The organism is Lentibacter sp. XHP0401, assembly GCF_025751535.1.
Taxonomy (GTDB): Bacteria; Pseudomonadota; Alphaproteobacteria; order Rhodobacterales; family Rhodobacteraceae; genus Lentibacter.
In genome coordinates, this window is record NZ_JAOWLC010000004.1 from 113,701 (window position 1) to 169,999 (window position 56,299).

55 protein-coding genes, 1 pseudogene and 1 riboswitch (2 of these 57 running past the window's edge) are annotated in these 56,299 nt (G+C 55.3%); of the genes and pseudogenes, 32 read left to right on the top strand and 24 right to left on the bottom strand.

Annotation, left to right across the window (positions count from 1 at the left end):
• Window positions 1-1,099 carry the 5' portion of an ABC transporter substrate-binding protein gene (locus OE750_RS06880; protein WP_318527984.1) on the bottom strand. Its footprint begins 500 nt before the window's first position, so the window shows 1,099 of its 1,599 coding nt (coding positions 1-1,099); it begins with the start codon at window positions 1,097-1,099; the stop codon falls past the left edge of the window.
• Window positions 1,100-1,506: 407 nt separating this feature from the next.
• Here OE750_RS06880 and OE750_RS06885 point away from each other — a divergent pair, with 407 nt between their 5' ends.
• From OE750_RS06885 to OE750_RS06895, 3 genes are all read left to right on the top strand, one after another.
• Window positions 1,507-2,160, top strand: coding sequence for a protein-L-isoaspartate O-methyltransferase family protein (locus OE750_RS06885; protein WP_263762856.1), 654 nt, complete (start codon window positions 1,507-1,509; stop codon window positions 2,158-2,160).
• A 46-nt stretch (window positions 2,161-2,206) separates the two neighbouring features.
• On the top strand, window positions 2,207-3,616 hold the full coding sequence (locus OE750_RS06890; protein WP_263762858.1) for a TolC family outer membrane protein: 1,410 nt from the start codon (window positions 2,207-2,209) through the stop codon (window positions 3,614-3,616).
• 72 nt (window positions 3,617-3,688) lie between these two features.
• Window positions 3,689-4,555 (top strand): hypothetical protein, encoded by an 867-nt coding sequence (locus tag OE750_RS06895; RefSeq protein WP_263762861.1) that lies wholly within the window; start codon window positions 3,689-3,691, stop codon window positions 4,553-4,555.
• Window position 4,556: 1 nt separating this feature from the next.
• Here OE750_RS06895 and OE750_RS06900 read toward each other — a convergent pair whose 3' ends face one another.
• Together OE750_RS06900 and OE750_RS06905 are read right to left on the bottom strand one after the other, a co-directional pair.
• Window positions 4,557-6,005: a cobyric acid synthase gene (locus OE750_RS06900; RefSeq protein WP_263762863.1), complete on the bottom strand. Its 1,449-nt coding sequence runs from the start codon at window positions 6,003-6,005 to the stop codon at window positions 4,557-4,559.
• 80 nt (window positions 6,006-6,085) lie between these two features.
• On the bottom strand, window positions 6,086-6,406 hold the full coding sequence (locus OE750_RS06905) for a DUF6280 family protein (protein WP_263762865.1): 321 nt from the start codon (window positions 6,404-6,406) through the stop codon (window positions 6,086-6,088).
• Between the two features lie 219 nt (window positions 6,407-6,625).
• On the opposite strand from OE750_RS06905, the gene efp reads away from it, so the two are divergent.
• The gene (gene efp / locus OE750_RS06910; RefSeq protein ID WP_263762866.1) at window positions 6,626-7,189 is read left to right on the top strand and encodes an elongation factor P; all 564 of its coding nucleotides are present in this window, start codon (window positions 6,626-6,628) and stop codon (window positions 7,187-7,189) included.
• 56 nt (window positions 7,190-7,245) lie between these two features.
• Here the strand turns inward: efp and OE750_RS06915 are convergent, their stop codons facing one another.
• Window positions 7,246-7,989, bottom strand: a complete 744-nt coding sequence (locus OE750_RS06915) for a YgfZ/GcvT domain-containing protein (protein WP_412176207.1) — start codon at window positions 7,987-7,989, stop codon at window positions 7,246-7,248.
• A 64-nt stretch (window positions 7,990-8,053) separates the two neighbouring features.
• On the opposite strand from OE750_RS06915, the pseudogene OE750_RS06920 reads away from it, so the two are divergent.
• Window positions 8,054-8,668: pseudogene (locus OE750_RS06920) on the top strand (glycosyltransferase); the annotation flags it as partial.
• On the opposite strand, the gene OE750_RS06925 reads toward OE750_RS06920, so the two are convergent.
• A complete protein-coding gene (locus OE750_RS06925) occupies window positions 8,604-10,502 on the bottom strand; it encodes an ABC transporter ATP-binding protein (protein ID WP_263762870.1) in 1,899 nt (632 codons plus the stop codon). The pseudogene OE750_RS06920 and the gene OE750_RS06925 sit on opposite strands and share 65 nt — an antisense overlap.
• Before the next feature lie 140 nt (window positions 10,503-10,642).
• Here OE750_RS06925 and OE750_RS06930 point away from each other — a divergent pair, with 140 nt between their 5' ends.
• On the top strand, window positions 10,643-11,833 hold the full coding sequence (locus OE750_RS06930; RefSeq protein ID WP_263762872.1) for a pyridoxal-phosphate-dependent aminotransferase family protein: 1,191 nt from the start codon (window positions 10,643-10,645) through the stop codon (window positions 11,831-11,833).
• A gap of 134 nt (window positions 11,834-11,967) precedes the next feature.
• Window positions 11,968-12,420, top strand: coding sequence for an NUDIX hydrolase (locus OE750_RS06935; protein WP_263762874.1), 453 nt, complete (start codon window positions 11,968-11,970; stop codon window positions 12,418-12,420).
• A 71-nt stretch (window positions 12,421-12,491) separates the two neighbouring features.
• Here the strand turns inward: OE750_RS06935 and dtd are convergent, their stop codons facing one another.
• Window positions 12,492-12,929 (bottom strand): D-aminoacyl-tRNA deacylase, encoded by a 438-nt coding sequence (gene dtd / locus OE750_RS06940; protein WP_263762876.1) that lies wholly within the window; start codon window positions 12,927-12,929, stop codon window positions 12,492-12,494.
• Between the two features lie 114 nt (window positions 12,930-13,043).
• Here dtd and ppk2 point away from each other — a divergent pair, with 114 nt between their 5' ends.
• The 3 genes from ppk2 to OE750_RS06955 all read left to right on the top strand — a co-directional run bounded on the left by ppk2 (window position 13,044) and on the right by OE750_RS06955 (window position 15,556).
• Window positions 13,044-13,961, top strand: a complete 918-nt coding sequence (gene ppk2, locus OE750_RS06945) for a polyphosphate kinase 2 (RefSeq protein ID WP_263762878.1) — start codon at window positions 13,044-13,046, stop codon at window positions 13,959-13,961.
• Window positions 13,962-14,051: 90 nt separating this feature from the next.
• Entirely contained in the window at window positions 14,052-14,675 is a 624-nt protein-coding gene (locus OE750_RS06950; RefSeq protein ID WP_263762880.1) for a DUF1007 family protein, read from the top strand.
• Complete coding sequence (locus OE750_RS06955) at window positions 14,657-15,556, top strand: nickel/cobalt transporter (RefSeq protein WP_263762883.1); 900 nt, start codon at window positions 14,657-14,659, stop codon at window positions 15,554-15,556. Before OE750_RS06950 ends, OE750_RS06955 begins: the two co-directional genes overlap by 19 nt.
• A gap of 165 nt (window positions 15,557-15,721) precedes the next feature.
• Here OE750_RS06955 and OE750_RS06960 read toward each other — a convergent pair whose 3' ends face one another.
• Window positions 15,722-16,831 carry a pyridoxal phosphate-dependent aminotransferase gene (locus tag OE750_RS06960; RefSeq protein WP_263762884.1) on the bottom strand — a complete coding sequence of 370 codons (1,110 nt, stop codon included), beginning with the start codon at window positions 16,829-16,831 and terminating at the stop codon, window positions 15,722-15,724.
• A gap of 98 nt (window positions 16,832-16,929) precedes the next feature.
• Here OE750_RS06960 and OE750_RS06965 point away from each other — a divergent pair, with 98 nt between their 5' ends.
• The 3 genes from OE750_RS06965 to OE750_RS06975 all read left to right on the top strand — a co-directional run bounded on the left by OE750_RS06965 (window position 16,930) and on the right by OE750_RS06975 (window position 21,310).
• Entirely contained in the window at window positions 16,930-17,100 is a 171-nt protein-coding gene (locus tag OE750_RS06965) for a Tat pathway signal protein (protein WP_263762886.1), read from the top strand.
• A 54-nt stretch (window positions 17,101-17,154) separates the two neighbouring features.
• Window positions 17,155-17,940, top strand: a complete 786-nt coding sequence (locus OE750_RS06970; RefSeq protein WP_263762888.1) for a crotonase/enoyl-CoA hydratase family protein — start codon at window positions 17,155-17,157, stop codon at window positions 17,938-17,940.
• Window positions 17,941-18,190: 250 nt separating this feature from the next.
• The gene (locus tag OE750_RS06975; RefSeq protein ID WP_263762891.1) at window positions 18,191-21,310 is read left to right on the top strand and encodes a valine--tRNA ligase; all 3,120 of its coding nucleotides are present in this window, start codon (window positions 18,191-18,193) and stop codon (window positions 21,308-21,310) included.
• A 100-nt stretch (window positions 21,311-21,410) separates the two neighbouring features.
• On the opposite strand, the gene OE750_RS06980 is transcribed toward OE750_RS06975, so the two are convergent.
• Window positions 21,411-21,842, bottom strand: coding sequence for an Lrp/AsnC family transcriptional regulator (locus OE750_RS06980; protein WP_263762894.1), 432 nt, complete (start codon window positions 21,840-21,842; stop codon window positions 21,411-21,413).
• A 103-nt stretch (window positions 21,843-21,945) separates the two neighbouring features.
• Between OE750_RS06980 and OE750_RS06985 the strand changes: the two genes are divergently transcribed.
• Together OE750_RS06985 and OE750_RS06990 are read left to right on the top strand one after the other, a co-directional pair.
• Window positions 21,946-23,073: a type III PLP-dependent enzyme gene (locus OE750_RS06985; protein WP_263762895.1), complete on the top strand. Its 1,128-nt coding sequence runs from the start codon at window positions 21,946-21,948 to the stop codon at window positions 23,071-23,073.
• Between the two features lie 251 nt (window positions 23,074-23,324).
• Window positions 23,325-24,410: a DUF2235 domain-containing protein gene (locus OE750_RS06990; protein ID WP_263762897.1), complete on the top strand. Its 1,086-nt coding sequence runs from the start codon at window positions 23,325-23,327 to the stop codon at window positions 24,408-24,410.
• On the opposite strand, the gene OE750_RS06995 is transcribed toward OE750_RS06990, so the two are convergent.
• The 11 genes from OE750_RS06995 to OE750_RS07045 all read right to left on the bottom strand — a co-directional run bounded on the left by OE750_RS06995 (window position 24,400) and on the right by OE750_RS07045 (window position 34,500).
• Window positions 24,400-24,897, bottom strand: coding sequence for a SixA phosphatase family protein (locus OE750_RS06995; protein WP_263762899.1), 498 nt, complete (start codon window positions 24,895-24,897; stop codon window positions 24,400-24,402). The two genes, OE750_RS06990 and OE750_RS06995, sit on opposite strands and share 11 nt — an antisense overlap.
• On the bottom strand, window positions 24,894-25,526 hold the full coding sequence (locus tag OE750_RS07000; protein ID WP_263762902.1) for a ferredoxin: 633 nt from the start codon (window positions 25,524-25,526) through the stop codon (window positions 24,894-24,896). The genes OE750_RS06995 and OE750_RS07000 overlap by 4 nt, the downstream gene beginning before the upstream one ends.
• Window positions 25,502-26,296: a sterol desaturase family protein gene (locus tag OE750_RS07005; RefSeq protein WP_263762905.1), complete on the bottom strand. Its 795-nt coding sequence runs from the start codon at window positions 26,294-26,296 to the stop codon at window positions 25,502-25,504. The genes OE750_RS07000 and OE750_RS07005 overlap by 25 nt, the downstream gene beginning before the upstream one ends.
• Before the next feature lie 47 nt (window positions 26,297-26,343).
• Window positions 26,344-27,204 carry an acetylglutamate kinase gene (gene argB / locus OE750_RS07010; protein WP_263762907.1) on the bottom strand — a complete coding sequence of 287 codons (861 nt, stop codon included), beginning with the start codon at window positions 27,202-27,204 and terminating at the stop codon, window positions 26,344-26,346.
• 65 nt (window positions 27,205-27,269) lie between these two features.
• The gene (gene yihA / locus OE750_RS07015) at window positions 27,270-27,923 is read right to left on the bottom strand and encodes a ribosome biogenesis GTP-binding protein YihA/YsxC (protein WP_263762909.1); all 654 of its coding nucleotides are present in this window, start codon (window positions 27,921-27,923) and stop codon (window positions 27,270-27,272) included.
• Complete coding sequence (locus tag OE750_RS07020; protein WP_263762911.1) at window positions 27,923-28,669, bottom strand: MOSC domain-containing protein; 747 nt, start codon at window positions 28,667-28,669, stop codon at window positions 27,923-27,925. Before OE750_RS07020 ends, yihA begins: the two co-directional genes overlap by 1 nt.
• Window positions 28,666-30,453 carry a membrane protein insertase YidC gene (gene yidC / locus OE750_RS07025; protein WP_263762913.1) on the bottom strand — a complete coding sequence of 596 codons (1,788 nt, stop codon included), beginning with the start codon at window positions 30,451-30,453 and terminating at the stop codon, window positions 28,666-28,668. The genes OE750_RS07020 and yidC overlap by 4 nt, the downstream gene beginning before the upstream one ends.
• A 179-nt stretch (window positions 30,454-30,632) precedes the next feature.
• Entirely contained in the window at window positions 30,633-32,183 is a 1,551-nt protein-coding gene (locus OE750_RS07030; RefSeq protein WP_318527985.1) for a phosphodiesterase, read from the bottom strand.
• 56 nt (window positions 32,184-32,239) lie between these two features.
• Window positions 32,240-33,109: a tRNA 2-thiocytidine(32) synthetase TtcA gene (gene ttcA, locus OE750_RS07035; RefSeq protein ID WP_263762915.1), complete on the bottom strand. Its 870-nt coding sequence runs from the start codon at window positions 33,107-33,109 to the stop codon at window positions 32,240-32,242.
• Window positions 33,110-33,145: 36 nt separating this feature from the next.
• Window positions 33,146-33,355, bottom strand: coding sequence for a hypothetical protein (locus tag OE750_RS07040; protein WP_263762918.1), 210 nt, complete (start codon window positions 33,353-33,355; stop codon window positions 33,146-33,148).
• Window positions 33,352-34,500, bottom strand: coding sequence for an aromatic ring-hydroxylating oxygenase subunit alpha (locus tag OE750_RS07045; RefSeq protein WP_263762921.1), 1,149 nt, complete (start codon window positions 34,498-34,500; stop codon window positions 33,352-33,354). The genes OE750_RS07040 and OE750_RS07045 overlap by 4 nt, the downstream gene beginning before the upstream one ends.
• A gap of 264 nt (window positions 34,501-34,764) precedes the next feature.
• Here OE750_RS07045 and comD point away from each other — a divergent pair, with 264 nt between their 5' ends.
• Together comD and comE are read left to right on the top strand one after the other, a co-directional pair.
• Window positions 34,765-35,271, top strand: a complete 507-nt coding sequence (gene comD, locus OE750_RS07050; RefSeq protein WP_263762924.1) for a sulfopyruvate decarboxylase subunit alpha — start codon at window positions 34,765-34,767, stop codon at window positions 35,269-35,271.
• Window positions 35,268-35,825 (top strand): sulfopyruvate decarboxylase subunit beta, encoded by a 558-nt coding sequence (comE, locus tag OE750_RS07055; RefSeq protein ID WP_263762927.1) that lies wholly within the window; start codon window positions 35,268-35,270, stop codon window positions 35,823-35,825. Before comD ends, comE begins: the two co-directional genes overlap by 4 nt.
• Here the strand turns inward: comE and OE750_RS07060 are convergent, their stop codons facing one another.
• Both OE750_RS07060 and OE750_RS07065 read right to left on the bottom strand, forming a co-directional pair.
• Window positions 35,826-36,182, bottom strand: a complete 357-nt coding sequence (locus OE750_RS07060; RefSeq protein ID WP_263762929.1) for a DUF5368 domain-containing protein — start codon at window positions 36,180-36,182, stop codon at window positions 35,826-35,828. It abuts the gene before it with no gap.
• A gap of 10 nt (window positions 36,183-36,192) precedes the next feature.
• Window positions 36,193-37,509, bottom strand: a complete 1,317-nt coding sequence (locus tag OE750_RS07065; RefSeq protein WP_263762931.1) for an FAD/NAD(P)-binding oxidoreductase — start codon at window positions 37,507-37,509, stop codon at window positions 36,193-36,195.
• Window positions 37,510-37,752: 243 nt separating this feature from the next.
• On the opposite strand from OE750_RS07065, the gene OE750_RS07070 reads away from it, so the two are divergent.
• On the top strand, window positions 37,753-39,096 hold the full coding sequence (locus OE750_RS07070; protein ID WP_318527986.1) for an MmgE/PrpD family protein: 1,344 nt from the start codon (window positions 37,753-37,755) through the stop codon (window positions 39,094-39,096).
• Window positions 39,097-39,103: 7 nt separating this feature from the next.
• Here the strand turns inward: OE750_RS07070 and OE750_RS07075 are convergent, their stop codons facing one another.
• Complete coding sequence (locus tag OE750_RS07075) at window positions 39,104-40,309, bottom strand: anaerobic sulfatase maturase (RefSeq protein WP_263762936.1); 1,206 nt, start codon at window positions 40,307-40,309, stop codon at window positions 39,104-39,106.
• A gap of 107 nt (window positions 40,310-40,416) precedes the next feature.
• On the bottom strand, window positions 40,417-41,376 hold the full coding sequence (locus OE750_RS07080) for a LysR family transcriptional regulator (RefSeq protein ID WP_263762940.1): 960 nt from the start codon (window positions 41,374-41,376) through the stop codon (window positions 40,417-40,419).
• A 140-nt stretch (window positions 41,377-41,516) separates the two neighbouring features.
• On the opposite strand from OE750_RS07080, the gene OE750_RS07085 reads away from it, so the two are divergent.
• The 7 genes from OE750_RS07085 (at window position 41,517) to OE750_RS07115 (ending at window position 47,292) form a co-directional block, all read left to right on the top strand.
• Window positions 41,517-42,311, top strand: a complete 795-nt coding sequence (locus tag OE750_RS07085) for a transporter substrate-binding domain-containing protein (protein WP_263762942.1) — start codon at window positions 41,517-41,519, stop codon at window positions 42,309-42,311.
• An 89-nt stretch (window positions 42,312-42,400) separates the two neighbouring features.
• The gene (locus tag OE750_RS07090) at window positions 42,401-43,048 is read left to right on the top strand and encodes an amino acid ABC transporter permease (RefSeq protein ID WP_263762945.1); all 648 of its coding nucleotides are present in this window, start codon (window positions 42,401-42,403) and stop codon (window positions 43,046-43,048) included.
• Between the two features lie 39 nt (window positions 43,049-43,087).
• On the top strand, window positions 43,088-43,744 hold the full coding sequence (locus OE750_RS07095; RefSeq protein ID WP_263762948.1) for an amino acid ABC transporter permease: 657 nt from the start codon (window positions 43,088-43,090) through the stop codon (window positions 43,742-43,744).
• Between the two features lie 16 nt (window positions 43,745-43,760).
• On the top strand, window positions 43,761-44,522 hold the full coding sequence (locus tag OE750_RS07100; RefSeq protein WP_263762950.1) for an amino acid ABC transporter ATP-binding protein: 762 nt from the start codon (window positions 43,761-43,763) through the stop codon (window positions 44,520-44,522).
• A gap of 10 nt (window positions 44,523-44,532) precedes the next feature.
• Complete coding sequence (locus OE750_RS07105; RefSeq protein ID WP_263762952.1) at window positions 44,533-45,870, top strand: aspartate aminotransferase family protein; 1,338 nt, start codon at window positions 44,533-44,535, stop codon at window positions 45,868-45,870.
• Between the two features lie 9 nt (window positions 45,871-45,879).
• On the top strand, window positions 45,880-46,806 hold the full coding sequence (locus OE750_RS07110) for a 3-keto-5-aminohexanoate cleavage protein (protein ID WP_263762954.1): 927 nt from the start codon (window positions 45,880-45,882) through the stop codon (window positions 46,804-46,806).
• Window positions 46,807-46,809: 3 nt separating this feature from the next.
• Complete coding sequence (locus OE750_RS07115; RefSeq protein ID WP_263762956.1) at window positions 46,810-47,292, top strand: GNAT family N-acetyltransferase; 483 nt, start codon at window positions 46,810-46,812, stop codon at window positions 47,290-47,292.
• Between the two features lie 237 nt (window positions 47,293-47,529).
• On the opposite strand, the gene OE750_RS07120 is transcribed toward OE750_RS07115, so the two are convergent.
• Window positions 47,530-48,198, bottom strand: a complete 669-nt coding sequence (locus tag OE750_RS07120; protein ID WP_263762959.1) for a TetR/AcrR family transcriptional regulator — start codon at window positions 48,196-48,198, stop codon at window positions 47,530-47,532.
• 188 nt (window positions 48,199-48,386) lie between these two features.
• Between OE750_RS07120 and OE750_RS07125 the strand changes: the two genes are divergently transcribed.
• From OE750_RS07125 to nrdE, 7 genes are all read left to right on the top strand, one after another.
• Window positions 48,387-49,541, top strand: a complete 1,155-nt coding sequence (locus OE750_RS07125) for an efflux RND transporter periplasmic adaptor subunit (RefSeq protein ID WP_263762961.1) — start codon at window positions 48,387-48,389, stop codon at window positions 49,539-49,541.
• A gap of 21 nt (window positions 49,542-49,562) precedes the next feature.
• Window positions 49,563-52,670, top strand: a complete 3,108-nt coding sequence (locus OE750_RS07130) for an efflux RND transporter permease subunit (RefSeq protein ID WP_263762963.1) — start codon at window positions 49,563-49,565, stop codon at window positions 52,668-52,670.
• Window positions 52,671-52,994: 324 nt separating this feature from the next.
• Entirely contained in the window at window positions 52,995-53,180 is a 186-nt protein-coding gene (locus tag OE750_RS07135) for a hypothetical protein (RefSeq protein ID WP_263762965.1), read from the top strand.
• Window positions 53,177-54,652: a sodium:solute symporter family protein gene (locus OE750_RS07140; protein WP_263762967.1), complete on the top strand. Its 1,476-nt coding sequence runs from the start codon at window positions 53,177-53,179 to the stop codon at window positions 54,650-54,652. Before OE750_RS07135 ends, OE750_RS07140 begins: the two co-directional genes overlap by 4 nt.
• A gap of 241 nt (window positions 54,653-54,893) precedes the next feature.
• Window positions 54,894-55,086: riboswitch (cobalamin riboswitch) on the top strand.
• 102 nt (window positions 55,087-55,188) lie between these two features.
• The gene (gene nrdH / locus OE750_RS07145) at window positions 55,189-55,410 is read left to right on the top strand and encodes a glutaredoxin-like protein NrdH (RefSeq protein ID WP_263762969.1); all 222 of its coding nucleotides are present in this window, start codon (window positions 55,189-55,191) and stop codon (window positions 55,408-55,410) included.
• Between the two features lie 6 nt (window positions 55,411-55,416).
• Window positions 55,417-55,833 (top strand): class Ib ribonucleoside-diphosphate reductase assembly flavoprotein NrdI, encoded by a 417-nt coding sequence (nrdI, locus tag OE750_RS07150; protein WP_263762972.1) that lies wholly within the window; start codon window positions 55,417-55,419, stop codon window positions 55,831-55,833.
• On the top strand, window positions 55,815-56,299 hold the start of the coding sequence (gene nrdE / locus OE750_RS07155; RefSeq protein ID WP_263762974.1) for a class 1b ribonucleoside-diphosphate reductase subunit alpha. It continues 1,642 nt past the right edge of the window; the window shows 485 of its 2,127 coding nt (coding positions 1-485); its start codon is at window positions 55,815-55,817; its stop codon lies off the right edge, out of view. The genes nrdI and nrdE overlap by 19 nt, the downstream gene beginning before the upstream one ends.

Here is a 56,299-nt window from a genome sequence, read left to right on the forward strand (position 1 = left end):
AGATTGCTTTTACAAGCTCGGCTGCGCGCACATAATCAGGCTTGCTGTAGGCGTTCAGCTCTTCGGTCCAGCCGTTGACAAATGGCGGAAGCGGAGCTGCGGAGGGCTGCGACTGTCCACGCATGACCACTTGCTGGATGGCGTCGCGATCCAGTGCAAGCGCCAAAGCCTCGCGGATGTCCGCATGGGCAAACGGGTTGTCATCAACATTGGATGATGCCAGCTTTTCCGAGCTTACGTCGTAGGCAAAAAAGATGTTCCGGTTCTCTGGTCCCGTCACGACATGCACACCGTCTGTCTGTTCAAGACGTTGGATGTCCTGCACCGGCACGTCCTGCACCACATCAACTTCGCCAGACAGCAAAGCAGCAACGCGTGTCGCGGCTTCGGCAATCGGAGTGTAGATAATTTCGGTAACTTGTGGCGCCTCGGCCCAGTGGTTCTCGTTGTAGGCCATCACCGTGCGAACTTCGGGGTCGCGCGAAACAAGAGTGTAAGGGCCGGTGCCGTTGGCATTGCGCACAGCGTGGTTTTCCTCACCTGCGGCAAAGTTTTGCGGTGCGACAACGTCATTGGCTTCCGCCCAGCCGCTGTCCATGATGAAAAAGTTGGTCAGATTCTGCACATAAAGCGGCGATGGGCCTTCCATCTGGACATGCACAGTGTAGTCGTCAACGGCTGTTGCGCCGGTTACGGCAGTGTGCAGCGCGCGGAAGCCCGAGCTCTCGTGGCGCACCCGATCAAAGGAAAAGACCACATCTTCGGCGGTCAGCGCGCTACCATCGTGAAAAGTCACGCCCTCACGCAGTTTGATAACCCAGATTGTAGGGTCATCGGGGTGAATATTCCATTCAGTCGCCAGACGCGGCTCAAGAGAGCCGTCGGTCCCACGGCGCACCAGCGATTCATACATGTGGTGGAGAACGGCCAATGTCGGGCCCTCGTTCTGGCTATGCGGATCCAGTGTCAGCGCATCGGCGACACGGGCCCAGCGAATAGTCTCGGCGCTGGCACTGCCGGCGAATATTGCCAAGGCAAGTGCAGAGGTGGCGAGCTTGGTGGCCATTCCCGATTTTTTAAGTGGTGCGAGTAGGGTCATTGTTCGTCTCCCGGTTGTTTTCCGACTTTCAAGCACGCCCACCAAATAGGAGGCCCAAAGTCCTCTAACGATACTATTGACTGCCGGTTTGGCAGCAAGCCCTTTTTTTACGCAATAAAATAATTACCGTAGCATGTTGTTAAATATATAGATTATACATTCTGGCGCCTAATTTTTGATCACGATAATCATGCCGTAGCATTCCCGAATTGGCGGCTCCGATATGTATCCGGCGCCGGTTGAGGTGTTTATGCGCCGCGCGCGTCATTCAGTGTTGCCAGATCACCTCATAGAGCCGAACAAAAAATCGAGCCTGCCCGAAACCCGCAGAACTGCCGCTTTGGATTGATAGGGGCGAGGGAAAGTGTCATAACTAAAGCATAGATTCTGAACGAACGGGTTCACTTATGACAGATTTTATCGCTCGCCGTCGCATGATGGTAGACAATCAGGTGCGTCCTTCGGATGTAACAAAATTTCCGATCATCGAAGCTATGCTGAGTGTGGAGCGTGAAAACTTTGTTCCGCAATCGCTCCGCGAAGCAGCGTATCTGGGGGAAAACCTCACGCTTGCGCAAGGTCGTGTGCTGCTTGAGCCGCGCACGCTGGCCAAGATGCTGGACGCGCTTGATATCACAGGAAACGAGCTTGTGCTCGATCTGGGTTGTGGCATGGGCTATTCGTCAGCTGTGATCGCGCGGATGGCCGAGGCCGTGATTGCTGTAGAGGAAGACGAGGCACTGGCGCGGGAAGCCGAAACGCTACTGGCCGAGGCAGGTGCGGTAAATGCTGTCGTTGAGCAGGGGCCGATTGCCGCAGGTGCTCCGCAGCATGGCCCATATGATGTGATCACCATTGAGGGTGCCGTTGAAACTGTGCCACAAGCCATTCTGGATCAGCTCAAAGAGGGGGGCCGCATGGTCGCTATCTTTGCGGAAGGCAAGCTTGGAACTGTGCGCATCGGCCATAAAATCAACGGACAGATGAGCTGGCGCTTTTCGTTTAACGCGGGCGCACCCGTTTTGGCCGGTTTCGAGAAGGCAGAGGCATTTTGCCTTTAAGGCCAGCCGTTTGGTTGGAATGAAATAAATATTGGAGGCGGCTCTTATGCGGCTTGGCTATACGATGAAATCAGTGCGGAATGCGGCAGTTGCCGTGTCTGCAGTGGCACTGTTGGCAATGCCCGCGGCCAAGGCCCATGCGGAAACCCTCGCGGATGCAATGGTTGGCGCTTACAAGCACAGTGGCCTTATGGACAAAAACCGTGCTCTCTTGCGCGCCGCTGATGAAGACGTGGCTGCGGCCATGGCCGCGCTGCGCCCGATTGTGGCGTGGAGCAGCACGTTGGGCTATAGTTATTCGGCAAATCAAACGGTTACCACTGAAACTGTTGGCAGCACAATCGGGCTGGTCGCGGAGCTGATGCTCTACGATGGTGGCGCAAGCAAGCTGAACATCGAGATCGCCAAGGAAACCGTTCTGGCCACCCGCGAAACACTTGTATCTGTGGAGCAGCAGGTGTTGCTGTCCGCAGTCAACGCATTCTTTGACGTTCGCCGCGCGAACGAGTTTGTCCAGTTGCGCCGGAACAACCTGCGTGTGATCAACGAAGAACTACGCGCTGCGCGTGACCGCTTTGAAGTGGGTGAAGTGACGCGCACAGATGTGTCGCTCGCAGAGGCCCGCCTTGCTGCAGCACGCGCCGAGCTTGCCTCTGCCCAAGGTGATCTGGCGCGCGGCGTTGAGGCCTACCGCGCCGCTGTCGGCCGCAAACCCGGTAATCTTGTTAAACCCGGTATCATCAGAACACCGGCCAACACGCTGGACGCCGCAAAAGGTATCGCACTCAGAACCCACCCCGATCTCAAGAGAGTGCAGCACCAGGTCAGCGCTGCCGAGCTTGGTATTATGGTCGCCGAGGCTGCGAAGCGTCCCACTGTCACGCTCTCGGGCCGTCTCGGGGTCTCCGAATATTTTAATTCTACAACCGATGGTCGCTCCGCCAGCCTTGGTCTTGAGGCCAACCAGCCTATTTATCAGGGCGGCCGCCTCAGCGCTCTGGAGCGTAAGTCGCGCTCCCAGCGTGATGCCGTGCGTGGTGATTTGCACGTTGCGCGCCAATCGATCGCGCAGAATGTCGGCAACGCCTGGGCATTGCTCGAGGTCTCCCGCGCAACGGTTGTTGCAAGTACCCAGCAAGTGCGCGCCTCGGAGATTGCCTTCCGTGGTGTGCGTGAAGAAGCCACGCTCGGTGCCCGGACAACGCTTGATGTGCTCGATGCCGAACAGGAACTACTCAACGCGCGCGTGACACTGCTGTCTGCCCAGATTGACGAGGTTTTGTCAGGCTACACGCTTCTCGCATCCATGGGGCTGCTCACGGCGGAACGGCTCAATCTCAACGTGCCAAGCTATGATCCGGCGGCCTATTACAACCTTGTAAAAACAGCGCCGACGAATATGTCCAAACAAGGCCGGCAGCTTGACCGTGTGCTTAAATCCCTCGGGAAAGAGTAAAGTCGTTCATATCTGTTGTGAGAATCCCGCCTCCGCGCTACACTGGGCGTGAGGCAAGAGTGGTATAATAAGATGTCAGATCCCGTAACAAACGTGGAAATCGAAGACGTATTGTCGTCGATCCGTCGGCTTGTATCTGAAAGCGGCGGCACAAAAACCGAAGTGCAGAAGGCGTCTCCTGCTGCCGAAAGGCTTGCGTATTCATCTGCGAAAGTTGCCCCCGCGGCCAAGCCCGCGTCGGCCTCCGAGGCAGAATCGCTTGATAAGCTTGTGCTTACGCCCGCTCTGCGTGTCGTTGATGCGCCTGGTCAAAAGACAGAGCAAGCGGGGCCCCAGGATGTAGAGTTCCGGCACGACACAACCGGAGACTCCGAAGTTCGGCAAGACGCAGAAACTGCGGAATCGCCTGCTGAAGAGCAGGGCGCGCAGGCTGAAGAGGCAAACGCCGAGGATGCTCTCACCGAGGATACCATTTCTTTTGAAGAGACAGCATCCGCCTCTGGCGAGGCCGCGCCCGAAGGAGCCGCTGCCGCAACAGATGCAGGCGAAAGCCTGAAAGATCGCATCCAGCAGCTTGAAGCAGCCGTTTCAACGCAGGAAGGCGAGTGGGAAGAAGAGGAAACCGGCGAAGCTCTGGCTTGGGAAGATCACAGCACAGAGCCTGATGTCGCGCCTGAACCCTTCGTCACATCCGATACTCACCGTGCTGAAGCGCCTGCAGAAGATGCAGAGTATACCGAAGAAGATGAAAGCGAAGACGGCTTCAACTTTATGGCAGGCGATGAGACCTTGCTCGATGAAGACGCGCTGCGTGAAATGGTGGCTGACATCGTGCGCCAGGAGCTTCAAGGCGCTTTGGGCGAGCGGATCACCCGCAATGTGCGCAAGCTTGTCCGCCGCGAAATTCAGCGCGCACTTATGGCGCAAGAGTTTGAATAACTCAGGCTTTCGCAGCGATTTCTAAAATATGGTCTATGTCCAGATGTGCCTCCAAATGCGCGGCCAGCGCATCCAGAACAGCGTCGACATCTGCATCATAACTCAGCGTCGAGTTTGCCCCGAAGCCGCGCAGGAATTCCGCGCGGTAGGCGTCTGATGTGAACATCCCGTGCAAATAGCACCCTCTGATCCGCCCGTTGGCACTCTGCGCGCCATGGGTCGCGCCTTCAACCTCAAGCCAGCCGCGTGCACAGTCGGCTCCCGTGGTTTCGCCAAGGTGGATCTCGTAGCCGCTGATCGGCGCGCCACTTTCAGGCTCTAGAGCCTGCGTCAGCGTCACGCGCTTTTCGGGTTTCATGATTGTCTGCACGTCAAGCAAGCCCAACCCTTCAACCTCGCAGGCGGCCCCCTCAATCCCGTCTGGGTCACCAATCCGCGTGCCAAGCATCTGAAACCCCGCGCAAATGCCCAGCACATGCCCGCCACGGCGGATATGCGCGGCAAGGTCGATATCCCACCCCTGCAAGCGCAAAAAGCCAAGGTCCGCGATGGTCGATTTGCTCCCCGGCAAGATCACAAGCGCAGCATCCGCAGGCAGCGTCTGCCCGGGCGGAACCATCACAAGGTTCACATCAGGTTCCGAAGCCAGTGGGTCGAAATCATCAAAGTTCGCAATCCGCGAAAGCAGCGGCACAGCGATTTTGAGTGTTCCGCCCGTGTCGGCCGTCAACTCGGGGGCGTCTTCTGCAGGCAAGCGGCAGGCGTCGAAAAACCATGGGACAACTCCCATCGAGGGCCAGCCCGTGTGCACTTCGATTGCCCTCAACCCGTCATCAAACAGGCTTACATCGCCGCGAAACTTGTTGATGATAAACGCCTTGATATGGGCTGCGTCCTCGGCCGGCAGCACAGCCTGTGTTCCCACAATCTGTGCAATCACCCCGCCTTTGTTGATATCACCCGTCAAGATCACAGGCACACCCGCCGCCTCGGCAAAGCCCATATTGGCGATGTCACCGGCCCGCAGATTTATCTCGGCTGGGCTGCCGGCCCCTTCGATGATCACAAGGTCATAGGCTTCCTTGAGTCGTGTGAAGCTTTCCAGCACAGGCCCCATGAGGCTCTGCTTGCGCTTGCCAAAGTCGCGGGCCGCTTGCGTGCCCACGCGCTTGCCCTGCACAATCACTTGCGCGCCGGTCTCGCTTTCGGGTTTGAGCAGCACAGGGTTCATATCCGTATGCGGCGGCACGCGGCAGGCCAGCGCCTGAAGCGCCTGCGCGCGGCCAATCTCGCCGCCATCCGCCGTGACGGCTGCGTTGTTGGACATATTCTGTGGCTTGAAGGGCGCCACGCGCAATCCACGATTCACGGCCGCACGGCACAGCCCCGCCACCAGAAGCGACTTTCCCACATCAGAGCCGATGCCCTGTATCATCACAACGTTTGCCATGCTCACGCTTTCACTGAAACCCGGACACAAAAAAGGCCCCCGAGGGAGGGCCGATTTTGCAAAATAGTGCGTGTCGTTGCTTAGGCAGCTTCGGCCTGAGCAGCAGCATTACGGCGTTCGCTTTCTTCGCGAGACAGCGCAACAGAGGTGCGAACCCCTTTGGAGACAAAGTCCATCAGCCCCGAAACGACACGTTCGTTCGGGTCAATCCCTGCACAAGACAACACTTCACGCCCGTCGCGTGAGCGCGCCCAGCGAGCGATTTGCTCGGGACCGTTTCCATACTTCTTGTCATCGGCGATAGCATCGTCGAGGGCAGCCAGTACCACGGCTGCAAATAGTTTACGTGCACGGTTGCCTTGCTCGTTATTGAAGGCCGTGCCGTCAACGAAATCTCTCATGATTCGTCCTTTGTTTTTTGCTCTTGTCTTTTTCGGCGTGAGGCTGGTTATGACTGGTTTAATCCGATTCGGATAGATCAGATTTGCATAGCTATGTTGCAATTTGTGCATATCTTTCTGCAAATGCAGCACAGTATCTGGTTTTCTTGCCAAGGGGCCTCCCCCAAGATATAGGTGCGGTCTGTATCCGATCAACCTTATTGCCACGGTTTTGCCATAATGCCTAAAATCAACGGAAACGAAATTCGCCCCGGAAATGTTCTGGAGCACAACGGCGGCCTCTGGGCTGCTGTCAAAGTCGATCACGTGAAGCCCGGAAAGGGCGGAGCCTTCGCTCAAGTCGAGATGAAGAACCTTCGTAACGGATCAAAGCTTAACGAACGGTTCAGAAGCGCCGATAAAGTCGAGCGTGTGCGCCTTGAGCAAAAAGACATGCAGTTCCTCTACGAGGATTCTGGCCAGCTCATTTTTATGGACACCGAAACTTACGATCAGGTCCAGCTTGATGCAGAAATTCTGGGCGAGCGCCGCCCCTTTCTGCAAGACGGCATGACCATCTTTGTAGAGTTCCACGACAGCGAGGCGCTCAACGCGACGTTGCCGCAGAAGGTCACCTGTGTGATTGCCGAGACAGAGCCGGTGGTCAAAGGCCAGACAGCCGCCAACAGCTTCAAGCCCGCCATTCTGGACAACGGCGTGAAGGTCATGGTTCCGCCCTTCGTCGGTCAGGACGAGGCGATCATCGTAAACACCGAAACAATGGAATATTCCGAGCGCGCCTGAAGCCGTTCAGCCAGAGTTTGAAAAGCCCCTGCCAAAAGCGCGGGGGCTTTTGTGTTTCAGTCAAGCCTCTCAAAGCGCAGGGCTTGCCCTTCGGCCTCAAGGCCCGCCTCGGCCCGATCAAACCGCAAATACGCTAGCGCCGCGTTGCCCGCCACGCTCAGCACCGTGCCCGCTGCTTTGCCATCCGCCGTAATCTGCGCGCCCTCGCGCAATGGTCCGTCGGCAACCACTCGCGCCAGCCCTTTGCGCAGCTCGGTCTTATGCTTCATCCGCGCGGTTACTTCCTGGCCCACATAACAGCCTTTTTTGAAGTCCACGCCATGCAGCCGCTCAAATCCCATCTCGAGGATAAATGTATCAGAGGTCAGCTCCGCTCCCGTCTCGGGAATTCCGTGCACAATACGCAGGCTTATCCAGTCGGTCGTGTCCTCGGCCTGCGGCTCGTCGCGATAGTCCCGCCAGCCAAGCGCCGCATGGCGCGGGTCGGAAAAGGCACCCTCGGGTCGTTTGCCCAAGCCACGGTGTAAATGCAGCCCAGAAGGCTCGATCTTCACCTTGGAGCGCAGTTTGTACATGGTCAGCCGTTGGCTCAGCATCGCCGCAAGGCTCGCGTCCACATCCAGCAAAATCGCCTCGCCATGCGGCACCAGAAAGAAATCCGCAATGTATTTGCCCTGTGGCGTCAGCATGGCGGTATAAACCAACCCGTCTTTCAGCTGCATCACATCGTTGGTCACAAGACCCTGCAAAAAATGCTCACGGTCTTCCCCCGTGATCATCAGTATTTCCCGGCTCATCACGGCTCTCCCATTCGCGTTACCTTCGTAATATAGAGTAGGTGTAGCCGAACAAAAGGGGCAGTCGATGCGCGCGCCGGTCTCAGTCATCATTCCAACGCTCAATGCGGCCGATGGCCTGCCCGCGGCGCTCGGCAGTTTGGGCGAGGGGCTGGAAGCGGGCCTCATCCGCGAGCTGATCATTGCAGACGGCGGCTCGCAGGATGCTACCCGCACGATAGCCGAAGCCGCAGGCGCCGACTGGCTCACAGGGCCGGCAGGGCGCGGCGTGCAAATTGCACAGGGCATTGCGGCCGCCAAGGGGGCGTGGCTGCTCGTTTTGCACGCCGATACGGTGTTGGAGGCGGGCTGGTCGCGGCCCGTTCTTTCGCATATCGCAAACGCCCCCGACAAAGCTGGCTATGGCCGGCTTGCCTTCGCCACACGCGGCTTTGCGCCGCGCTTTGTGGCGGGCTGGGCGAATCTGCGTGCGCGTTTCCTTGGCCTGCCGTATGGCGATCAGGCGTTGCTCATCTCGGCGGAATTACTCGCAAATACAGGCGGCTACCCGAGTTTGCCGCTGATGGAGGATGTCGCCCTTGCACGCGCCCTTAAGGGAAAGCTCGTGCCGCTCGGGCTTACTGCCCTGACAGACGCGAGAAAATACGAGAAATCAGGCTGGATGCGCCGCGGTTCGCGGAACCTCTGGCTGCTCTTGCGCTACTTCCTCGGCGCAGACCCTGCCGCTCTAGCGCGGCTTTATCGGCAGTCTGACCGCTCGTCTTGAACTGCAAGTCATGCAGCCGCGCATAGACGCCATCGCCCTTGAGCAGCGCCTCATGCGTGCCCTCGTCCACAACGCGCCCTGCGTCCATCACAACAATCTTGTCTGCGTCGCGCACCGTTGAAAGCCTGTGCGCAATCACCAGGGTTGTGCGCCCCTTCGAGAGCCGCTCAAGCGCCTCCTGAACCACAGCTTCAGATTTGGCATCCAAAGCCGATGTCGCTTCATCGAGTAGCAAAATAGGCGTGTCGCGCAGCAAAGCCCGTGCAATCGCCACCCGCTGGCGCTGCCCGCCCGAAAGGGCGGAGCCGCGCGGCCCGACTGGGGTGTCCAGCCCGTCAGAAAGCTGTGGCAAGAAATCAGCCACATGCGCCGCTTCGATCACCTCTTTCAAACGCGCCTCGCTCACATCCGTGCGTCCAAGCAGGATATTTTCGCGCAGGGTTTCATCAAACAAAGCGGCATCCTGACTCACGACAGAAAACAGCCCGCGCAAATCTTCCAAAGACATATCGCGCGTTTCCACACCTCCGATGGTGGCATTGCCGCTGTCCGGGTCAACAAGCCGTGTGAGCAGGTTGAAAACCGTCGATTTCCCCGCGCCGGAAGCTCCCACAAGCGCTGTGGTCTTGCCCGCTTCCGCCGTCAGTGTTGCGCCGTTCAAAACAGTGGTGTCCCCATAGGAAAGCGTGACATTGCGCAACTCGATCCCGGGTGTGCCCTTTGGCGCAGGCTTGGGGGAAACAGGGGATTTCAGGCTCGGCTCCGTCTCCAGAAGCTCGCGCAGACGCTCGATACCCGAAGCCGCTATTTGCCATTGTCCGCTCACCGCACCAAGGCGGCGCAACGGCTCGAAAGCAAAACCGATTGCGGTGAAGAAAGACATGAACTGCCCAACCGATTTTTCGCCCGCAATAATCTCGGAACCGCCGTAAACCAGCACGCCGACAAAGCCGAGGCCCGACATGATATCAATCATCCCCGGCACAATGGCACTGCCCGCTTGGGCGCGCACTTCGGCCTTCACAAGCTTGTTGGTCAAGGCGCCGTAACGCTGGCTCTGATAGCCCTCAAGGCGGTTAAGCTTTACAGGAACAATCCCGTGGAACACCTCGTCGAGGCGTGTGGCCAGCTTTGCGCCAAGGTCACGCGCCTCGCGCGCGCGACGGCGGACAAATTTCTGCACAAGCCGCGTAGGCGCCAGCACCAAAGGTGCGCCGATCAGGGCCACAAGCGTCCACTTCCAATCAACCGAGATCGCTACCCCCATCAGCACGAAAAGCGTGATAAAGTCACGTCCCGCCCCCATAATGAGCGCGCGCCAACCTTCGTTGATGGCAGCAACATCCGTCTGCACCCGTTGGATCAGAAATCCGGGCGGGTGAGTCTGGTGAAAAGCCCCGTCCTGACGCATGATATGGGCCAGCAGATCGGTGCGCAGCGCCGCCGCCATCTTTTGCATGATATACGCCAGCGTAATTTTTTGCCCGACAGCGGCCACAGCCCGCCCCGCAAAAATAGCAAAGATCGCCAGCGCCACCCACCTGATCGCACCTTCGTTGCCGGCGATGAACACCGTGTCAAACATCGGGCGCATGATGTAGCTGAGCCCGCCCAGCATGGAGCCTTCGATGATCATGAAAACAAGTGACAGCAGGAGAAACCCTGTAAAGCGACTGAGGTAGTTGCGCCAGATCCAGCGGAAAAGTTTATCCCCGTTCTGTTCGTTGCTGTGTTGGGGGGTATCGCTCATTATGGGCCAATCTTTATTGCCTTTCATAATCGTTTAGAGAAGGGGCCGCGCGCTGGCAAGGTTTCGCCGCATACGACACAGCATTGACGCTGCGCAGCATCGGGCTAAAGTCCCCGGAATATTCGCTAAGGAGAGACACAATGTCAGGCGCAGGTGGACGTGATTATCTAGCAATTCCAGGCCCATCGGTGATGCCCGATGCCGTTCTGCGTGCCATGCACCGTGCTGCGCCCAATATTTATGCAGGCGAACTTCCCGATATGATGCCCTCGCTTATTGAGGGTCTCAAAAAAGTTGCCCGCACAGACCATTTCGCCACGATCTATATCGGCAATGGCCACGCCGCATGGGAGGCCGCGCTCAGCAACATCGTGCGTGAGGGGGATACCGTTCTTGGCGTCATCAATGGCCACTTTGGCCGCGGCTGGGCGCGCGTGGCAGAAGGTCTCGGCGTCAATGTCATCCCGCTCGATTGCGGCCTCAAAGCGCCCGCGCAAGGCGAAGCGCTGGAAGCTGCCCTGCGCGCTGATAAAGAAGGCAAGATCAAAGCTGTCCTCTGCACCCATGTCGATACCTCGACCTCGGTAAAAAACGATATCGCCACCCTTCGCGCCGCGATTGATGCGGCGGGTCACAGTGCGCTTCTGGCGGTTGATTGTATCGCCTCGCTCGGTTGTGACAGGTTCGAGATGGACGCTTGGGGCGTCGATGTCATGGTCGCAGCTTCGCAAAAAGGGCTTATGGTTCCGCCCGGCCTCGGCTTTGTTTTCTTCAGCGATAAGGCCGCAGCCGTCCGCAACTGTATGGACCGCGTCAGCCATTACTGGGATTGGGGCCCGCGCAGCGCGCCCGAAGCGCTCTGGCAATATTTCGCAGGCACAGCCCCCACACATCACCTCTACGGGTTGCAAGCCTCGCTCGAGATGATCCACTCCGAAGGCATGGAAGCCGTCTGGGCGCGCCACGAAAAGCTCGCTGGTGCTATCTGGGCAGCCTGTGAAACCTGGGGGCAGGGCGGCCCGCTTACGCTCAACGTGCCGGAGCCCGCGCACCGCTCAACGGCTGTCACCTCGCTGCACATCGGCAAAACAATAGGCACACGCCTGCGCCAATGGACCGAGGGTGAAGCCGGCCTCACACTCGGCATCGGCCTTGGCATGGGCAACGAGGAGGACCCGATGGCCGACGGCTACTTCCGCATCGGCCACATGGGCTACGTTAATCCACAGATGATCATGGGCGCTCTGGGCAGCATCGAAGCGGGCCTCGCCGCCCTGCAAGTCCCACGCGGTTCAGGAGCGCTGGACGCAGCGGCGCAAGCACTGGCATAAAGGACAGCAACGTCTTTCTGCGAGACAAGCTTGCCACTCGGTTGTGAGGGAGCGTCTATGCACATCAGCCTGCTTCCCGCCGTTAAGGAACAAGTGCCGCCGGTGTTTTGCCGGAATGAACCAAAGGATTCAGAATGCCTGCTGACATAGACAAGCTTGCTCTGCCCATGACGCGGCCAATCGTTGCAACGATCGCGACGGTGTTTAGAGCTGATCATGTGCTGCTGGTGCGCCGCGCGAACCCGCCGGATGCGGGCAAGTGGGGCTTTCCGGGCGGAAAAATAGATCTCGGAGAATCTATTCAAGATGCAGCCGTCCGCGAAGTTCTTGAGGAAACCGGGGTGCACGTAACAGCACAGCAGGTCTTCACAGCAGTCGATGCTTTCGACCGTGATGAAAAAGGCATGGTGCGCCATCACTACGTCTTAGCGGCTGTCCTCTGTTCTTGGGTGTCGGGTGAGCCGATTGCGGGTGATGACGCCCTTGAGGCCCAATGGTTTCCGATGACTGAGCTAGGCACAGGAAATCTTGCTCTTAGCCTGGACGTGGAAGATGTCGCTCGGCAGGGTGCTGCAATCGCCACATGAGTCTGGTCACGGCAGCGACAGAATGGCCGCTTTAGGCTCAAACCTAGCCTCTGCCACGTCCGTGCACCCCTTCAGCTTTCAACCCAAATCGTCACCGGCCCGTCATTGACCAGACTTACTTGCATGTCCGCGCCAAACTTCCCCGTTTCAACAGGTACGCCAAGCGCCGCGAGATCCTTTGCAAACAGCTCATAAAGCCGCTCGCCCACGTCAGGCGCGGCGGCGGCAGAAAAGCCGGGGCGGTTGCCGCGGGATGTGTCTGCCGCCAGTGTGAACTGGCTCACCACAAGGGCCCCGCCCTCAATGTCCAGAAGCGAGCGGTTCATCTTGCCTGCCTCATCCTTGAAAATGCGCAACTTCGAAACCTTGGCCGCCAGCCTCGCGGCGTCCTCCTCTCCGTCGCCCTGCATGGCGCAAACCAGAATCATCAGCCCATGCCCGCAGCCGCCAATCCGCTCGCCCTCGACGCGCACTTGCGCCTCTTTCACCCGCTGAAGTAGCGCTCTCATTTTACCCTCGCTCAGTTTGCGCGCAAGAAGGCCCAAAAGCTTGAGCGAGGTCAAGGCGCATACATTCAAAACACGGTATAAAAGGAGCTGACACTAACAAAAGGAACACGCGACATGACGGCAAAGTCTCCAACTCCGGCAAACACACCTGCGGCAGCAAATGCGAAGCACCCCAAACCTTCACTCGAAGAGGTGCGCCGTGCGTTTGAGAACGGAATCTACCCTTACAAAACCAAACTTGGTAAAAGAGACTACGAAGCCCAAAAAGCCGCGCTTCAGGCCGAGCTTCTGAAAGTCCAGCACTGGGCGCAGGAGACAGGCCAGAAATTTGTCATGCTGTTTGAGGGCCGCGATGCGGCAGGCAAGGGCGGCACGATCAAACGCTTCACCGAGCACTTGAACCCGCGCACCGCGCGCGTTGTGGCCTTGAACAAACCCACAGATGAAGAGCGCGGCCAATGGTATTTCCAGCGCTACATCCAGCACCTGCCCACACAGGGCGAGATCGTGCTCTATGACCGCAGCTGGTATAACCGCGCAGGTGTCGAGCGGGTCATGGGGTTCTGTGAGCCGAACGAATATCTGGAGTTCATGCGCCAGACACCCGACTTCGAGCAAATGCTCGTCCGTTCCGGCATCCGGCTCTACAAATACTGGTTCTCCGTCACACAGGAAGAGCAGGCCCGCCGTTTTGCCAGCCGCGAGACCGATCCGCTCAAACAGTGGAAGCTGAGCCCGATTGATAAAGCCAGCCTCAACAAATGGGATGACTACACCGAAGCCAAAGAGGCGATGTTCTTTTACACCGATACCGCCGACGCACCTTGGACCGTGGTGAAATCAAACGACAAAAAGCGCGCGCGCCTTGCCTGTATGCGGCATTTCCTCGCGAGCCTCGATTACCCCGGCAAAGATGTCGAACTCGTGGGCGAACCTGATCCGCTGATTTGCTCAAGCGCCAATCACGTGATTCACCGCACAGATCACATTCTGGGTGCCTCCCTGCACCCCGATCAACGCCGCGGAAAGTAAACATCAAGCAAATCGAAGGGGTTGGCGCTTTTCCGCCAGCCCCTTTTCGCTCCCATTGCAGGCAGGGGGATAGCAATCTAAGGCTTTCACATGCGTTTTCTAACCGCCCTTTTCATATGTTTTGCCGCTCCTCTCGGGGCGCACCCGCATGTCTTTGTCGAGACAGGCTTGCGACTTGTCGTGGATGAAAGCGGGCAAGTGGCAGGCGTCGAGGTGACATGGCGCTATGACGAGCTTTATTCTCTCCTTGTTCTTGAAGATATGGAGCTTGATAGCGACTTTGATGGCAAGCTCACGCAGGCCGAACTGGCCCAACTCGACGGGTTTGATCTGCAATGGATCGAGGGCTTTGAGGGCGACCTCTATGCGCAGGCCGGCGCTGGAAAGCTGGTGCTCGGCCCGCCCGAGAACCGTGGCACAACCGTTGATGCCGGTCATATCACCTCACGCCATTACCGCGCGCTTGCCGACGGGCCGAAGGCGCTCAGCCTCAAGGCGTTTGATCCGACCTATTACACCGCCTACGACCTTGGCCTCGGAGTTCACATGCCTGCGGGCTGCAAATCCAATGTGGTAAAGGCCGATCTTGAAGCGGCCTACAAACTGGAAGCGGAGCTTCTGGGCGATGATGTTGACGACCCCGAAGCCGACTACCCCGAAGTCGGCGAAGAATTTGCAGATGAGGTTATTGTAACATGCGCATCGGACTCCTGATTTTTGCCCTCGCAGCCGTGATGGCCCTGGTGGTCTGGCTCTGGGGCATGGGGGGAGCCGCGGACCTTTCGGCTTGGGCGTCCGAAGGCCAGCGCAAAGTGCAAAACGCAATGGCAGGCCTCTTGCGCGCGCTGAAAGGCGGCGAGCCGGGGGCCTTCTGGGGGCTTATGGGGCTGTGCTTTGCCTATGGCTTCTTTCATGCGGCAGGTCCGGGCCATGGCAAGCTGATCATCGGCGGATACGGTGCCGCGCGGCGCGTGCCGGTGCTCAGGCTTTCGGCTCTCGCTGTCCTCTCAAGCCTCGGGCAGGCGGCGGCAGCCGTGCTGTTGGTCTATGCCGGCGTCTTCGCCTTTGGACTCACGCGTCAAGCCATGACAGGCCTTGCAGAAGACTGGCTTGCGCCCGCCTCCTATATCGCGATTGCGCTTGTCGGGGCCTGGCTTGCCCTGCGCGGGGCGCGAAAGCTCTATTCGATCTGGAAACATCGCGGCCATGCCCATCACGACCATGACCATCACACCGACGGCAGCTGCGGTTGCGGCCACAAACACGGCCCCAGCGCCGATGAGGCCGCCCATGTCCACAGCCTGCGCGACGCGCTTCTGGTGATCGGCTCTGTCGCCATACGTCCCTGCACAGGCGCACTTTTCTTGTTGATTCTCACCTGGCGGCTCGAGATTGATCTGGTCGGGATTGCGGGAGCCTTTGTGATGGGCTTCGGCACAGCCAGTGTAACGGTGATCGTTGCAGTGCTCTCGGTTTTGATGCGCGAAAGCGCTTTTGGTGCGGTGGCCGAAAGCGGCACGGCTCTCAGGCTTTCGGCGCTTCTGGAGCTTGGGGCCGGAGCGCTTATTGCGGTTGTGGCGCTTTCGCTGGTTTAGCTGGTGTCTGAATGAGGTTTTGCGCTGCACTTCGTGCATCGCTCAGGGGGGCGGGCCGCTAAAGCGGCCCGCCCCCCTGCTTGTATCTGGTGTATATGCCGGATTTGAAGTGTTGAGCGCTTTTATGGCGCAGGATTTGGATATTTAGAGCAATAAGAAAGGGATTTAGCCTTTGTGAGCTTCTTCCAGGGCTTCGGGGAGGGCGGCTTTGAAGGCTGCGAGATCGCCCTCCGTGCCGCAGCTGACGCGAATGCAGCGGTTTTGCGGGACAACGAAGGGCATACGCACGAAGATGCCACGCTTGATCAGCCCATCCAGCACAGCCTTGGCAAACGCGCCATCTTTTCCGCAGTCGATTGCCACGAAATTGGCGGCAGAGGGCAGGGCTTTGAGCCCGTTGTCAGCCGCGATTTCGGAAATACGGCTGCGTGCAGCGGCAACATTGGCAAGTGTCTCGGCAAGGTAGCTTTGGTCTGCCAATGCCGCCAGAGCGCCTATCTGGCTGGTGCGGTTCATGCCGAAGTGATTGCGGATCTTGTTGAACGCCATAATCAGCGGGGCCGCGCCCATCGCATAGCCGACACGAGCGCCTGCCATGCCGTAAGCTTTTGAGAAGGTGCGCATACGGATGACGCGTGGATCGTTGATATCGACAGGGGCGGCCGTGCCCTCGGGGGCGAATTCGATATAGGCTTCATCCAGCACCAAGAGGCAGCCCTCGGGCAGGTCATCAAGCCTTTTGAGCACGTCAGCACCTTTGCGCCATGTGGCCATCGGGTTGTCGGGGTTGGCGAAATAGACGAGCTTGGCATCGGTTTCGCGCGCCTTCAGCATCAGCGCGGACAGGTCTTCATGATCGTCACGATACGGCACTTTGTGCAATACGCCGCCAAAGCCTGCGACATGATAGTTGAAGGTCGGGTAAGCCCCATCGGAGGTGACGACAGTATCGCCTTCACCGATCATCAAGCGCACCAGATAGCCCAAAAGCCCGTCGATACCTTCACCGACCATGATGTTCTCGGGCGCGCAGCCGTGATGGGCCGCCAGAGCCTGCCGCAAGTCGTGGTTCTCGCTGTCGCCATACATCCAGATACCCGAGAGGCTTTCGGCCATGGCCGCAAGCGCCAACGGCGAGGGGCCGAAGACATTTTCGTTCGCTCCGATACGGGCGGAAAACGCAACACCCGTGGCACGCTCATGCGCCTCGGGGCCGACAAAAGGGACGGTGGCGGGCAGGCTCTCGGCGAGCTTGGTGAGGCGTGTATGTGTCATGCGCTATCGTTAATCCAAACAGGGGCGCGGCGGCAAGTGGCCTTGTAAGCTTCGCGAGAGCACTTACATGAGACTCACTCGCAACTGGAGGGCTGAACATGGCCAAACTTACCCGCCGCGGCTTTATCGGAACCACTCTGGCAGCCGGAGCGGCACGCACAGTTCCAACTGTGGCCAGCAAAACGGGCAGCCGGCGCATCCTTACGCTGGTCTATGATAAATCGCTGGGCATGATGCGCGCGGTCGAGAAGATTGTGCCTTTACGTTAAGCTTTTGCGAAAGCAGCGCACGGGTTAGTCTCTTTTCAAAGAGGAGTTTTGCCCATGGCCCGTGTCACCACCGAAATCAAAGATCATATCGCCCATGTCACGCTCACCCGCGCTGACAAAATGAACGGCGTCGATATCGAAATGGCCAAGGCCCTCGTTGCGGCGGGGCAAGCTCTTCTAACAGATGACAGCATCAGAGCTGTGGTTCTCTCGGGCGAGGGGCGGGCCTTTTGCGCCGGGCTTGATGTGCAGAGCTTCGCCATGTTGGCGGCGGGCGATCCCGAAGCCACGATCATGCCGCGAGAATATGGCAGCACCAACCTCTTTCAGGAACTGGTCCTGATCTGGCGGCGTATCCCTGTGCCGGTGATTGCTGCTCTGCATGGTGTGGTTTATGGTGCGGGCTTCCAACTGGCGCTTGGCGCCGATATCCGTATCGCTCACCCCGAGACGCAGCTTGCAGTCATGGAGATGAAATGGGGCCTTGTGCCCGACATGGGCGGCATGGTTCTGATGCCACAACTCACCCGCTCCGATGTGATCCGCAAGATGACCTATACCGCCGAGCCGGTGAGCGCCGCACAGGCGCTTGATTGGGGCTTGGTGACCGAGTTGTCTGACACGCCGCTGGAAGCTGCCGAGGGGCTGGCGGCGACAATCGCCTCAAAAAGCCCTTCAGCCATTCGTGCAGCCAAGCGGCTCATCGGGGTTGCCGAAAGCGATGCTGGTGACGATGCAGTTCTGCTGGCCGAAAGCCGTGAGCAAACCGATCTTGTCGGCAAGCCGCACCAGATGGAAGTCATCGCCGCGAACATGCAAAAACGCGCACCGGAATTCTGAGGGCGCTGGGGGCATCGCGCGCTGCCTTAACTTAATTTCTGTTAACGAACAGGCGATTCACGCGGTGCACGGGTTGTGCACGCATGGTGCACGCTTTTCACCCCCTGTTTCTGGGGTTGCTCCGCAGCGTTAACCCCAGCGTGCGCTGCTTTCAGGGTTTGACATGTGTTGCCCCTTTTGACCCTTGGGTTTTGCCTGCGTATTCGCTAGACCTTGAGGCAACGGAACACCCCAAGAAGGGCTGAAGATTATGGCGATGGAAAAGACATTTAACGCAAGCGAAGCTGAACCTCGCATCACCGCGATGTGGGAGCGCGCCGGAGCTTTCCGCGCGGGAGCCAACCGCTCGCGCGACGAGAGCTTCACAATCATGATCCCGCCGCCCAACGTGACAGGCGCTTTGCACGTTGGTCACGCCTTCAACAACACGCTTCAGGACATCCTGATCCGCTGGCATCGTATGCGTGGTTTCGACACGCTCTGGCAGCCCGGACAAGACCACGCAGGCATCGCCACGCAGATGCAGGTCGAGAAGATGCTGGCGGCCTCGGGGCAGCCTTCGCGGGGAGAGTTGGGCCGCCAGAAATTCCTTAAGAAAGTCTGGGAGTGGAAGGGGCAATACGGCGGAACGATTGTGGAGCAGCTCAAGCGCCTTGGCTGCTCATGTGATTGGAATCGCAACGCTTTTACCATGGCGGGCGCCGAGGGTGACCCCCGCGTTGGCCATGAAAACTCGGCCAATTTCCATGATGCGGTGATCAAGGTTTTCGTTGAAATGTACGACCAGGGCCTGATCTATAGAGGCAAGAGACTGGTCAACTGGGACCCGCATTTCGAGACCGCGATTTCCGATCTTGAGGTTGAGAATATCGAAGTCGCCGGCCATATGTGGCATTTCAAATACCCGCTCGCAGGCGGCGCGACATATACTTATGTCGAGAAGGACGAAGACGGCAATGTGACGCTCGAAGAAGAGCGCGATTATATCTCGATTGCGACGACCCGCCCCGAGACAATGCTGGGCGATGGAGCCGTCGCTGTTCACCCGGATGACGCGCGCTATGCGCCCATCGTCGGCCAGCTTTGCGAAATCCCCGTGGGGCCGAAAGAACACCGTCGCCTTATTCCGATCATTACAGATGAATACCCTGATATGACCTTCGGGTCTGGCGCTGTGAAAATCACCGGCGCGCATGATTTCAACGATTATGAAGTCGCCAAACGCGGCGGTATTCCGCTTTATCGTTTGATGGATACCAAGGGCGCAATGCGCTCGGACGGGGCAAGCTATGACGAGGCAGCGACTGTGGCTATGGATGTATCCAAGGGGTTGCAAACGCTCAGTATTTCAGAGGCTGATGCGCTCAATCTTGTGCCTGAGGACCTGCGCGGGCTTGACCGTTTTGAAGCTCGCAAAGCCGTTGTGGAGCAGATAACATCCGAGGGTTTGGCTGTGATGGTCAACGAGCAATACGAGGACGACGGCGAGCTCAAATCGCGCATCGTGCCTTACGTTGAAAACAAGCCGATCATGCAGCCGTTTGGCGACCGTTCCAAGGTCGTCATCGAGCCGATGTTGACAGATCAGTGGTTTGTCGATGCCGAAAAAGTTGTTGGCCCCGCGCTTGAGGCCGTGCGCTCGGGCGAGATCAAGATCATGCCTGAAAGCGGCGAGAAAACCTACTATCACTGGCTCGAAAATATCGAGCCTTGGTGTATCTCTCGGCAGCTTTGGTGGGGGCATCAGATCCCTGTGTGGTATGGGTTCGATCTCTCGGGCGAAGGCTTCAAGGACGATGAGGGCAATGGGGCTTTGGACCTTGTCGAGATGGGCCGTTTGCTCTCTGCCCAGCACTTGTTGAAAGGAGACGAGCGTCACCATGCAGCACCTGATTTTGAGACCGTGACGCAGCAGTTCGTCGACGTTCTCGCAGGCCTGCCTGTACCGCTTAATCACGCACGTGTTGTCGAAGTCGAGAGCCGCAATGCGGCTGCTGATGCCCTGTCGGAAAGCCTCGCAGAGTATGCGGCAAATCAGGACCCGACCAAGCTGATCTACCCCGTCTGGCGCGATGCCGACGTGCTTGATACGTGGTTCTCCTCTGGTCTCTGGCCGATCGGAACTCTGGGCTGGCCCGAAGACACCGACGAGATGAAACACTACTTCCCGACCGATGTTTTGATCACCGGTTTTGATATCCTCTTCTTCTGGGTTGCACGCATGATCATGATGCAGAAAGCCGTGGTAAACGATATTCCGTTTCACACGGTTTACCTGCATCAACTCGTACGTGACGAGAAGGGCAAGAAGATGTCCAAGACCACAGGAAATGTGATTGACCCGCTTGAAATCGTTGACGAATTTGGCGCAGATGCGCTGCGGTTTACCAACGCACAGATGGCGGCACTGGGGGGCGTTCTGAAGCTTTCTACGCAGAAGATTACAGGCTACCGGAACTTCACAACCAAGCTCTGGAATGCCGCGCGCTTTGCTGAAATGAATGAAGCTGTGGGCAGTGATGGGACTGTGCCAGAGGCCACAGCAACTGTGAACAAATGGATTATCGGTGAGACGGCCAAAGTGCGTGAAACGGTTGATGCGGCGCTTGAAGCCTATCGCTTCAATGATGCCGCCAACGCGCTTTATGCGTTTGTTTGGGGCAAGGTCTGCGACTGGTATGTCGAGTTTTCCAAGCCACTCTTGCTGGATGGCGATGACGCCACGAAGGCAGAAACACAGGCCGTCATGGCTTGGGTGATCGACCAATGCGTGGTGCTTTTGCACCCGATCATGCCGTTTATCACCGAAGAGCTCTGGGGCACTTTGGGTGAGCGCAAGAAAATCCTCGCGCACACCGATTGGCCAACTTACGGCAGCGAGCTTGTTGATGCGGCAGCGGATGCTGAGATGAACTGGGTCATTGGCCTCATCGAAGAAATCCGTTCTGTCCGCGCGCAAATGCATGTGCCTGCTGGCCTCAAAGTGCCAGTTGTGGTGCGCAACATGAGCGTTGAGGCCAAGGCGGCATATGAGGGCAACGAAGCTCTGATTAAAAAGCTTGCACGCATGGACGCGTTGCATGTTGTAACCGACTTCCCCAAAGGCACGGCTGCGCTGAGTGTGACGGGGGCCGAATTTGGCTTGCCACTTGCGGACATCATTGATGTCGATGCAGAGAAGGCGCGGCTTGAAAAGAGCCTTGGAAAACTGGCTAAAGAAATCGGCGGTATGCGCGGGCGGTTGGGGAACCCCAAGTTCGTGGAAAGCGCCCCTGATGAGGTGGTTGAGGAAACCCGTGCGAACCTTGCTGAACGGGAAGAGGAAGAGGGGCTGATGAAGGCCGCTCTCAAGCGTTTGGCCGAGATCTGATCTCGAATTTTGCTTCGCAAAATCCGATCCGCTGGGGGACGCTGTCCCCCAGACCCCCTGGGGTATTTAAGGCAATAAGAAAGGATGAACGCAGCAGAATTTAACTGCGGTCGATCTTTGTACTGAGATGGATAAGACTTTCTGAACTACGTACGCCTTTGGCTGCGCCGATATCATCGAGTGTTTCGTCAAGCGCTTCGGTTGTGGGGGCACTAAGGAGTGCAATGAGATCCCACCGCCCCGATGTTGTGTGAACCTGCTCGACACCCGTAAGTAGCTTGAGGCGGGCAAGAACGGCTGGTCCGGAACGCGGCTCGATCGAAATAAGCACGGTGGCACGCAAGGCCGCGCGCGCTTTGATGCCGCGCCGAAGGGTGTAGCCCGCTATGCTGCCGTTTGTTTCCAGCCGCTCGATCCGAGCCTGCACTGTGGTGCGCGCCAGCCCTAACTTGCGCGCCAGACTGGTCACCGAAGCGCGTGCGTTTTCGGCTAAAAGAGTGAGCAGCATTCTGTCAGTTTCGTCGTTATTCATTTTGGCCTGACATATTGACGTTCATTTCTGTCTTTTTATCCGAATTGACGCGATGAATCGACCAAATTTTGCGCCAAGCTGAAAAGAAAACGAGGCGGTGTTTATGTTTGAACGAACCATTTTTAAAAGCCCGGAAGAGCATCTTGGCCTGACGCGGCCTGATGAGCCCATAATGTATTTTTCGCCCCATGCATTACGGTCTCAAGCCGAGCGGTTTAGCCGCGGCTTTGACGGGCAGGTGACCTATGCGGTGAAGGCCAACCCTGCGCCTGAGGTTCTGGAAAACCTTGTCTCTGCCGGATTGAACGGGTTTGATGTGGCCAGCCCCGAGGAAATTTCGAGGGTGCGTGCCGCCTCGAAAACGGCTGACTTGCATTATAACAACCCTGTCAGATCGGGCGCTGAGATTGTGGAAGGCAAACGCGCGCGTGTGCGCTCCTGGTCGGTTGATGATGTCAGTGAGCTTGTAAAGCTTGGTGCGCCTTCGCATTCGCAAGAAGAAGTTTCGGTGCGCTTCAAGTTGCCTGTGAAGGGCGCGCATTATGACTTTGGCGCAAAGTTTGGTGCGACACCGGATGTCACCGTCGAGCTCTTGAAAGCGGTCGTAGCTGCGGGGTATCGTCCTGCGCTCACGTTTCATCCGGGCACGCAATGTGCTGCACCTGAAGTGTGGTCTGCCTATATTGTGGCGGCCGCCGATATCGCCAGTCGTGCAGGGGTGCAGCCCGAACGCCTGAATGTGGGTGGCGGTTTTGCTTCGCACCGTGGAGGTGTTGCTCCTGACCTCGAGCGCATCTTCAGAGAGATAAAAGCAACAGTGCGCGCTTGCTTCCCTCACCCGCCCGCGCTTGTCTGTGAGCCGGGCCGCGGGATGGTTGCAGATAGCTTTACTCTTGCAACACGTGTTAAAGCGCTGCGCCCCGATGGGGCTGTCTTTCTGAATGATGGGATTTATGGCGGGTTTGCGGAGTGGCGCGATATTTGTCCATCAAGCCGCATTCGTGTTCTGGGCGTTGACGGATCAGAGAAAAAGGGAGGTATGCAGTTAAGAAAGGTCTTCGGGCCTACCTGTGACAGCATCGACTGCTTACCTGACGAAGTGAGCTTGCCGCGTAAAATTGCAGAGGGCGACTATGTGCTTTTTGCCGGTATGGGAGCCTATTCGCTTGCCATTGCAACGGGGTTTAATGGATATGGTGTGCGGTCTGTTCTGACGGTCGGGCGTGTTTGATTGAGGCGGCGTGAGATGTAAAAGCGTGGGGCTTGTTCATGCTTTTGCAGCCGGTATTCATTGTTCGGCATGGATTTGCCCTGAGTGTGCCTGAATTGTGTGCCAGCCTCATCATCTATCGTTGAAGCCTCTTTGCGAACGCTTGCAGCTTGCCTACACTTTGAGAGGCGGCATATAGCCAGTGCAGCAGAGACCATCGGCTTTGTCGATCAAATGATATATGAGGTTCAGGTAAAAGTAGTCGCAGGATCATGTCACTCTATCAGCTAGGAAAACGCCTTTTTGGCCTGATATGGCCAGATCAAAGGCAGGGGCAGACCGCGCTTTCGAAGGTGCGTGGGCCTATGAGCCATGTGATCGTTCTGGATGGCACGATGTCTTCGCTTAAGCCGGGGTGCGAAACAAACGCAGGCCTCACTTACCGTCTTCTGAGTGAGGTGGGGGGCTCTGTATCGGTTTACTATGAAGCTGGCGTTCAATGGCAGGACTGGCGCAGCACCCATCATGTTATGATGGGGCGCGGCGTAAACCGGCAGATCAAGCGCGCTTTCGGCTATTTGGCCTCACGTTATCGGCCAGGTGACAATATCTTTTTCTTTGGATATTCACGCGGTGCGTATGCTGTGCGTTCGCTTGCAGGAGTGATTGACGCAGTGGGGCTCTTGCGCGCAGATGCAGCGACAGAACGAAATGTCGAGCAGGCCTACAGACTTTATCAGCGAGGTGCGAGTGACAAGCTGAAAGCGGCTTTTCGCAAGGCGAATTGCCATGCGCAAACCGAAGTTGAAATGGTTGGAGTGTGGGATACGGTCAAGGCTCTTGGACTTCGCGTGCCCATTGTCTGGCGCTGGACCGAGGGCGACCATGACTTTCACAATCACCAGTTGGGCGGCTCAATTCGCCATGGCTTTCAGGCGCTGGCGCTGCATGAGACACGTTCGATTTTCGAGCCTGTTCTCTGGGAATGCCCCAATGATTGGCAGGGCCGTGTCGAGCAGGTCTGGTTTCCCGGTGCGCATGGGGATGTTGGCGGGCAGCTTGGCGGCGATGAAGCCGCCCGGCCGCTTGCTAATATCCCTCTGGTCTGGATGCTTGAGAAAGCCGAGAGTTGCGGGTTGCTTTTACCAGTTGATTGGCAACAGCGGTTTGTCCAAGATCCAATGGCCAAATCTGTTGGAACATGGAGCGGGTGGGGCAAACTGTTCTTGCTGCGCCGTCAGCGGAGTATTGGTTCTGGCGCGTGTGAAAGCATACACGAGAGTGTTGATGCGCGGGCAAGTGCTGCGGGAAGCGCGGCAGGCCTATCCCGAATTAAAGCGCCAAAGTTCAATCCATAAGCGCGCGCGGCACGACAAAGTCGTGGAACTCTCCCTGCCCAAAGCGCAGGTCGGCCCAAGTATCGCAGTTAAAGTCGACAACAAGTGTTGCGGCTGTCGGGAAAAGCGCGAAGGCCTCGTCTTGCGGCGCCTTTGCAACTATAGACTCTGCAAAAAAGGCAGCGCCTGGGTTGTGCCCCAGAAGCAGAACGCAGGAGCCTTTTGCTTGGTATTGTAAAAGCTGGAGCATCCTGTCTTCACTGGCATGATAGAGGGAGGGGAGAAAGATCGGCTCTAAAGCCAACCCCAAGCGTTCAAATGTTTCGCGCGTACGTGCCGAGCTTGAGCATAAAACTTGATCTGGCATGTAGTTGTTATCTTTGAGCCAGGCTCCTATGGCGTCGGCGCTGCGCTGACCCCGGGGGGATAGTGGACGGTCATGGTCTGGCAAGCTCAGGTCATCCCAGCTTGATTTGGCATGACGCATCAGGATCAGGCGGAGGCTCATAGGAAGCTCCTCATGTGGAAAGCGGATTGCTTGGGCAAGCGCCCGTAACGTTCGGATATAGGGCAGGCACGGCGAGTGAGGCAGCCGCCTGTTAAGCAGTTTTGCCCCTGTGCACTTGAAATATGGGATTTGCACTTGGGCACATCATATAGCTGGCTCTCGTCAAGTGCTGCGACGGGGCAGGCTTTGAGGCAGGGTTTCGCGATACAGGTATCGCACGGGTTTTGGGCCGGCTCTTCAAGAGTAAGCTTCCGACGGAGGCGCACGGCACCTCGGTAAGAGACCATAAGACCTGCGCGCGCGTGAACGAGCATCCCAACAGGAGATTGCCAAGCTTGCCCGCTTGCCAGAGCCCAGCGCATGAAGGGCGGATAGGGCGGCCCGTCAGACGGGAAAACGGCAACCCCGCCCCAGTGTTGTGCCAGAGTAGCGATGACACGCTTTGACCAACGGTCAAGTGGGTCGGAAGTGTTGTCCAGATACTCGGGGGAGGAGCTGAATGTGGCCCAGAAGCCCGGTTCATTTGGGCCAAGCAAGACGATGGTGTCTTCGCCCTCATAGAGCGCACCAAATACGGAGAGAGAGCAGGTTTCGGGCGCAGGCTTCAGCGCTTGGCGAAGGGCAACCATAGGCTCCAACCAAGCTTTGAAGGTCGATCATCTTGCCATTGAAGGCCGATCTTCATGTCATCATGGCCCGCCTTGGGCTGGGCAATATATGTGCGAAACAGCTTGTCCCAGATCGACAGCGAGAAGCCGTAATTGCTGTCATGCTCGGAGCGGTGAACGGAATGATGAACGCGGTGCATATCTGGCGTAACAAGCACGAGACGTAAAATCCGGTCAAGCCAGAGCGGCAAAGCAAGGTTGGAATGGTTGAACATCGCCGTGCCATTGAGAATGATCTCAAACAGAATAATCGCCAGAGCTGCCGGCCCCATAAGGTAAACAAGCCCGACTTTGAGCAACATTGAAAGAGCGATTTCAATGGGGTGAAAGCGTATGGCTGTCGTTACATCAATTTCGGTGTCGGCGTGGTGCACGCGATGCAACCGCCAGAGCAAAGGCACTTTGTGGGTGATCAAATGTTGTAGCCAGATAGCGAAATCAAAGAACAGAACAGCCAGCAGGATTTCAAGCCAGCTTGGCCAGTCGAGCAGATTGAAAAGGCCCCATCCGTTTTGCTCGGCATCAACGGCGGCGCCCACAGCAAGTAGCGGCAAGGCAAAGGCCATGAGCCGCAACATGCCTGTATTGAGCAGGGTTATGGCCCAATTTGTCACCCAGCGTTTGCTACGCGCTATCTTGCGTGGCCGGCGCGGCAACAATGCTTCGGCACTTGCCAGAAGCACGAAGAGGCCGAGAAAGATAGAGAGGCGAATGAGCGTTTCATGTTCCATATGTTGAATGTGATATCCCTTTTGGCGAAACACAAGTCACGCCTGTGTCAGCCTCTGATGAGCGTTCCTGCACCGTGCGATGTGTAAAGCTCGAGCAGGCAGGCATTGGGTGCGCGTCCGTCCAGGATGACCACACCGCGCACGCCACCATCAATCGCCATAAGCGCGGTTTCGGTCTTCGGAATCATACCGCCTGCGATGGTTCCGTCCGCAATCATATCTCTGATGGTTTGCGAGGTCAGTTCTGTAAGCACGTCGCCTTTGGCATTTTTTACACCTTCGACATCAGTGAGAAGCAAAAGCCTGTCTGCTTTCAATGCGGCAGCTATCGCGCCGGCGGCCGTGTCGCCATTCACATTGAATGTTTCACCGTTGCGCCCAGCGCCCAGGGGCGCAATCACAGGGATTGTGCCTTTTTCGAAGAGGTCTTTCAGGATGGTCGGATCCATCTCGGATGGTGTGCCCACAAAGCCGAGGTCCGGATCTGTCTGGTCACAAATCATTAGGTTTGCGTCTTTTCCGGACAGGCCAACAGCCTTACCGCCCTGACGGTTGATTGCTTGGACGATACGTTTGCCAACAAGGCCGGAGAGCACCATTTCAACAACTTCAACAGTTGCGGCATCAGTGACACGCTTGCCGTTAACGAACTCGCTTTTGATCCCGAGGGCGGCAAGCTTTTCGTTGATCATGGGGCCGCCGCCGTGCACGATAACGGGGTTCACGCCGACGGTTTGCATCAGCACTATATCGCGGGCAAATTCGTCCATTGCCGCATCATCACCCATGGCGTGGCCGCCAAACTTTACCACAACGATTGAACCGTTGTAGCGTTGAAGGTTTGGCAGTGCTTGGTTGAGTGTGCGGGCCGTGGCGATCCAGTCGCGTTTCATATCTTGAGTTCTCATTTTAAGCGCCTTGTTGCGGTTAAACGATATGACCTTATTGCGCGCTGCCGTGCAAGCGGTCAGCTTTATTCAAGCGTCGCAATCACCGCGCGGAGGATATCAATACCATCGCCTTTTTCACTCGACGTAAGGATAATCTCGGGGAAGGCAGCAGGGTGCTTGGCCAGCGCTTTGCGAGTGGCCTCAATCGCGCGCTCACGGTCGGCGTCTTTTACTTTGTCCGATTTTGTCAGAACGACTTGAAAAGTCACAGCCGAACTGTCGAGGAGGCTCATGATCTCTTCATCAACGGCCTTAACGCCATGACGCGCATCAACCAGAACAAAGGCGCGACGCAGGTTCTGGCGGCCCGACAGGTATTGTTTGAGAAGGCGTTGCCACTTTTCAACCACAGCAAGCGGCGCATTGGCAAAGCCGTAGCCCGGCAAATCAACAAGATAGTGACTTTCACCAATGTTGAAAAAGTTAATTTCTTGCGTGCGACCCGGCGTGTTAGAGGCGCGCGCAAGGCCCTTGCGGTTGGTCAATGCGTTAATGAGTGTCGATTTGCCCACATTCGAGCGCCCCGCAAAGCAAACTTCAAGGCGGTCGCCTTCAGGAAGTCCTGACATGGCAACAACACCTTTGACGAACTCGGCACCACCACCTGCAAAAAGTTTGCGCCCTTTTTCACGGGTAAATTCATCAGGCGTTTCGGCGAGGGGGAAGGGAAGTTGCATCATAGCACCTTTGCTTTATCGCCGCGCTTTATGAGGCCCGAACGAGTGACTTCGGCATAGACACCAAAATCTTGATGGCCCCAGCCGTCCTTGAGAAGCGCGAGTGTGTCAGTGTCGCGCTCGCCCGATTTGGGCGAGGCGGTTGTGTGTTTGCAGCGTATCACACGCTCCTTGATTTCAAGCTCTGCCGCACCGATCTCGATCCGCTTGCCGATCCAGTCGAACTCTTCCCAAGGTGCAAAACCCTCAAGCCAGATGTTTCCGCGCCAGCGTTCTGCCTCAAGAGCATGCCCAAGCCTGTCTTCTACAGCTTTGTGGGAGGCCGCGTTCATAAGTGAAACAGAGGGGAAGGGCGTGTCGGTAAACCCACGCTGACTGGCACGGATCACCCGTTCAGACTGAGCACGGTTTTCGGGGATGAGTGGACCAGCCCAGGCGACGAGTTTTTCACCTTCTGTATCCGGGTCAAACTCAAGTGTCCCAATTTCGGGGTGCGTCAGCCGCACACAGCCTGTGGCTTCGTCGAGTTCGGCATTTATCGCCGCGAGGCTTGGGGCTTTTGTGCCGATCGAGAAGTTTTGGCAGGGCACCCACTCAGAACCATCAGCCACCGAACTGTCATGCGCAACGGCCCAAACCCTATCCCAAGGAAGGGTTTGGGCCTTGGTGAGCGTCACTTCACCTAGCGCTTCACGCCCGTGGCTTTTCACGGGGTAGCGCCAAAGCTGGGTGACGCGCCCGCTCATTCTTTGTCTTTCGACACCCGTTTGAAACCAGACCGGATGTTGCCGAACACGTCGGGTTTGTAGCCGTGTGAGCGCATGATCAGATATTGCTGGGTAAAGGTAATCGTGTTGTTTGCGATCCAGTAGATCACCAAGCCCGAGGCAAAGCTGCCGAGCATGAACATGAACACCCAAGGCATCCAACCGAAAATTTGCTGTTGGATAGGGTCCGAAGGCGCAGGATTAAGCTTCTGCTGTAGCCACATCGTGATCCCGAGGAGGAGCGGCAGAATACCGATGAAAACGAGCGCCATGATGGTGCCTGGCTCGGGGGCTGCCCAAGGGAAAATGCCGAAGAGGTTGAAGATCGAGGAGGTGTCAGGAGCCGAGAGGTCTTTGATCCAGCCGATCCAGGGAGCATGGCGCAACTCAAGCGTCACAAAAATTACTTTATAGAGCGAGAAAAAGATCGGGATTTGCAGCAGAATTGGCAAGCAGCCTGCAGCCGGATTGACCTTTTCCTTTTTGTAGAGCGCCATCATTTCTTGTTGGACTTTTTGGCGATCATCCCCTGCCTGCTCTTTAATTTTTTCCATCTGAGGCTGCAGCTCTTTCATCTTCGCCATTGAGGCGTAAGATTTATAAGCCAGCGGGAACAACAGAAGCTTGATGATGAAGGTCAAGCCAATGATGGCCCACCCCATATTTCCCAAGAAAGCATGAAGGTGGTGCAGGAGCCAGAACATTGGTTTGGTAATGAAGAAGAACCAACCCCAATCAATACTGTCCAGAAATTTGGGCACACCGCTATCGTCTTGGTAATTGCGAATGGTCTCCCATTCTTTTGCACCGGCGAACAGCCGCGAAGACACTTCTGCGCTTTGGCCTGGCGCAAGAGTTTCGGTTTTGTGCTTGGCCGTGGTTTGGAAGATGTTGCGGCTGGTATCTTTGAACGCGCTAATCTCGGCGTCTGGTTGGTCAACGATCAGCGTTGTCATCCAGTAATGGTCGGTGAACCCGGCCCAGCCTTTTTCACCGACGGGATATTCTTCGTGATTTCGTGCTGATTCGAAGTCGTCGTAGTCCGTTTCAGTGAGTTCCCCCCCTACGTGGCGGATTGCCCCTTCGTGCAGAATGAAGAAATTTTTGAGATCGGCTGGTTCACCGTGTCGGGCGATCGTTCCATAAGGTGCTAGGCTGACAGTGCCTGTACCGTTGTTCTGGACGGATTGTTTGACAGAAAACATGAAGTTTTCATCAAGCCCGACTTCGCGACGGAAAACGAGGCCAGCCCCATTCTGCCATTTCAGAGTGATTGGGCTATCGGGAGTGAGTGTTTCTCCGCTTTCAATCTCCCAAATCGTGTTTGGGCCAGGGACAAGCTCTGTCGACAGGCCGGCGCCCGGTGCCCAGCCGTAGAGGGCATAATAAGCGCCGTCTTCGCTCGTTGGCTTGAGCAATTGAACAATATCGCTGCCTTCTTTGAGGTCTTGGCGATAATTTTTCAGCTTCAATTCGTCAATCCGACCGCCAAGAAGCGAAATTGTACCTTCGACAACACTGCTTTCCACATTGATACGTGGAGCATTGACTGTTGGCTGCGCTGTGGCCGCGGTTGGTGCATCTGTTCCTGTCGCGGCGGTTGGCACGCTTGCGGTATCACCGGTAGCTGTTTGGCTGTTGGGAGCTGTTTCGGCAATTTGCTCTGGAGTTGGCTCGGGGGGAGGGAAGAAAAAACTCCATGCCAGAATAACAAGCATGCTGAGTGCAACCGCGAGAATGAGATTCTTGTTCTGATTGTCCATGAAGACCCAAGCCCTTTGCCTTTGAGAGTGACGCAGGTTCAACAGAGTGAAGGCGCGAAGGTCAAGCAGTTAATGGTGCTTTTGGGGTAAAAGGAGCCAGTATTCTGAACACCCGAGCAGTGGAGTGTTGTTAATTGTCTCTGTGCTGCCGCTTCTCATTATCTGTAAGGTCGAGCGCTCTAGGCTGATTTGCCGCGTATCTGAGGCAGAGCTCCTAGTGATGCATTGTGATTTTCAAGCCAGCCAAAGGTTTCATCAAAAGGCATAGGCCGTGCAATCGCGTAGCCCTGAACATGGGCGCAGCCGAGTTGGCCAAGGATGGCATGTTCGCCGGCTGTCTCGACGCCCTCGGCCAATGTTTCAAGGCCAAGTCTCTCGGCCATGGTTTGAATGGCCGAAACCATACGTTGCTGCTCTTGGTCTTTGTCGACCCGTGTGATGAAGGAGCGATCAATTTTTATCCGCTCAATCGCGAATCGGCGGACAGCCGTAATCGACGCGTGGCCCGTACCAAAATCATCCAGATCAACCCGGCAGCCCATTTGAGCCAGAGCGGCAAGGTTGCGCACTGCAGCATCCTCTGGTGAATTTGCGACGATTGTTTCAAGCACTTCGATGGTCAGGCGGTCCGGGGTAAGATTAAAGCGATCCAGATCCCAGCGAATTCTTTTGGCCAGTTTGGGATTGTGTAGCTCGTCTGAAGAAAAGTTCACGGCAACACAGGGAACAAACCAACCTGCCTTGTCCCATTCTTTGAGCGCGGCGAGCGCGCCGTAGAGAATGACTTCTCCCAAGCGTTCAAGTTGGCTCGAATCTTCAAGTGCGGGCAAAAACTCCGAGGGTGGAACCGTCCCGCGCGTGGGGTGTTGCCATCGGGCAAGGGCCTCAAAGCCTGTCACCTGTCCTGTGTCTGTCGAGATTTGCGGTTGGAACCAAGGGGCAATCTCTCCGTTATCCAATGCTGAGGATGCGTCTTTGACCAAGGCTTCCCGCCTCAGCGTCATTTTGCCCATTTTACTGCTATAAGCACGAATAGAGGAGGGGGCGTTGCGACAGGCCTCGTGTAAGGCTGCCTCTGCGGCTTTCAGCAAGGCAGGGCTTGAGGCTTCGGGGGTGCGCGCACTGAGGCAGATTCCAATAGCGCAGCTAACGTAGAGCGCCTGCATGTCTACTGACACAGGCTCTTCAGCGGCAGATTGAAGCCGCGCAGCCAGTTGAATGGCGCTTTCGAGTTCAAAATGCGGAACGGGTGCAATAAGCACAGCATAGCGCGCGCCACCGAGCCAGTAGATTTTGTCATGTTCTCGCAAAAGGGCACGGAACCGCTCTCCCAAACGCTGAAGGAGTACGCCACCAGCTTGCTGGCCGTACCGTTGCACCAGCGGGTCGAACTCTTCGAGCTGAATATAGAAAAGAGCGGTTTTTCGACCCGTCTCGGCGCATGCTAGAAGGGCCTCTTCAGCGTCATGCTCTAGCCTGTCGAGCATTGGCAAGCCAGTTGTACCGTCAACTTCCCTCATACGTGAGCCTCGCGCATCGCTGAGTGTTCCAAGCAGAAGGTAAACCAGCGGCAGCCCGAGAGCGACCATCACAAGAGCCATTTCCCCCGCGAGCCAGAAGGCACTCAGTGCGATAGCAGGCACAAAAGCAAGCATATGCGGCCCGAGCAGCCAGCGGCCGAATTCTTGTGTCTTGCCGCGTTTTGCTGTTTCGCCAGTGGCCGCCATCATCAATATCCCTCAAGTCGATTTGAAAGGGACGCTAACGCATTAGTCTCAACAGGCGATTAACGGAAGAGGGGCGGCAGATCGCTTGACTGGGTTTTCGGGCCTTCAGATCGCTCGAGCCCTTTGAAATCAAATAGATCGGGATCGAGAAGATGGCTTGGCCGTGCGTTCATCAAGGCACGAAACATGACCTGACGCCGTCCCGGGCTGTTCTTCTCCCAGCCATCGAGTATCTGTTTCACCTGTTGGCGCTGTAGCCCGTCTTGCGAGCCGCAGAGGTCACAAGGAATGATCGGATAATCAAGGCTGCGGGCGAATTTCTCGCAATCTGCTTCGGAGACATGCGCAAGCGGGCGGTAGACGAAAAGGTCACCCTCTTCATTCAGCAGTTTCGGCGGCATCGTCGCTAGGCGGCCACCATGAAACAGGTTCATAAAAAACGTTTCCAAAATATCATCACGGTGGTGGCCAAGGACAACTGCTGTGCAGCCTTCTTCACGCGCGATGCGGTAGAGATTGCCACGACGAAGCCGCGAGCAGAGCGCGCAAAAGGTCCGCCCCTGCGGTATCTTGTCCATGACAATCGAGTAGGTATCTTGATACTCGATGCGGTGGGGAACATCGCGTTCTTTAAGGAACTCGGGTAAAACGGTCGCAGGAAAACCAGGTTGGCCCTGATCAAGATTGCATGCCAGAAGCTCCACAGGCAAAAGCCCACGCCATTTCAGTTCGTGCAGCACGGCAAGCAGCGTATAGCTGTCTTTACCGCCCGAAAGGCAGACAAGCCATTTTCCGTTGGGTTCGATCATCCCATATTGCTCGATCGCCTCGCGAGTCTGGCTCACGATGCGTTTGCGCAACTTCTTGAATTCGGTGCTTTTGGGCGCGCCGTTAAAAAGCGGATGAATGTCTTCTGCTTTGTCTAACATGGCTGAGCCAATAGCTTGTCAAAACGGGCGGGGCAACTAAATCCGCCCCATCCCGTGCAAGCGGTCGCGTAAACCGTCTGCGCGGACATCATCCGCCTCAAGCGCAAAGACAAAGGCATGGGTCAGAAAAAATGATTCCTTGATAACGTCATTCGATTGGTCTGCGGCCTCGGTATAGAGCACAATCAGTTCCTCGTGGTCGTCATGCTCATGCGCGGATAAAAGCCGAGAATGCAGATCCTTCATTCCGCAGCAATTTTCTGACGGTGAGCCGTGATCTGGTTGGCGACCCAGTCATGGAAGCAATGGGTTGGCCCGTCCATGGCAGGTGAAAAGCGTCCGCCGTCAAAGCCCCGGCCATAGCGGCCTTTTTGCATACCCTCGACCACGAAGATATCTTCGACAAATACGGTCTTCCATTGGGTCGCGTTTTTGGCGCGCAGGGCTTCATCAACTTTTGGTTCGGCATAAAACAGGTGCACATGCTCAACCGTTTTGTTTACGGCCTTCGGCTCTAGGATAATCGCGAAAGCGTGATCGCGTTGAACGCCCAATAGCACGTTGGGGTAAACTGTGATGTATTCGCCGCCTGTGTCCCATTTACTGGACAAGTTCGGGAAATCAGGGAAGGTTTCGCCTTCTTGCCCTGTGAGTTGGCGGTATACCAGCGTGCCCTGGCCAGAATAGCGGCCATATTCTTCAATGTTGTAGTGATCTTCCAGCCGTGAGTAGCTGTTGAGGCCGGGGTGAACCCAAGGCAAGTGGTAACTCTCGCAATAGTTTTCGACAGCAAGCTTCCAGTTTGTATCTACTTCAAGCTCGAATTTACTATCTTCTCCGCCGTGATAGAGCGGCAGGTCAAATTCCTTCCAGCGCTCCAGTAACTCAGAGTGAATCACGTCAAAAGGCTCGGCTGTTGCGGAGGCATTCACAAAGACAACACCCATCCAGATGTAGCTTGGCACTTCATAGAGGCCAAGCTCGCTGCGGGGCATGTCTTTGTGGGTGTTCATACCCGGTCCGCCCACATGCGGCGTAGCAACCAGATCACCCTTGGTTGAGTAGCACCATGAGTGATAGGGGCAGCGGATGGCTCCCTCGATCTTCTTGGGTTCGGAGACAAGTATCATCCCACGGTGGCGGCAGGTGTTTTGAAACACGCGTACATTGCCGTCTTTGTCGCGAATGAGCAGCAGGGGCATACCGAGAAACTCGATTGGCTTTGCATCACCGTTTTCTGGCACATCGGTAACAACGGCAATACCTGACCAATTGTTGTAAAGAACGGCATCGCGCTCTTCGAGAAAGACCCCTTCATCGACATAATGCTCGTTGGGCAAGCCGTTGGCAGTTGCCACAGGGCGCATTACGCCGGAAATATCCGTTGTCATCTGGGTGCCTCCTCTACAGTTGCATCAAGCAAGCCTCAAAAAAGCGTGGATAACTTTCCTCACTGCGACATGATTTTCCTCACTGCGACCGCTGAAGACGCTTTCCAACCCGCTTTTGGGAGGCGGCATGCCTTCGCAGTACCTTTCGAAAAGCAACAAACAGGCTTTCGGGCAAAGTAAAAACACTGCGGTCCACTCAGACACGCACTTGAGCATTTTGTCAAAGCCGCTTCATACTGGCAGCCAAGGCTTAGGAGGCTTCGAATGAGTATCGACAAAAAGATAGCCGATGATTTGGTGGCCAATGACATTTCCTTTGTGACGACTGTTCCTTGCAAGCAGTTGGCGGGTGTCATTGAAGAAATCGAGCATCGAGACGAGATTTTCCACATTCCTTCAAACAAGGAGGACGAGGGCATGGGCCTCTGCGCGGGGGCCTGGATGGGAGGAAAGCGCCCTGCAATTATTATGCAGAACACAGCTATTGGTGTGACGATCAATACCTTGGCCACGCTCATCCAATACTACAGAATGCCGCTCCCCATGCTTATCAGCTACCGTGGCGAACTGCGTGAGCCTGTTGCGTGCCAAGTGGAAATGGCTGTGCATACAAAAGCGCTACTCGCGCAGATGAACATTCCGACCTACCACTTTCATAAGCAGTCCGATGTCGAGGAGCTCGACGCAATCCTGAAATACACATTCATGTGCAATAAACCTGTGGCAATCCTCACAGATGCCAACTTCTGGGGAGGCTACGGCGACCAATGATCCGTTCTGAAATCCTGAAAGACATCGCCCCGATCTTGCGTGACCAGCTAGTCGTTTGCAACATCGGCATTCCCAGTCAAGAGCTGCACGCGATTGATGACCAGCCGACCAACTTCTATATGCTCGGCACGATGGGGCTTGCCTCAAGCATCGGCCTTGGCCTCGCACTTTCGCAGCCCAAACCGGTGATAGTGATTGACGGTGACGGCTCGATCCTCACCAACATGGGCACGCTGCCGACTATCGCCAACAACGTGGCCAACAACTACATCCTGATGATCATCGACAATGGCTCGTATGGCTCAACCGGCGACCAGCCGACTTACACCGGCAAGAAGACCTCACTGGCCAAAGTGGCCGAGGCTTGCGGCTGCGATCGGGTGATTGAATGCCGGGATGTGGACACGGGACGTGTTCTTCAAGAGGCGCTGGATAGTGGCGAGATGACTGTGATGGTCGTGAAATGCGACAGCGGTAACGCGAAGATGCCGGTGATCACAATGGACCCCGTCATCATTCGCGACCGGTTTATGAAGGCAGTTGCAGCAGAGTAATCAGCTGTCTTCGGTTTGCCGCCAGAAAAGTGACTGGACGGTGTATACCAAGATTGCCATACCAATTGCCCCACCTGCTGCCACACCGAGCAAAACAATCACATCGATTGGTCCGCCAATGTCGGAAAAGCCCGAGCGGGTCACGCCCTGAACGAACATCACAGCCGCAATCGCTCCGATAGGCATGGATAGTTGCGCCCAGAGAAACTTGCGCCAGCTTACGGCGCGGTCGCGGATAAGCACGAATATGTAAAGCAAGGTCACGACTGCCGCAGCCACGACCATCGCCCAGAAAAGTCCGCGTCCGAAGATTTCTTCAAAGACGGCGAGAAGTGTTGTGAATGTAAGGTCTTGCATGGCTGTCTCCTCAAGCTTTGCCGCGCAGCATGGCGTTATAAGTCGCTTTCAGCGCGACTTCCTTCATGAGCCAACTGATCCAGAGTTCTTCCAGCGGGGCAATAATCCCGGGGAAGCTCGGCACAAGGTTGTTGTGATAATCAAACTCGACAAGCATCGCACGGCCAACTTGCGTGATCAGGGGGCATGAGGTGTAACCATCGTAAGCCGCATCCGATGTGCCTCCCGTAATTTGGGCGATCAGATGTTCTTCAACGACAGGAACTTGCCACTTCACGCTTGCGGCGGTTTTACCTTTTGGTACACCAGCCACATCGCCTACAGCAAAGACTTCGGGGTAGCGATTGTGGCGCAGCGTAGCCATATCGACTTCCATCCAGCCTTCACCGACCCATTTGTCGGCCCAACTCAAACCAGACTGGCGTACAACTTCGGGCGCGCGCTGGGGCGGGATGACATGAATATAGTCGTAGTCCCGTTCAACCGTGCCTTCAGGCGTGCTAAAGCGCGCTCGCTTCGCTCCCGCATCAAGACCGGTAAGCACATGTGAATAGTCTGGCGCAATTCCACGATCACCAAAGAGCATCCGTACTTTTTCAGAGACAATTGGCACGCCAAACAGGCTGTTGTTATTCGCCATATAATGCACATCCATCTTCCCGCGCGAACCGGCTTTACGGGCCAGATCATCAATCAGGAACGTGTGTTTGAGAGGCGCGCCTGCGCATTTCATTTCCGTGGCAGGGCGAGTGAACAGCCCCACGCCGCCATCTTCAATATACTTTGAGGCAGCCTTCCATGTGCGTGCCGCATATTCGGGCCCTGCATAGAGTGCGCCGATTCCGTTTTCACCAACCATATCGAGATCGAAGCCTTCGATGGCGTCATGGTCAAGTGAAAGCCCTGTTGCGACGATGAGATAATCATAGCTCAACACTTCTCCGCTTTGCAGAGCAACCTTACGACTTTCAGGGTCAATGTTTGCCGCCCATTCATGCTTGAGGGTGACATCTTTTGGTAGCCAGTCGGTTGTCTGGCTTACAGAATAGTTTGAGGGCTTAAGGCCTGCGGCAATGAGCGAGAAACCAGGCTGATACCAGTGTTCCTTACGGCCATCGACAATTGTGATCTGCGCGCCGTTCAGCCGTTCGGTGAGCCTGTTGGCAAGCGCCGCACCTGCCGCACCCGCGCCGAGGATCACAATCTTTGCACTCGTTTGAACTTGCGCTTTGGCGTTGCTCGCTGCTCCTGTCAGGCCAAGCGCTCCTGCGCCTGCAGCCAAGCTCAAAAAACCACGCCGTGATGGCGTGTAAGTCGAATCATGCATGGAAATTCCTCCGCGTTACATGCCTTTTATAGAATGTGTTCTATTACCCCGTTTTGATGCAGGTCAATACGTGGCCGACTATAAGATGCGGCGCGTTTGCGACCAAAAGAGGCGTAAAACAGTGGTATTTGGCAAAACACAATCCGCTTAACGAGGATTTACTCGGAGAGTATGCCGGACGGATTTCCTCATGGAAAAGGAGGCTGACGTCAGGTTTTGAAGGGTTTGGTAAAGGATGAAATGATGTTCGAAAGAATTGCCGACTTTTGTCTGGGCTCAATGTCGCCTCCCGACAGTGCCCTTGATATGGCTGCACTCTTGCTGGTCGATACTCTTGGTGTCGCCGCGGGTGCTTCAAACACTCAAGCAGGCCGAATTGCGCGTGACCACGCTTTTCGCTTTCATGCAGCTGCTTCGCCCGAGGATGCTGCGACCCTACTTTTTGACGGGCGTAAAGCGTCCTTGTCTGGTGCGGCCTTTGCGCTGGCAACACAGATCGACAACCTTGATGCGCATGATGGCTACAACCCCACAAAAGGGCATATCGGCTGCGCAGTTGTGCCGGCACTTTGCGCATTTGCCGAGCATCAGCCCGATCTGTCTGCTCATGACGCGCTGGTGGCCCTCGCGGTATCCTATGAAGTTGCAGCGCGCGCAGGTATAGCGCTTCATGCCAGTGCCTGCGATTATCACACCTCTGGTGCTTGGAATGCACTTGGTGTTGCGGCCCTCGGCTGTCGCTTACGCGGATCAAACATCGAAGCTCTGCGCCAAGCCTTCGGGATTGCCGAGTATCATGGCCCCCGCAGCCAGATGATGCGTGAAATTGCCAACCCGACGATGCTCCATGATGGCTCAGGCATGGGGGCATTGGTTGGGATAATGGCCGTTTTGCTGGCAGAGGACGGCTTCATCGGCGCACCCGCCGTGACGGTTGAAGCCACTGAAACGGCTCGTTTTTGGCAAGACCTTGGACACAAATGGACTATCGAGCTTAACTATATAAAACCCTATCCGATTTGCCGATGGGCACATGCGGCTTTGGATGCACTTGGTGGCTTGCTCGACGCACACGGCTTGAAAGACGAGGACGTTTGCAAGATCGAAGTGCATACGTTTGCGCAGGCGGCAGCTCTTTTTCCGAACATGCCCGAAACGACCTCGCAAGCGCAGTATTCGCTACCTTTCGCGCTAGCCGTGCGCCTTGTACACGGGCGGATCGGACCTGAGCATATCAGAGACGCGGGTTTGCGCGATCCGAGTGTTGCCGCAGCTTTGGGCAAGGTCACCATTCTTGAAGACGCGCGTCACTCAAAGCGCTTCCCTGATGGGCGGTGGTCCGATGTCACTTTGCATTTGGCGGACGGCACTGTGCTCAAATCGGGTGATGTCCATGCGCGCGGCGGGCCGGAATCCCCCATGGAAATGTCCGAAGTCGAGGCCAAATTCCATACAATGGCGCATGGGCTTCCGCTCGCTCGCCGCGCCGCTTTGTGGGATATGACCCGTCGCTTAAGACAGCCTGATGCAAAATTTTCCGAGCTTCTGGATATCTTGCATAAAGGTGTTGAGGGAACAGCCCACTGAGTTTGCGTCAGGCTTTCGGCGGAGCGCCCGTTACGGGAATGCCGTTATTGAGTTGCCATGCCATTTTCTGCAGCCGCGCGCCTGCGTGTTTGAAAAACGCAGTGTAGCTTTCACAGAAGTAGTTGTGGCCAGTTTCCCCATTGCGGGCGCTGGAAAAGCGGTGCTTCGGGCAGCCACCATTACAAGCAAAGCGAAACTCGCAAGCGCGGCACTGGGCTGTCAGGGCCGCCTGTTTATCTTGGCCGAATTCGACCTGCCTGTCGCTCCAGAGCATATCGCGCATTGGCGTTTCTTTGATATTGCCGAGCTTGTATTCGGGGTAAACGTAGTGGTCACAAGAATAGAGGCTTCCGTCATGTTCTAGGGCCAAACTATTCCCGCAGGTTTCTGCAAAAACACACAGCGATGAAGGGCGCCCTGCCCATAGCCCGAGTTGCACATCAAAGAACTGCACAGACAGTTTTCCGACATCGGTTTTAAACCAGAGGTCAAAAACATCGCAGAGAAACTTGCCGTAAACGCGGGGTGCAACACTCCAGTCTGTAACGTTAATAGCTGGGTCGCCCTCAATCTGTGGGGCACCAGCCAGCCCTGTCGCCCCAATGCGCTCAACAATCGGGATAAACTGCATGTGATCAAATCCGAGGCCTTTCAGGAAGCGATAGATATCCTTGCCTTTGCCACCGTTGGCACGGTGAACAGTTGTCAGTGCATTGTGGGCAACGCCTTGGCGTTGGAGCACTTCAAGGCCGCGTATCACTGCGTCAAAGGTGGGGCGCCCGGCGCGGTCGACGCGGTAGCGGTCGTGAATCTGCTTTGGCCCATCAATGCTGATGCCAACAAGGAAGCGGTTGTCTGCTAGAAAATGGCCCCATTCATCATCTAGCAACATTGCGTTTGTCTGCAACGAATTGGTGACGCCTGCTCCAAAGGGGGTGTGCTTCTTTTGCAGGTCAACGATCTTGCGAAAATATGCAATACCTAGCATCGTAGGCTCTCCACCCTGCCATGCAAAGTGTATTTCTGAAACGCCAGCTTCCAGTGAGGCGTCGATAGTTTCGCGAATGTAGCGCTCCAAAACCTCGTCTGACATACGAAACTTTTTTTCGTCGGGGTAAAGTTTTTCTTTCTCAAGGTAATAGCAATACTTGCAATCAATATTGCAGCGCGGCCCGATGGGCTTTGTCATGATGTTGAAGGGGAGGGGCGTCATTCCGGGCTCCAGTCTAGCGCCTGTTGGTTGTGGCTCAATCCCTGGTGGTTGGCAATCTACTGGCGTCATAAAGTTCGTTCTGCCAGAAATCCAATCACTCCTAGATATTAGGCGTTGTAGATGCGCTCTTCCAATGGAACGGTATCAAGCTGTTCATTCAACATCTTCACCAAAGCTTGTTCTGCTTTGTTCATGCTTCGCTTGGGATTGGTGAGCACGTGGATATCAATCGCCGGCAAGGACTTGTAAGGTGGCACTTGCCAAAGCAGACCTGCTCGCACATCGCGCTCGGCGACATGGACGGGGAGGGCTCCGATGCCGATATTGGCGACAATCATACGCCTTACCTCAGGGAGGTTTGAGGAAAGGCCTTTCGGCTCCACGCGCATACCAAGCTTTTTGCGCATATGAGCGACGCTTTCGAGCGGGCCGTTTACTTCATCTGTCTGAAAGGTGACCACCGCTTCGTTTTTAAGTTCGGAAAGTTCTATATTGGTTTGTCCGAATAGCCTATGAGGCGGGCCGCAGAACAAACCGAAGAACTCGCGGTAAAGAACGCGGGCCTCTAGGCCCATTGGTGCTTCGTTAAGCAGACAAACACCAAAGGTCACTCGGTTTTGCAGAAGGTACGCAATGACCTCTGTGCTGTCTATTGTCGATATGGTGTAGTGGACGCCCGGATAAAGCGCGTTAAATCGTTTTAGAACATCATCAAAATGCGGCGAAACAACATGGCTGGCGACAGCAATACTAATTTGGCCCGTCACTTCTTCTTCCAGCCCGTCCATAAGATCGGGCAGTTGAGTCACTGCGCCGAAAATTGAGCTGGCTTCTGTATAAAGAACCTGTCCCCAAGGGGTCAGACTGAAATGTTTGGGGGAGCGGTTGACCAGTTTGCGCCCGGTAATGTCTTCTAGCCGCTTTAGGGCGGCGCTGATGGTCGGTTGTTTTAATCCTAGATAATGAGCGGCAGGCGTTATCCCGCCTTGATCAACGACGACCATGAAGGTCCGCAATAGATTCCAATCGAGATGCCAGGGAAAACGTTGTTCATAGGGTTTTAGCATTATTTCAGTCTATTTTTGGAATTTATAATATCTATTTGCCCTATGAGCGATTGCAGCGCAACCTCTTCATCAGAGTGCATCTGGATAGCGACTCAGCTTGAGCAGCCTGCAGTAGGCACGAATAAAGACAGGGAAATAAAATGAAAAACTCGAAGAACTTTTTGCGTCGCAGCGTTTTGATGGGGGCCGTTGCGATGATCGGTCTGAACTTTTCACCTTTGGCAGCAAATGCAGACGAGCTTGCGGAGATCAAAGAACGCGGCGTATTGCGTATCGCAATGACGGGTCAATATCCGCCGTTCAACTTCGTTAACGAGAGCAATGAGGTTGTCGGATTCGATCCGGCCATTGGAACCGAAATTGCTAAACGGATGGGCTTGGAAACAGAGATCATCACGACGGCATGGGACGGTATTATTGGTGGCCTGATTGCGAATAAATATGATGCTGTTGTTGGCTCGATGTCGATCACCGAAGAGCGTGACAAAGTCATCGATTTCGTTGGTCCCTATTACAACACCAAGCGCGCCTTCTTTACTGTCGCGGGTTCAGAGATCACCACGCTTGAGCAACTTGACGACGAGAGCGTCAGAGTGGGTCTTACCCTGGGCGAGACACACGACCAGTGGGCGCGTGATCAGGGATACAATGTAAAAACCTACAAAGGTTTGCCCGAGCTGCTGCTTGAACTGACCAATGGCCGCGTGGATGTTATTGTGAATGATTCAATTCCCGTTCTGCTGGCAATGAAGGCGGGCCAGTATGATCTGGCCGAAATTCCTGCACCGGATGCAGAGGCCTTTCCTGCCGGAATCGCCATTCGCGAGAACAACCCTGAGCTGGCTGCAGCAATGCAAAAAGCACTGGATGATATGATGGAAGACGGTACGTATATGGAGTTTGCCAACGAGTGGGTTGGTGGCGACATCCGTTAATTCAGTTTTGTGGCCTGCTGGTTGTTCTGGCAGGCCATGACCGGCCCCATCAGGCGCGTCATACGACGTGATACATTCGGAGTTTCCCCTTGGATATTGAACTTATCCTGCGTGTCTATCCGTTCTTTTTGCAGGCAGCTCTTGTCACGGTTCAACTTTCGGTCCTGACCTGCATCTTAGGCCTGATATGCGGTGCAATAGGCGCGTTTATGCGCTTGTCTCGACTAGTGCCGTTGCGCTGGTTCGGGGCAGTATATGTCAGCTTGTTCCGCGGCACTCCCGCTTTGATTCAGGTTTTCATCCTGTATTTCGGCGGTCCGCAGGTCGGGATCAACCTTGATGCATTCACCGCTGGCACTATCGCTTTGGGCGTCAATATAGGTGCCTATATGACCGAGACAATTCGCGGCGCTATCTTGTCTGTCGATAAAGGTCAGACGGAAGCCGCACGTACCCTTGGGATGAGCAAAGGGGAAACAATGCGCAAAGTCGTGCTTCCACAGGCCGCACGCATGATGATCCGCCCGCTAGGGGTGAACATCAACGCGCTGATCAAAGGAACGGCCCTGCTTGCGCCGATCTCGGTGATTGAACTCACACAAACCGCACAGCGTTTTATTGGCTCGACATACAAGCCATTCGAGATGTTTTTGCTGGCTGGTATTCTCTATATGTTGTTCATCTATGCGGTCGGTCTCGGCATCAACTGGCTTGATCGGAAGGCACGGATATCATGAGCTTCTGTTCCCCCATATTTGCGTTGACAGGAGGCTACCTTGGGTCTTGATTTCACGGTTGTCCCCGATTATTTCGGCATGCTTTTGCTGGGCATGGGTTGGACCGTCGCCATTACTATCAGCGCTGGTTTATTGAGTTTTTTCGGCGGCATCCTTTTTGCTGTCATTGCCCTCTACGGACACTGGGCTCTGCGTTTGCCGTTTCGGGCATTTGCGTTTCTCTTTATGGGCACACCGCTTCTGTTGCAGTTGTTTCTCATCTATTTCGGGTTGATCCAGATTGGTATCGACCTGCCTGCATTTGTGGCGGGTGTGATAGGGCTGGGGCTGCATTTTGCAGTGTATAATTCCGAGCTCATTCAGGCCTCTATACTCGCTGTCGATAAGGGCCAGTATGAAGGTGCACGCACGCTTGGGCTCTCGCGAGGTCAAACGCTACGGCGCATCGTTATTCCCCAAGCTGTGCGTGCGGTGATTCCGCCAATGGGGAATAACATGATCGCGCTTCTGAAAGACTCCGCACTGGTTTCGGTAATCGGTGTGGCCGAGTTGACGCTGGCGGCGCAACAAGCCATCAGCCGAACGTATCGTCCCTTCGAGTTCTATCTCGCGGCTGCCTTTTGCTATTACATTATCAACCTCGCGCTAGAGGCGGGACTGCGCCGACTGGAACGCCGCATCGCTGCATCGCGTTGAGACTGGGAGAAACCACATGACAGATCAAGCCTTCGTCACAATCAAGAACGCGGCCAAAAGCTTTGGCGCACTTCAAGTCCTTAAGGATATCAATCTGACAGTCGAGCGTGGTCAGATTGTTGCGATCATTGGTCCGTCAGGCTCGGGAAAATCGACACTTCTGCGGGCGATAAACGAACTCGATCCTCTGACTTCAGGGGAAGTCTGGCTTGAAGGTGTGCAAGTTAACAAAACACTTCCGCATCGCCAGTATGAAGCGCACGTTAATCAGGTACGCCAAGATATTGGCATGGTGTTTCAGCATTTCAATTTGTTTCCACACCTCACTGTGCGCGGCAACATCACACTTGCGCCGCGAATGCTTAAAGGGTTGTCAGAAGACGAAGCCAACAAGCTTGCCGAGGAACAACTGGCCAAGGTTGGACTAGCCGAGAAGATCGACGAATACCCATCACGCCTCTCCGGTGGACAGAAGCAACGCGTGGCTATTGCGCGGGCTTTGGCGATGAAACCCAAAGTGATGCTTTTCGATGAAGCAACATCTGCTCTTGATCCTGAACTTGTCGAGGAGGTCAATTTGGTCATGAAGCAATTGGCCGAAGAGCACATGACAATGATTATTGTTACACACGAAATGGATTTTGCGGCCTCTGTTTGTGATCGAGTTTTGTTTATGGATCAGGGTGTTGTCGTTGAAGAGGGGCCGCCCTCGGTCATTTTTGAAAACCCTCAAGAAGAACGCACACGCAATTTCTTGCGCAAACACCTCAGCCGCTGAAGGCACCACCATGAGCAATTTGTTCTATCAAACCAAGTCTCTCCGCCCGATGCTTGAGCGTGCAGAAGGCATCTATATGTGGGGCAAAGACGGCAAGCGCTACATCGACGGTTCTTCGGGCGCGATGGTCAGCAATATCGGGCACTCCAATCCGGAGGTGCTAGCCGCCATGCGCGCGCAGATGGACAGTTCGACATTCGGCTACCGTTTGCACTTTCAGACCGAGTCATCTGAAAAGCTTGCAGCGATGACGGCTGCGCTTGCACCTGAAGGGCTAAACAAGGTTTTCTTCGTTTCAGGCGGCTCCGAGGCTGTCGAAAGTGCTTTGAAAATGGCACGGCAATACGTGCTCACACAAGGCCAAGCCCAGCGTTACAAGGTAATTTCACGCTATCCAAGCTATCATGGCTGTACCCTCGGGGCGCTCGCGGTCACGGGCTATGCTCCTATGACGGCCCCGTTCGATCCGATGATGCAAAGGATGCCCAAAATCCCGGCGCCCCGCGCCTATCTTGACGGACTTGACCCCGAGCTTGAAGCCACAGGCCATTACTATGCCGATATGCTGGAAGCCAAAATCCTGCAAGAAGGCCCCGACACTGTGCTCGCCTTTATTGTCGAGCCGGTCGGTGGAGCGTCGACCGGTGCACTTGTGCCGCCCAAAGGCTATATGCAACGCATCCGCGAAATTTGCACACGCTACGGAGTCTTGCTCATCCATGATGAGGTCATGACAGGAGGGGGTCGCACAGGCCGCTTCTTCGGGGCCGAACATTGGGGCGTTACCCCCGATCTTATTAGCCTCTCCAAAGGGTTTGGCGGAGGTTACGTGCCATTGGGGGCAATGGTTGCGCGTGATGATATTGTCGAGGCAGTGATGAACGCGGGAGGCTTTATTCATGGGTTTACCTACGCAGGAAATCCGCTCGCCTGCGCTGCTGGCTGTGCTGTGCTTGAACAGATCGAAGAGCATGATCTCACAGGCAATGCAGAGCACATGGGCGATAAACTGGCCGAGCGCCTGCGCAGCCTCATGCAGCGCTATCCGCTTGTTGGCGATGTGCGCGGCAAAGGCCTTCTGACAGCCTTTGAGCTGATGACAGACCGCACCAGCAAAGAGCCGCTGCCAGCCGACTTACACGCCCACGCAAGGCTTGTTGATATCGCTTATGACAACGGCCTCATCATCTACTCGCGTCGCACGCGCGGCGGCACGTCAGGGGATCACTTCCTTGTCTGCCCACCTATGATTGTGACCGAGGCTCAGCTGGACGAAATGACCGACATTTTGGATGCCTCACTAGCGCAGTATATGGCTGAAATTCCTCAATTTTCTGGCGCAACTTAAGGATATCTTATGTCAAAGATCATTATCACCTGTGCCATTACAGGGTCAATCCATACACCCTCCATGTCGCCGCATCTGCCAATCACAGCCGAGCAAATCACCGAGCACTCTATAGGTGCTGCCGAGGCGGGCGCCGCTATTTTGCATCTGCATGCCCGCGATCCTGGCGATGGCCGCCCTTCGGCAGAGCCGGCGCATTTCATGGCCTTCCTTCCTCAGATAAAGCAGCGCTCTAATGCTGTGCTCAACATTTCGACAGGTGGCAGCGCCACGATGACGCTGGACGCCAGATTGGCCGCGCCAAAGCTTGCCGAGCCCGAAATGTGCTCGCTCAACATGGGAACAATGAACTTTGCGCTCTATCCAGCGGCCGAGCGGATCACCGAATGGAAGTATGATTGGGAAAAGCCTTTTCTCGAAAACTCTGACGATCTGGTGTTCAAGAATACGCCTCGTGATATGGCATATGTTTTGCACGAAATGGGCGACAAACGCGGCGCGCGGTTCGAGTTTGAGTGCTATGATGTGAGTCACCTCTATATGCTGCGCCATTTTGTAGACCGCGGCTTGGTGCAGGGGCCACTGTTTATACAGTTTGTCTTCGGTGTGCTCGGCGGGATAGGGCCAGACCCCGAAAACCTTACCCACATGAAACTCATTGCCGACAAGCTATTTGGTGATGATTATGCTTTTTCGGTGTTGGCCGCAGGCCGTCATCAGATCCCGCTTATTACCATGTCAGCCATTCTCGGAGGGCATGTCCGTGTCGGCTTGGAAGATAGCCTGATGATCTCGCGCGGAGTGCTTGCCAAAAGCAATGCAGAACAAGTCTTGAAAATCCGTCGCATTGTCGAAGAACTGGGCCGCACTGTCGCCACCGCCGATGAAGCCCGCGAAATACTCGATCTCAAGGGTGGCGACCGGACAGGAATTTGAGCCATGTCTGACATAAAAATTGCGCGCGTCACGCTCAAAGAAATAACGCTTCTTCACCAAGCCCTGCGCGCGCTTGCCGTTGATCTTGGTGATGATTTTCTAACCGACGAAGACACTCTTTGCGAAGCGGTTTGCGGGGCCAATGCTCCCTGTATTGCGCTGCTGGCTCATGCGGGTGGTGAGCCCTTGGGTATAGCTCTGGCTTCAAGAGTGTTCTCTACCGTGCGTGGTGGGGCAGGGCTCTATGTCAGTGATCTTTGGGTTGCAAAGGCCCAACGCGGCAAGGGGCTTGCACGCAGGTTGCTGGCCCTCACAGCGCAAGAGGGAGTGAGCCTTAACGCAGGCCATTTTCTCAAGCTCACAGTCTATCATGATAACCCTCAGGCTTTGGCCGCCTACGACCAGCTCGGCTTCATTCGGCAAGTCGATGAGACAAACATGATCCTGACAGGCACAGGTCTGGCGGCTCTGAAAGAAACCTCGTGAAAGCTATCCTTGGCACGACATCCGCCTAAGCGATGTGTCGTTGCTCCGGACATCAGGTCCTTGGTGATATGGCTGGCGGTTTTCGTTGTTCTCAACAATTTGGGATAGCCGTTGAAAGACTGTGCGCCAAAGCTCCGCGTGCGGCAGGTTGCATCAGGCATTGATGGAGCACCAACAGTGAGGTGTTTAAAATCTTACGGAGCAATACGGTTAGATGAAGACAGGAAGGATATTTCGCTAGGGTGCGCAGCCCTGTAAAAATATTGAAATGGCAAGTTCACGACGTCGCTCTATTTCTGCTTGGTTCTGTGGTTGAGAGCAGGGATGTAGAAGGCGTGTCAAGGGACTCTCGAATGCCATATCGAGTAGCATTTCTACCGCCATATTTAGGTCATGCCGGGCTAAAAAAATTTCACCACTCCCGACGGCTCGTAAAACCTCTGCGCGAACAAAATCAGCCAATGCTCCACGGCTTGTTGCGTATAGTTTTTGTGCTAAATCAGGATAACTTTTCGCCTTTGCAATAATGGACCTAAGAAATTCGAGATTGTTCGGCCCACTGCCCGTCGGAGTGTTATAACGTAGTAAAAGTGACAATCTTTCCTTCAGCGGCCGGCGCAAGTCTTCGAGGCTTAGGGGAAGAAAGATGGTGCTTGAAAGGTTGATAATTGCACGTGTGAGTAAATCTTCGCGGTTCTTAAAATGTTCATATACTGTTCGCTTAGACATGCCTGCTTTGCCAGCAATCACCGCCATGGTCACTTCATCAAATGGTCTTTCCAAAAGCAGTTGCGCTGTGGTTCTTAAAATAGCGGCCTCTCGGGCCGCCAATTTCATTTGTAGCGGACGACCGCGCCGCACTTTCCCGCAGCAGGAGCTTTTCGTGTCAGTAAGTTTGTCGCTCATCTTAGAGCTGCTCCCAGAAAGTGGTGTAACATTAGCCAAAGGAAATAATCTTTACAAAACTATCTGGTTTCCTTAATCGTATCGCAAGGGTGTTTTTTCATTTCCTGATAGGGTAGTAACCAGTGTTACATTCATCGTGATTCACGGTATTTATCCCCATGATCTCTTAATTTATGGAGCTCTTCTCAATGCCCCAATTGTTTACCGCTCCACTTGGTCGGTTTTCCGCCACGCTGTTTCTTGCGTTAAGCTTGCCCTTGAGCGCGTTTGCTCAGGAAGGCCGCCCTCCTGTACCGGTTACTGTTGTTACGCTTGAAGCTCACGACGTTACTCTAACAGCCCCACTTCCCGGCCGTGTTGCAGCCTCGTCTGAAGCACAAGTCCGCCCGCAGGTGAATGGCATTATCCGCGAACGGCTCTACGTTGAGGGGCGTCCGGTTGCGAAGGGTGATCTTCTCTATCGTATTGATGCCGCATCATATGAAGCCCAGAAAACGTCTGCAGAAGCATTGCTTGCACAGGCGAATGCCTCACTCAGATCGGCTCAACGAGAACTCGATCGTCAGCAAGAACTGAAGTCTCGAAACGTTGTCTCACAGCAAAACCTGGACAATGCTATTTCGGCACGTGAAATATCGAGTGCCAGTGTGAAAGTTGCAGAAGCTCAATTGCTTGCAACTGAAATTGACCTAGAACGCACCGCTGTTCGTGCGCCTATCGCAGGGGTGGTTGGATTGAGCGAAGTCAGCGTTGGGGCGCTTGTGACCTCCGGCCAAGCGACCCCTTTGACGATTATCCGCGCGCTTGATCCTGTTCATGTCGATGTGACACAAGCCGCCGCTGATATTCTGCGTTGGCGCCGCGCCGACGGTGGGGCTGAGTTTGCTGAAGAGCTCGGCCAAGTGGTTCAATTAAAACTTGCTGATGGTACGATATATGAACACCAAGGCGAGCTTTCTGCCGCTGAGCCACATGTAAACGAAGGCACTGGGACAATTTTGCTTAGGCTGTCCTTTCCCAATCCTGAGGGGTTTCTTTTGCCTGGGATGTATGTGCAGGTTGATATGCCTCAAGGCGTCGTGAAAGATGCGATCTTGGTGCCGCAGCAAGCTGTAACACGTGATCGTCGGGGTGAGCCCACGGCGCTCGTTGTCAACGAGGAAAACGTCGTTGAGCAACGCAAGCTAACGGTTCTGCGTGACCACGGCGAGGATTGGGTTGTAACCGCAGGTGTATCTGCTGGTGATCGTATCATTGTTGCTGGGCTTCAAAAAACTGCCGCTGGCGCTACAGTGGCTCCGCAAGAGCAGGAAGCTGAAGAGCCTTCTGCTGAAAACAACTAAACTCAAATTTGAGAGCACCCCATGGCCCGTTTTTTCATTGACCGCCCTATTTTTGCATGGGTGATTTCAATTCTGATTATGGGCTTGGGTCTGTTGTCTATCTACACGTTGCCTGTGGCGCAGTATCCTCAGATTGCTCCACCCTCGGTGACGATCAACGCGACATATCCTGGTGCATCAGCTGATACTGTTGCCAATACAGTGACCCAAATTATCGAGCAGCGGATGACGGGGCTAGATGGGATGCGTTATGTTTCCTCATCATCAACGTCATCTGGTTCAGCTTCGATCACGCTTACGTTCGAGACAGGCACTGATCCGGACATTGCTCAAGTTCAGGTGCAAAACAAACTGGCCCAGGCAACCGCGCTATTGCCCGAAGCCGTGCAACGTCAGGGTGTGACAGTGCAAAAGTCGTCTGCCGGCTTCCTCATGGTGATCGGACTGATATCGGAAGACGGAAGCATGGATCAGGCCGATTTGTCTGACTATCTAAACTCCAACCTCGTTGATGCGTTTAGCCGGATAGAAGGCGTGGGCGGCACTCAGGTTTTCGGGGCGAAATATGCAATGCGTATCTGGCTTGACCCGTCCAAGCTGGCAGCTTTCGATATGGCACCCTCGGATGTAGTTGCATCTGTCTCATCTCATAATGCCCAGATTTCCGCAGGGTCTTTTGGTGCTCTTCCTGCTGTCGAGGGCCAGGCATTTACAGCGACCATCACTGCACAATCCCTTTTGGAAACGCCCGAAGATTTTCGGAACATTATCCTGCGCTCCGAAGCCGATGGCGGGCTTGTCCTGCTTGAAGACGTCGCCCGCGTAGAGATCGGGGCGGAAAACTATATGGCGATCGCTAAGTATAACGGCAAGCCCGCATCGGGGATGGCCGTCCAGTTGGCACCGGGAGCCAATGCGCTGGATACATCAGCACTCGTTCGCGAGAAAATCGAGGAATATTCAGGATTTTTCCCCGAGGGTATGACTTACGTTATCCCGTATGACACGACCCCTTTTGTTGAGGTTTCAATTCATGAAGTGCAAAAAACACTGATCGAAGCGATTATTCTTGTGTTCTTTGTGATGCTTTTGTTCCTACAGAATTTTCGCGCAACTCTGATCCCGACGCTGGCTGTTCCCGTTGTCATACTTGGCACATTCGCGATCCTTGGAGTGTTTGGTTATACCATCAACGTGTTGACGATGCTTGCTCTTGTGCTTGCCATCGGGTTGCTTGTGGATGATGCCATCGTTGTAGTGGAAAACGTCGAACGGATCATGGAAGAAGAGGGGCTGTCCCCTCGCGAGGCGACACGTAAATCCATGGACCAGATCACCGGCGCATTGGTTGGGATTGGCCTTGTGATTTCGGCTGTGTTTATTCCAATGGCCTTCTTCGGCGGCTCTACAGGGGTGATCTATCGTCAGTTCTCCGTGACTATCGTTTCCGCGATGGGGCTTTCAGTTCTGGTTGCACTGACGCTGACGCCAGCGCTGTGCGCCACATTGCTGAAAAGCAAAGATGCCCACCACACCAAGCGCGGCTTTTTTGGGCTATTCAACCGTGCATTTAGCAAACTTGCTGGTGGGTATGGATGGACAGTGAATTTTGTAATTCGCCGCCCTCTGCGGATGTTGCTGGTCTATGGCGCGATGGGTGCTGGCATTACTTGGCTTTTCTTGCAAACACCGACAGGTTTCTTGCCCGACGAGGATCAGGGAATTATGCTTGCGCTGGTTCAAGGGCCGTCAGGGACAACCGCCGAAAACACACAGAAAGCCACACAACAAATTCAGGATCACTTCCTTAACAACGAAAGTGAAAACGTCGATTCAGTGTTTAGCGTTGTTGGGTTCTCCTTTGCAGGGGCGGGCCAGAATAATGGCTTGGCTTTCATACGGCTCAAGGATTGGGATGAACGTCCAAGCCCTGAACAGTCTGTTCAGGCCATAGCTGGCCGCGCATTCCCTGCGATGATGGGTATTCAGGAGGCAATGGCGTTTCCTATCGTGCCGCCTGCCGTCACTGAGCTTGGCAATGTTTCCGGCTTTGATTTCTACCTGCAAGCGCAGGGAGGCCAGTCGCACGAGCAGATACTGGAAGCACGGAACACGGTGTTGGGGATGGCAGCACAAAGCCCGCTCATTGCCTCTGCGCGCCCTTCGGGCCTTGAAGATGCAACCCAGTTCAAGCTGGATATTGATTGGCGTGCCGCTGGTGCAATGGGGGTATCACCCGCAAATGTGGGGAACACATTGGCGATTGCGATGGCCGGAACCTATGTGAACGACTTTAATGACAATGGCCGCACCAAGCGCGTTTATGTGCAAGGCGAAGCCAGCGCACGTGCAACACCGTCTGATCTTCAGAGATGGCGTGTGCGCAACACAGCAGGCGAGTTGGTTCCCTTTTCCAACTTTTCTAGTGAACGCTGGGTTTATGGCCCTCAGGGGTTGAACCGTTACAACGGTACACCCGCGATGCAGATACAAGGTTCTCCAGCTCCGGATGTATCTACTGGCGAGGCCATGCTGGAGATTGAAAGCTTTGTTGACCAACTGCCTGGCTTCTCCGTGGCATGGACGGGGCTCTCGCTTGAAGAGCGAGAATCAGGGTCTCAGGCGCCGATGCTGTATGCATTGTCACTTGCGGCGATTTTCTTCTGCCTTGCAGCTCTCTACGAGAGTTGGGCAATTCCGCTTTCAGTGATGCTGGCCATGCCTGTAGGGATTTTGGGCACGCTCTTTACAGCATGGAACTTTGGATTTCAGAATGGAGTATTTTTTCAGGTAGGTCTTCTGACGGTCATCGGGCTTACTGGTAAAAACGCCATTCTGATTGTCGAGTTTGCTCGTGAACAGGTAGATAGTGGTAAAGAGCTTTACGAGTCTGTTTTGACAGCAGCCCGATTGCGGTTCCGTCCTATTATTATGACCTCGCTTGCTTTCTCACTTGGAGTTGTCCCGCTTGTTCTGTCATCGGGTGCGGGTTCAGGTGGGCGCCGTTCGGTCGGGGCTGCTGTGCTCGGAGGAACAATAACAGGAACGATACTTGGGATCATCTTTGTGCCGCTCTTTTTCATCTTGGTGCGCAAGACTTTAAGTCGCCAGAAGGCGAAGACTGCTTAATTAGACGAATGCCCGCTACGCGATGAATGGGCTCTCCTTGTAGTGTAGAACGCCAGACATCGGGCAATGCCGCTGCGTGTGGGGCAGAAGGTAGTGCCTGTTGCGGCCAGAATTTATGAAGGCGCAATCGTAAGCACCACCGTCGATAGCAGTGTTGAGGGCTGATTGATGTTGCCGGTTTGCACCTGGGCCGGTTGCGGAGATTGAAGGAAACCGCTCGCATATTCCGCTTGCCCGTTATGACAATCGATATATGACTATAGGCCTGACGCGAGAGTTCTAGGGCGGGTTGTTCAGCCCAAAGTATCATAAAGGGCAGGCTCAATGTTACGAAAAGTATCCTTCACTCTTATAGGTGTTTTGATTGTCGCCAGTTACGCGGTTCCTTATCTTGTGCTGGCCTCGGTTAGTGCATGGTATGGTAGTTTTCTGTTTTGGACACTTGTAGGTGTTTTCACCATCGTTTTGAATCTGATGGCAACAGCCGGTTTTAAGGATGATTCAAAATGACACTGTCTCTCGTAATCTGGGGGGTAGTAATCTACACCGCGTTCTCGCTTTTTGTCGCATATCTTTCGCGGGTTGGGCCATCTTCTTCAATGTCAGAGTATTTCCTTGGCGGAAGGAATATGGGGGGCGTTGTTTCTGCTTTGTCATATTCTGCCACAACCTATTCGGCTTTCATGATGGTGGGGCTTGCCGGTCTGACGTATCGGGGTGGGGTTGGCGCTCTGGGTTTCGAGATCATATATTTCGCAGGAGTTTCACTGGTTGCCATCTTCGGCCCCAGATTTTGGGCTGTAGGTCGCAAATATGGTTTCGTCACCCCGTATGAAATGCTTGGAAATCGCTATGGGAGTCGCTGGGTTGCGGTGGCAGGGGGGCTCGTCAGTTTGATCTTTCTGATCCCGTATTCTGCGGTCCAGTTGGCCGGCGTCGGTTATTTACTTGCAGGCATGACCGACGGCACCATACCGTTCGGAGCAGGCATTGTGATTGCGACGGTTCTGGCAATTGTGTTTTCTTACATCGCAGGCATCCGCTCGGTGATGTGGACAGACAGTCTTCAGGCAGTGGTGATGATTGTCACGGCCTTGTTTGTAACGGGGCTGGTTGTCTCTAAGCTGGGCGGCTTTGGTGGATTGTTTGGCACGCTTGCCGAGACACGGCCCGAGATGTTGCGCGTCCCCGGGCCGGGATTTTTCAGTTTCACGACATTTCTGGGGCTGACGCTGCCGTGGTTATTTTTCTCCATCTCTAACCCGCAGGTTAGCCAACGGCTGTTTATGCCTGCATCGCTTGGGGCCTTGCGGCGTATGCTTCTAATTTTCCTGTGCTTCGGCTTGATTTACACGTTGGTTTCGGTGATCTGGGGCTTTTCGGCGCTTGTGGCTTTTCCCGATCTTGAACGGCCTGATCTTGCAACTTCGATGCTTTTATCCTCGGACATGGTTCCGCCCGTTTTGGGCTTGATCGTGATGATCGCTATTATCGCCGCCGCGGTTTCGACCATCGACTCTATTCTTCTTACACTCTCCTCAATCTTTGCGCGTGATGTTTACGGGAACCTGAATGCAGATGTGACAGACAAGAAACAGTTGCTGATTGGCAAATTGGTGATTCCTGTTATCTCGCTCTTGGCGCTGGCCTTCGCATGGATGGAGTTCAGCATGATTGCCATTCTATCGGTTGCAGCGTCGGTTGGTCTTGTGCTGATGGTTCCCGCAACGATCGGTGCGTTTTTCTGGCGGCGAGGGACTGCGGCAGGGGCGCTTGTTTCGATCGTTGCTGGCAGCATATTTGTCGTGGCCATGTATCTGTCGGGCAACTCACTGTTCGGATTGAATGCCGGCATTCTCGGCTTTCCGGTTGCAACTATCCTCTTCATTGGGGTCAGTCTGATAACCAGCCCTGACACGTCCCATGCGGATGAATTCATGCAAGCTGCCACTGACACGCTTTCGCGAAAATCCGCTCCCTAAATAATTTGACCACTGGCGGATTGATCGCCAGTATCACGTTTCAAGACTGCCATGGGACGCAGATGTCATTCTGTTTTGTGATGCTTATCGCCCATTTGCAGGCACCTAGGGCTGGGTTTGGTCAGCATAAGTCTTCTCCACATACGATTGGTTCGGTTGAGTATTGCTTGGCTTGTTCTGAGAGAGCGAGAAGAGATCGCAATTTAAAAATCAGCATGTTGACACGCACTGCATCGCTGGCACATTATGTAGTTGCTTTGGTTCCTGTGGCGCGAGTCGCAGGCTAAGAGGGAAGTCGGTGTAAAACCGGCGCTGCCCCCGCAACTGTAAGCGGCAAGTGTTGGCCTGTTGTCCACTGATGCACCAGCATCGGGAAGGATGGTCGCACATTCGAGCCGCGAGCCAGGAAACCTGCCCAAGCACGATACGACTACCGCGAGCGGAGGGCTTGGGGACGTGTTTAAGGTTGTGGGCCAAACGAGGCCGATACCCTGCGCGCCCCTGTTCCTTCGTCAGAAAACCAAAAGGATATGGGCATGACCATCACAGTTTATTCAAAACCTGCTTGCGTGCAATGCACGGCCACCACCCGCGCACTTGACACACGGGGGCTGAAATACCGCGTTGTCGACCTGACACAAGACACCGAAGCGATGCAAAATATCACCGAAATGGGCTACCGTCAGGTGCCTGTCGTTGTGGCAGGTGATACGCATTGGGCAGGCTTTCGCCCCGACATGATCGGCCAGTTGGCGTAAAGGGACATGGGCGGGCTGGTTTATTATTCTTCTGCCACGGGCAACACTGCGCGGCTGGTTGCCGCCCTCGGACTAAAGTCTGCGCGTATCCCTCTGCGCCCGTCTGACCCGATGCCAGTCCCCGCAGGTCCCTTTGTGCTGATCTGCCCCACTTTTGCTGATGGGGCTGGGCGCGGGGCAGTTCCAAAACAGGTGATCCGCTTTTTGAATGTCCCCTCAAACCGCGTCTTTCTGCGTGGTGTGATCGGCGCTGGCAATCGCAATTTCGGCGCAACCTTTGCGCTGTCGGCAGACGTGATCGCAAAGAAGTGTAACGTGCCGGTGCTCACCCGCTTCGAGCTGGCAGGAACAGAACTCGATATCGCCCGCATCCGTGACGGGCTTGACAAATTTTGGAGAACGCAATGCTTGATAACAGTATAAACGCAGGGCTGGATTATCATGCGCTGAACGCGATGCTAAACCTCTATGACGAGGCGGGCCATATCCGTTTTGATGCAGATCGCAAAGCTGCGCGTCAGTATTTCCTGCAACATGTCAACCAGAATACGGTATTCTTCCACTCGCTGGATGAAAAGCTCGGCTATCTAGTGGATGAGGGATATTACGAAGCGGCTGTTTTAGAAGCTTATCCCAAGGCATTTTTGCACCGGATTTGGGAGGATGCGTTTGCGCAAAAATTCCGCTTTCCCACATTCTTGGGCGCATTCAAATATTACACCTCCTACACGCTTAAAACCCGCGACGGGAAAAGGTTTCTGGAGCGATATGAAGACCGCGTTGTAATGACCGCGCTGACCTTGGCACGTGGTGATCAACCACAAGCCGTGGCGTTCATGCGCGAAATCCTGTCTGGGCGTTTTCAACCCGCCACGCCTACGTTTTTGAA

Coding starts and splice junctions, on each gene's coding strand:
- nrdI (WP_263762972.1), top strand. CDS start 55,417: ATGGGCGGGCTGGTTTATTATTCTTCTGCCACGGGCAACACTGCGCGG.
- OE750_RS07115 (WP_263762956.1), top strand. CDS start 46,810: ATGTCTGACATAAAAATTGCGCGCGTCACGCTCAAAGAAATAACGCTT.
- OE750_RS07045 (WP_263762921.1), bottom strand. CDS start 34,500: ATGACAACGGATATTTCCGGCGTAATGCGCCCTGTGGCAACTGCCAAC.
- OE750_RS06970 (WP_263762888.1), top strand. CDS start 17,155: ATGGCCCGTGTCACCACCGAAATCAAAGATCATATCGCCCATGTCACG.
- OE750_RS06985 (WP_263762895.1), top strand. CDS start 21,946: ATGTTTGAACGAACCATTTTTAAAAGCCCGGAAGAGCATCTTGGCCTG.
- OE750_RS06895 (WP_263762861.1), top strand. CDS start 3,689: ATGTCAGATCCCGTAACAAACGTGGAAATCGAAGACGTATTGTCGTCG.
- OE750_RS06930 (WP_263762872.1), top strand. CDS start 10,643: ATGTCAGGCGCAGGTGGACGTGATTATCTAGCAATTCCAGGCCCATCG.
- argB (WP_263762907.1), bottom strand. CDS start 27,204: ATGAGAACTCAAGATATGAAACGCGACTGGATCGCCACGGCCCGCACA.
- OE750_RS06990 (WP_263762897.1), top strand. CDS start 23,325: ATGTCACTCTATCAGCTAGGAAAACGCCTTTTTGGCCTGATATGGCCA.
- OE750_RS06890 (WP_263762858.1), top strand. CDS start 2,207: ATGCGGCTTGGCTATACGATGAAATCAGTGCGGAATGCGGCAGTTGCC.
- OE750_RS07005 (WP_263762905.1), bottom strand. CDS start 26,296: ATGGAACATGAAACGCTCATTCGCCTCTCTATCTTTCTCGGCCTCTTC.
- OE750_RS07020 (WP_263762911.1), bottom strand. CDS start 28,669: ATGAGCGGGCGCGTCACCCAGCTTTGGCGCTACCCCGTGAAAAGCCAC.
- efp (WP_263762866.1), top strand. CDS start 6,626: ATGCCTAAAATCAACGGAAACGAAATTCGCCCCGGAAATGTTCTGGAG.
- OE750_RS07075 (WP_263762936.1), bottom strand. CDS start 40,309: ATGACGCCCCTCCCCTTCAACATCATGACAAAGCCCATCGGGCCGCGC.
- OE750_RS07130 (WP_263762963.1), top strand. CDS start 49,563: ATGGCCCGTTTTTTCATTGACCGCCCTATTTTTGCATGGGTGATTTCA.
- OE750_RS06980 (WP_263762894.1), bottom strand. CDS start 21,842: ATGAATAACGACGAAACTGACAGAATGCTGCTCACTCTTTTAGCCGAA.
- OE750_RS06935 (WP_263762874.1), top strand. CDS start 11,968: ATGCCTGCTGACATAGACAAGCTTGCTCTGCCCATGACGCGGCCAATC.
- OE750_RS06950 (WP_263762880.1), top strand. CDS start 14,052: ATGCGTTTTCTAACCGCCCTTTTCATATGTTTTGCCGCTCCTCTCGGG.
- OE750_RS06975 (WP_263762891.1), top strand. CDS start 18,191: ATGGCGATGGAAAAGACATTTAACGCAAGCGAAGCTGAACCTCGCATC.
- yidC (WP_263762913.1), bottom strand. CDS start 30,453: ATGGACAATCAGAACAAGAATCTCATTCTCGCGGTTGCACTCAGCATG.
- yihA (WP_263762909.1), bottom strand. CDS start 27,923: ATGCAACTTCCCTTCCCCCTCGCCGAAACGCCTGATGAATTTACCCGT.
- OE750_RS07080 (WP_263762940.1), bottom strand. CDS start 41,376: ATGCTAAAACCCTATGAACAACGTTTTCCCTGGCATCTCGATTGGAAT.
- OE750_RS07140 (WP_263762967.1), top strand. CDS start 53,177: ATGACACTGTCTCTCGTAATCTGGGGGGTAGTAATCTACACCGCGTTC.
- OE750_RS07060 (WP_263762929.1), bottom strand. CDS start 36,182: ATGCAAGACCTTACATTCACAACACTTCTCGCCGTCTTTGAAGAAATC.
- comD (WP_263762924.1), top strand. CDS start 34,765: ATGAGTATCGACAAAAAGATAGCCGATGATTTGGTGGCCAATGACATT.
- OE750_RS07125 (WP_263762961.1), top strand. CDS start 48,387: ATGCCCCAATTGTTTACCGCTCCACTTGGTCGGTTTTCCGCCACGCTG.
- OE750_RS07100 (WP_263762950.1), top strand. CDS start 43,761: ATGACAGATCAAGCCTTCGTCACAATCAAGAACGCGGCCAAAAGCTTT.
- OE750_RS07105 (WP_263762952.1), top strand. CDS start 44,533: ATGAGCAATTTGTTCTATCAAACCAAGTCTCTCCGCCCGATGCTTGAG.
- comE (WP_263762927.1), top strand. CDS start 35,268: ATGATCCGTTCTGAAATCCTGAAAGACATCGCCCCGATCTTGCGTGAC.
- OE750_RS07120 (WP_263762959.1), bottom strand. CDS start 48,198: ATGAGCGACAAACTTACTGACACGAAAAGCTCCTGCTGCGGGAAAGTG.
- OE750_RS06965 (WP_263762886.1), top strand. CDS start 16,930: ATGGCCAAACTTACCCGCCGCGGCTTTATCGGAACCACTCTGGCAGCC.
- OE750_RS06885 (WP_263762856.1), top strand. CDS start 1,507: ATGACAGATTTTATCGCTCGCCGTCGCATGATGGTAGACAATCAGGTG.
- OE750_RS06925 (WP_263762870.1), bottom strand. CDS start 10,502: ATGAGCGATACCCCCCAACACAGCAACGAACAGAACGGGGATAAACTT.
- ttcA (WP_263762915.1), bottom strand. CDS start 33,109: ATGTTAGACAAAGCAGAAGACATTCATCCGCTTTTTAACGGCGCGCCC.
- OE750_RS07135 (WP_263762965.1), top strand. CDS start 52,995: ATGTTACGAAAAGTATCCTTCACTCTTATAGGTGTTTTGATTGTCGCC.
- OE750_RS07000 (WP_263762902.1), bottom strand. CDS start 25,526: ATGGTTGCCCTTCGCCAAGCGCTGAAGCCTGCGCCCGAAACCTGCTCT.
- OE750_RS07030 (WP_318527985.1), bottom strand. CDS start 32,183: ATGATGGCGGCCACTGGCGAAACAGCAAAACGCGGCAAGACACAAGAA.
- OE750_RS07040 (WP_263762918.1), bottom strand. CDS start 33,355: ATGAAGGATCTGCATTCTCGGCTTTTATCCGCGCATGAGCATGACGAC.
- OE750_RS06955 (WP_263762883.1), top strand. CDS start 14,657: ATGCGCATCGGACTCCTGATTTTTGCCCTCGCAGCCGTGATGGCCCTG.
- OE750_RS07070 (WP_318527986.1), top strand. CDS start 37,753: ATGTTCGAAAGAATTGCCGACTTTTGTCTGGGCTCAATGTCGCCTCCC.
- OE750_RS07110 (WP_263762954.1), top strand. CDS start 45,880: ATGTCAAAGATCATTATCACCTGTGCCATTACAGGGTCAATCCATACA.
- ppk2 (WP_263762878.1), top strand. CDS start 13,044: ATGACGGCAAAGTCTCCAACTCCGGCAAACACACCTGCGGCAGCAAAT.
- OE750_RS06995 (WP_263762899.1), bottom strand. CDS start 24,897: ATGAGCCTCCGCCTGATCCTGATGCGTCATGCCAAATCAAGCTGGGAT.
- OE750_RS06905 (WP_263762865.1), bottom strand. CDS start 6,406: ATGAGAGATTTCGTTGACGGCACGGCCTTCAATAACGAGCAAGGCAAC.
- nrdH (WP_263762969.1), top strand. CDS start 55,189: ATGACCATCACAGTTTATTCAAAACCTGCTTGCGTGCAATGCACGGCC.
- dtd (WP_263762876.1), bottom strand. CDS start 12,929: ATGAGAGCGCTACTTCAGCGGGTGAAAGAGGCGCAAGTGCGCGTCGAG.
- OE750_RS07065 (WP_263762931.1), bottom strand. CDS start 37,509: ATGCATGATTCGACTTACACGCCATCACGGCGTGGTTTTTTGAGCTTG.
- OE750_RS06960 (WP_263762884.1), bottom strand. CDS start 16,831: ATGACACATACACGCCTCACCAAGCTCGCCGAGAGCCTGCCCGCCACC.
- OE750_RS06900 (WP_263762863.1), bottom strand. CDS start 6,005: ATGGCAAACGTTGTGATGATACAGGGCATCGGCTCTGATGTGGGAAAG.
- OE750_RS07085 (WP_263762942.1), top strand. CDS start 41,517: ATGAAAAACTCGAAGAACTTTTTGCGTCGCAGCGTTTTGATGGGGGCC.